The following is a 57,671-nucleotide window of genomic DNA, read 5'->3' as shown; positions in this document are numbered from 1 at the left end:
GTTACTTTGTCAATTTTCATAATAACTGGATTTGCTATTAGTTACTATTACGCAACAACACTTTTCCATAACAACGTCATAGCTTTCAATAAAATATTAATATCATCTATCTTAATGTCAATTTATTATATTTTCATAATAACATTGCTTATATTTTTGAGTAGCATTTTGAAAAAAGGTATAATAGCTGCATTATTAGTATTAATACTTCATATAGTCTCATCAATATTAGTAAATATTGATAAAATAGCTAAATTTATTCCCTACAACTTAATTTCACTTGCGAATTCCTTTAGTACAGAAAATATTTTAACTACAATTATATCGGCAATGCTATATTGCATAATATTGTCCATATTTACAATGAAAATAATGAACAAAATTGAAATAATATAACTTTTTCCCGAACAAGGAGACGGTTTTTTTGTTTCATATTGAAATAAGACAAAAGAACCGTCCCCTTGTCTTTTATAAAGAGAGGTTATATTTAATCCTCTCTTTTTTATTTTTTCTGTGGTATAATGTACTAAAGATTTTGTGTGCTAAAGGGAAGTATAAAATGCATAAAAAGGAGATTGCGAATATTTTAAACGATATAGGGTTATTGCTGGAGCTTAAAGGGGAAAATCCTTTTAAGTCGAGAGCTTATTATAATGCTGCGAGGACAATAGAATTATTAGATGAAGATATAGAAATCCTTGTTAAAGAGGATAGATTAAAAGACATAAAAGGGATAGGGGAGGCAATTAATAAAAAGATTACGGAGCTAGTTTTAACAGGTAAAATGAAATATTATGAGGATTTAAAAGCCTCTATTCCTGAAGGGCTTGTTGAAATGCTTAAAATTCCCGGTCTTGGTCCCAAAAAGATAAAGACTATATACGAAAAATTAAATATTACCACAATTAGAGAGTTGGAATATGCTTGTATAGAAAATAGATTGATAGATCTTGCGGGTTTTTGGGAAAAAACTCAAAAGAAAATTTTGGAAGGGATACAGTTTGTAAAGCAATTCAGCGGTCAGCATTTATATCCAGAAGCTTACACAGAAGCGCTTAAATTAAAGGAATATTTAGATATGACTAAAACTGCATTAGTGACGAAAATTGCAGGTAGTTTACGAAGGAAAAAAGAGATAGTAAAAGATATTGATATTTTGGCTGCGGCATCAGATTCCTCAAAAGTTATGGAAGCCTTTGTAAATTATCCAGGGGTAAAGGAAGTTATAGCAAAAGGAGATACAAAAACCAGTGTCATTTTAAAGTCAGGTATAAATGCAGATTTAAGAGTTGTAACGGAAAAAGAATTCCCTTATGCACTTCACCACTTTACAGGCAGCAAAGAGCACAATACTGCAATGAGGCATAGGGCGAAGCAAATGGGTATCAAAATGAACGAATACGGTAGGCAAAAGATGTAATAAACACTTATGAAGTTCATGAAATCTACAAATTATTCCAATTGAAGTGAGATGAATAAATCAATGGGTAGTAAAGGAATAATGAGTTAGCCTAAAGGCGGCTTTTTGCTTTTGAAAGATGCAAAATAGAAGGTAGTTTTTATTAATAGATGCAAGCAACAAAATTTTAAAAACGATTGCTGAACAGGAAATAAATGAGCAGGCAAAACGATAAATTCATAAATAAAAGAGACGATAGCTGGATGTATGTCCTTCCACAGCACCGACTTGCTATCGTCTCTTTAGTTTACCGAAAGATGTTTACCGCCATTTTTTGTTTTGTAAGTATTCATGGATGGAGCGAGCTGCTTTTTTTCCGGCACCCATGGCCAAAATTACAGTAGCTGAACCCGTTACAATATCGCCTCCAGCCCATACCCCTTCTCTGGAAGTTCTTCCCTCTTCATCGACAGCGATATAACCGTGTTTTGTAAGTTCTAAGCCTTCAGTGGTCTTTGTGAGGAGGGGATTAGGGCCAGTACCTATGGCGATTACTACCGTATCAACATCCATAATAAATTCAGAACCCGTTATAGGAACTGGACGACGACGACCCGAAGCGTCAGGTTCTCCAAGTTCCATGCGGATACACTCAATACCTTTGACCCAACCATTTTCGTTACCTATTATTCTCACTGGATTTGTGAGGAAATCAAATATAATACTTTCCTCTTTAGCGTTCTCGAATTCTTCTTTTCTTGCGGGCATTTCTTCTTCAGAACGGCGATACACAATATGAACTTCGTCAGCTCCCATTCTTAGAGCAGACCTGGCTGCATCCATAGCTACATTGCCACCCCCTATTACTGCTACTTTTTTGCCTACCTTTATGGGGGTGTCAGTGTTGGGAAAAGAATAGGCTTTCATCAGGTTTATTCTGGTTAGAAACTCGTTGGCTGAATACACGCCAAGGTAGTTTTCACCAGGGATGCCCATAAATTTCGGGAGGCCAGCTCCGGTGCTGATAAAGACAGCCTCATACCCCATTTCAAAAAGGTCGTCTATCGTCAGAACTTTGCCCATAACCATGTTGGTTTTAATTTCTACGCCCAGCTGTTGTATAAACTTTACTTCTTGTTCCACTATAATTTTCGGTAGCCTGAATTCAGGAATACCGTATACCAGTACGCCGCCGGGTTTGTGAAGAGCTTCAAAGATCGTTACATCATAGCCGAGTTTAGCCAAATCTCCTGCACAGGTGAGACCGGCGGGCCCGGAACCGATGATGGCCACTTTTTTACCAAGCTTTTTAGGAATTACCGGGGGACGGATACCTTTTGTTCTCTCCCAGTCTGCTGCAAACCGTTCTAGGCGACCTATGGCCACAGGTTCACCTACTTTGCCCAAAACACAGTTTTTCTCGCATTGTGCTTCTTGTGGACAGACTCTGCCACATATGGCGGGCAAGCTGTTGGTTTCTTTTATAATCTTTATAGCTCCTTCAAAATCTCTTTCTGCAATACGTTTTATAAACTGGGGAATTTGTACCTGAACGGGGCACCCTTCAACACATCCTGGTTTTTTACACTGAAGGCACCTCTGGGCTTCACTAACTGCCTCTTCTTCCGAATAGCCCAAAGCTACTTCGTTAAAATTACGCCTGCGGACTTCAGGCTTTTGGGTAGGCATGGGTGTTTTCTTTTTGCTTCTATTTAACGGCATCTTTATCAGCTCCTTCTATTTTGTTGATTAATTTGCATTCATGAGCTTCATTAAATCTTTCGAGGGAAATTTTTTCTTCCTCCTTATAAGTGGCCAATCTTTTTATTAGTTCATCGAAATCTACTTTATGGCCGTCGAAAGCCGGACCATCAACGCAAGCAAATTTGATTTCTCCGTCTACGGTGACACGACACCCACCGCACATGCCTGTGCCGTCTACCATTATGGGATTAAGGCTCACCATAGTGGGTATGCCATAAGGCTTGGTAATTTCGCTTCCTATTTTCATCAAAATCGGGGGACCTATGATAATAATCTCATCAAATTTTTCACCTTGTTCTAAAAGCTCTTTAAGTACTACTGTGACAAACCCATGGCGGCCTTTTGAGCCATCGTCGGTGCACACGTACATCCTGTCACTTACAGCTTTTATCTCTTCTTCTAAGATTAGCAATTCAGCTGTCCTAGCACCTATAATAGAAACTACTTCTACCCCCTGCTGATGAAGCATTTTGAGTTTAGGATAAAGTGGAGCAATACCAAGGCCTCCGCCTATTCCTAAAACTTTTTTGTGATTAGGAAACTCCACTGGAACTCCTAATGGGCCAACAAAGTCCTCTATATAGTCTCCCGCTTCCAAAGTCCCCAGCTCACGGGTGGTTTTACCTACCTCTTGGAATACTATTGTAACAGTGCCATTCTGGGCATCGTAGTCCGCAATAGTAAGGGGAATCCGCTCTCCTCCTTCTTTTATCCTTAGTATAACGAATTGGCCTGGCCTTGCTTTTTTAGCCACTAGTGGTGCCTCTATTACAAACAACTTGATGGAAGGTGCCAATTCTCTTTTTTCTAAAATTTTGAACATGATAATCCTCCTCTTCTATTAAGATTTCAGCAATATTTTATCACTTTCGAAGATATTATTAGTATTAATGACAATAAAAATGTTACGAAAATAACTATTTATTGTTATTTTTTAACAAAAGGCCGATGTGTCACAAAAAAAAACCGTTGTATTTAGCTTTATCAACATAAAAATGGGGGTTTAAGTCCCCATTTTTATGTTAATATCACAACAGGTTTGATTAGGTCTTTTGGTTTATCTTTCATCAGCATTAGAGCTTTTTCAATATTATCAAATCCTTGAAAAACATGAGTGACGAGTTTGGAAGGATCGACACGCTTATAAAAAACAAGGTCAATCAGTCTTTCCATTCTTAGACGTCCACCAGGGCATAAACCGCCTTTTATAGCTTTATGAGCCATGCCGCAACCCCATTCAAGACGAGGAACAGGCAGAACATCTCCTTCGCCAAAATAATTTACATTAGCGATGGTGCCGCCTGGTTTAACAATCTTAACTGCTGTAGCCATAATGTCAGCATTTCCTCCAGCGATGATGGCAGCATCAACACCTTTGCCTTCCGTTAAATCCATAATCTGGCTTTCGATAGGACCATTTTTATAGTTTACAATATCAGTAGCTCCATAGTATTTTGCAGCATCTACACAAACAGGTCTACTGCCTACTGCAATAATTCTTCCAGCACCCCGCAATTTGGCACCAGCGACTGCCATAAGACCTACTGGACCAATACCCAAAACCGCTACCGTTGCACCTAATTCTATTTCTGCCAGTTCGGCTCCGTGAAAGCCAGTAGTCATCATATCGGGAATCATAACTGCAGCTTCCAATGGAATTTCCTTAGGCAGATGTGCTAAATTCATATCAGCATCGTTCACATGAAAAAATTCACCAAAAACACCATCTTTTATATTCGAAAATTTCCAGCCTGCCAGCATTCCACCAGAGTGTTGGTGATATCCTCTTTGTACTTCAGAGGTTCGCCAATCAGGGGTAATAGCTGGTACAACAACGCGATCACCAGGTTTAAAATCTTTTACCTCACTACCTACTTCAACTACTTCACCTACAGCTTCGTGACCGAGTATCATGTTATGTCTTTCGCCAATAGCACCTTCAAAAACGGTATGAACGTCCGAAGTGCAAGGGGCCACAGCTAGAGGTCTTACGATAGCGTCAAAAGGGCCGGGAGTAGGCTTTTCTTTTTCAATCCAACCGACTTTACCGATACTGAGCATTGCAAAACCTTTCATTATTAAGACACCTCCTGAAATACTGGGAAAGTTATTAATGTGAATACTAGCTAACCCGTTAATTATTAATAATTTATTTTATAATTGTATACAGTATACAATTTATAATATAACACATCGTTAGGAATTTGTCAATCATTATTTTTTATTTTTGCGAAATAATTTAACGAAATTTTTTATGAAAAACTCTTGAAAAAATTTTTTATGGTGGTATAATGTAAAATAAAAGTTGTATAATTATAAATTAAATATTGTATTTATGCATTAAAAAATATTTTTTTAACACTTTATGCATAAATATAAATCAAAGCGTATATATATTAATAAATGACAGGGGATGTAAAAGAGGGAGGCACTTTAAATGGTGAGAGTAGGAATATTTGGGGCAACGGGTTATACAGGAGTCGAACTTATAAGAATTCTCTCAAAGCATGAAAAAGTAGAGATAAAATATCTTTCTTCTCAAAGTTATAATACCAAAGCAATTTCGGATGTTTATTCATCCCTCATTGGTTTTTGCGACAAAGAGTTGGAAGAGTTAAGCCTAGAAAAGGCAATGTCAGAATGCGATGTCATATTTACGGCTTTGCCTTCAGGTCATGCTTCAAAAATCGCCAGAGAAGCTGTAAAAAAAGGAGTAAAGGTGATTGACTTAGGAGCTGACTTTAGATTTGACGATTACTCTGTCTATAAAGAATGGTATGGTGGAGATTATGAAAATTATGAAGGTATTAAAAGGGTATATGGTCTTCCGGAAGTTTACAGAGATACTATAAAAGAGGCTCAAGTTGTAGGAAATCCTGGATGTTATCCTACAAGCGTTATATTAGGGCTTATGCCTCTTTTGAAAAATGGCATAATAGAGGGGAATGTAATTGTTGATTCAAAGTCAGGCGTATCAGGGGCAGGTCACAATCCCTCCCATAACAATATGTATGCAGAATGCAATGAAAACATAAAAGCGTATAATGTTGCAAAGCATAGACATATCCCAGAGATGGAGCAAGAGCTTTCAAAAGTTTTTGGTGAAAAAGTGTCTGTTGTGTTTACTCCCCACCTTACGCCAATGACAAGAGGAATTTTAAGTACTATGTACTGCAAACTAAAAAAAGATATGGATGTAAACACTGTTTATAATATTTACACCGATTTTTATAAAAATGAGTATTTTGTAAAAGTGTTACAACCTGGCGATTACCCTGCAACAAAAAATGTTTATGGGTCGAATTTTTGTCACATAGGGTTTGAAGTTGATAAACATACTAATACTTTAATAGTGATGTCTGCAATTGATAATCTCGTTAAAGGGGCGTCAGGCCAGGCAGTGCAAAATATGAATATTATGTTTGGAATAGATGAAAATACTGGACTTGATATAGTTCCAATATATCCGTAGATAAAAACACAAACAAAAAAAGGGATTTGGAGGATTTGATAATGGAAGAGTTGGAGATTTTAGGAGGAAGTATTGAACTGCCGAAAGGCTTTTTGGCTTCGGGTATCTTTGCAGGAATTAAAAAAAGCAAAAAAGATGTCGCACTCATATATTCAGAAAAAGTGGCAAATGCAGCGGCTGTATTTACAACGAATAAGGTTAAAGCAGCGCCAGTCCTTCTTGATATGAAAAGAATAGAAAAAGGTATAGCACAGGCGATCATTATAAACAGTGGCAATGCCAATGCCTGCACAGGAGAAAAAGGTTTTGAGGATGCTGTTAACATGGCCAAAAAAGTGTCACAACTTCTTAAAATAGATGAAGAAAATGTGCTGGTATGTTCTACAGGGGTTATTGGTGCACCTCTTCCTATGGAAAAAGTTTTAAAAGGGATTGAGGCTGCGGCAGAAAATCTTTCAACAGAGGGTGGGTACCAAGCGGCTGAAGCTATAATGACAACAGATACTTTTTTAAAAGGTGTGACAGCCAAGTTTGTAATAGAAGGTAAAATTGTTACAATGACAGGGTTTGCAAAAGGGTCAGGTATGATACATCCAAATATGGCGACAATGCTTTCTTTTATACTTACAGATGCGAGTATAACTAAAGTTGCATTAAACAAAGCTTTTAAAGAAACTGTAGACAAAACTTATAACATGATTTCTGTTGATGGAGATATGAGCACAAATGATACAGCGGTAATACTTGCAAATGGGGAAGCGCAAAACAAAATAATAGAAGAAGGGACTCATGAGTTTGATGTGTTTTATAAAGCCTTAGAGTATGTGAATAAAACTCTTGCAAAACTTATTGTGAAGGATGGGGAAGGAGCAACTAAGTTCATGGAAGTAAATGTAATAAATGCAAAAACTGAAAAAGATGCAAGATTAGCTGCAAAGTCTATCGTAAACTCAAATCTTGTAAAGACAGCTATATTCGGTGAAGATGCCAACTGGGGAAGGATTCTCGCGGCAGTGGGATATTCAGGAGCAGATTTTGACGCAAGTAGAGTTGACATATATTTAAAAAGCATGAAAGGAGAAATTAAAGTTTGTGAAAACGGAGGTTACATCTTTTTTGATGAGGCTTTAGCCAAAGAAATTTTAAAAGAAAAAGAGATTACTGTAACCGTAGATATGAAGGCCGGGGAATATAGTGCGACTTCTTGGGGGTGCGACTTAAGCTATGACTATGTAAAAATTAACGGGAGTTATAGAACATGATTAGAAAGCAAAAATATGGTGACGAAATCGCAAAAGCCCATGTTTTAATAGAAGCACTCCCTTATATTAAAAAGTTCTCCGGCAAGACAGTTGTAATAAAATACGGTGGAAGTGCAATGTTAGACTGCAATTTAAAAAGAATGGTAATGCAGGACATTGTATTGATGAAATTTGTAGGATTAAACCCCGTAGTTGTACATGGCGGTGGACCAGAAATAAATAAGATGCTAGAAAAGTTAGGGATAGAGTCAAAATTTGCAAATGGACTGCGGGTTACTGACGAAGCCACTATGGAAATTGTTGAAATGGTGCTGACAGGTCGTATCAACAAAGAAATTGTATCCTTGATCAATGAACTAGGGGGCCAGGCGATTGGCGTAAGCGGGAAAGATGGGAGACTTTTAAAGGCGGAAAAAGATACCTCAAACGGCGACATAGGATACGTAGGAAAAATTGTAGATGTAAACATAGATGTAATAACGATGATGCTGGAAAAAGGCTATATACCTGTTATTGCACCGACATCTTTCGGAGATGACGGCAAAACATACAATGTAAATGCGGATACTGCAGCAGGAAAAATCGCAGAAGCATTAAAGGCTGAAAAACTAATTTTACTTACAGATGTCGAAGGAATTCTATCAAATATAAATGATAAAAGTAGCCTAATATCCCGAATGGACTTAGAGCATGCAAAAGAATTTATGAATTCGGGACGCATAAACGGTGGAATGATACCAAAACTTGAATGTTGCATAAAAGCTGTTGAAAATGGCGTGAAAAGAGCTCACATCATTGACGGAAGGCTTACACATTCATTGCTTCTTGAAATTTTTACTGATGAAGGAATAGGTACTATGATAGGAAAGGAATGTTTTGACGATGATAACCTCTGAGGATAAGAAATATCTAATGAATACTTACAGCAGATACCCTATTACCCTGGTAGAGGGAAAAGGGACAAAAGTGTGGGATGACAAAGGGAATGTTTATCTCGATTTTGTTGCAGGCATTGCAGTAAATTCACTGGGGCATTGTCATCCGGCATTAGTTGATGCTATAAAGAACCAATCCGAAAAACTTATACACTGTTCTAATCTTTATTGGAATGAGAATCAGATACAACTTGCAAAGACAATCGCGGAAAACTCCTTTGGGGACAAGGTATTTTTTGTAAATAGTGGTGCAGAAGCAAATGAAGGCGCAATAAAACTTGCCAGAAAATATGCCTCATTAAAATACGGTAGTAAAAGGTACAAAGTTATATCTGCCCAAAATTCTTTTCATGGAAGAACTTTTGGGGCACTTACTGCGACAGGTCAAGAGAAATATCACAAAGGTTTTGGCCCACTTCTTTCTGGTTTTAAATATGTACCTTTTAATGATATTGACGCTCTTTATGAAGCAATTGATGATGAAGTATGTGCAATTATGCTGGAAGTAGTGCAAGGTGAAGGCGGTATCCATGAAGCTACACCGGAGTATATAAAGGCAGCAAGAGAAATATGTGATGAAAATGACATTCTCTTTATAATAGACGAAGTTCAGACAGGTATAGGAAGGACGGGAAAACTTTTTGGATATGAACATTACGGCATAACTCCTGACATTATGACTTTGGCAAAGGGATTGGGAGGAGGATTCCCAATAGGAGCAATTGTCGCAAAAGAGGATAAAGCTGTTTTTCAACCGGGAGACCATGCTTCCACATTTGGCGGAAGTCCCCTAGCTTGTGCTGCAGGAATTGCGGTTATGAATGAGATAACAAAAACCGGATTTTTAGAGAGTATTGTTAAAAAAGGAGAGTACTTTAAAGAAAAGCTTAAAAATTTGAAAGAAAAGCACAGTGTTATTAAAGAAATAAGAGGAAAAGGACTTATGATAGGTTGTGAGATGAATCTAGAGGAAGCTGGAGATATTGTGACAAAAGCAATGGAAAAAGGCTTACTCATAAATTGTATCAGCCACAATGTCTTGAGGTTTGTTCCTCCTCTTACTGTGACAGAAGAGGAAATAGATACGGCGATAATAATACTGGAGGATGTATTTTGTGAAATGGGGTTTTAGTATGAAAGGTTATTTAAAGCTTGAGGATGGAAGCATATTTGAAGGTGAGTTAATAAGCAAAAACAAAAAAGGATATGGAGAGGTTGTTTTTACCACAGGTATGACAGGCTATCAAGAAGCCATAACAGATCCATCTTATGCAGGTCAAATAGTTGTCATGACATATCCTTTAATAGGAAATTACGGCATTAACAAATACGACTTTCAATCAGAAAAGCCTTATATAAGAGGATTTGTGGTACGGGAATATTGCGATAAGCCTAGTAATTTTCAAAGTGAGGAGTCGCTTTTAAGCTATCTTGATAAGCACAACATACCAGTATTATCGGGAATTGATACAAGGGCTTTGACAAAAAAGCTTAGAGAAAATGGAACTATGAGAGGAATTATAACTTGTAACCCTGACGACGACATAGAATTTGACCAAACAAATCTTTTAGAAGAAGTTTCTACAAAAAGGTCATATCGTATAGCGGGTATTGGCCCAAAACTTGCTTTTATTGACCTTGGCACAAAAAAAAGTATTTTAAAGATGCTAAATTCTGTTGGGTTTGATATTTATGTGTTTCCTTATAATACAAGTTATGATGATGTTATGCAAATAAATCCCGATGCAATATTTCTTTCAAATGGACCAGGAGACCCTAAAGATGCAGTTTATGCAATAGAACTTACTAAACAATTTATAGGTATAAAACCTGTGCTTGGAATATGCTTAGGGCATCAAATAATAGCCCTTGCTCTTGGATGTAATACAGTAAAGATGAAATTTGGCCACAGAGGTGCAAATCAACCTGTTAAGGATTTACTAACAAATAAAGACTATATAACTTCTCAAAACCACGGATACGCTGTTGAAGAGGAGTCAATAGATAAAGACAAGATAACTGTAACCCATATAAACTTAAACGATGGAACAGTAGAAGGCATTATGCATAAGTTTCTGCCAGTTTTTTCTGTGCAGTATCATCCTGAGGCATGTCCTGGGCCCCGTGATTCAACAGATATTTTTGATAAATTCATGGATATAGTCATGGTTTACAAAAGGAGGTCTTATTTTGCCGAAGTATAAGGATATTAGTAAGGTTCTGGTAATAGGCTCAGGCCCTATTATAATAGGGCAAGCAGCGGAGTTTGATTATTCAGGAACCCAAGCCTGTAAATCCTTAAAAGAAGAAGGGGTACAAGTCGTTCTGGTAAACAACAATCCAGCTACCATAATGACTGATACTGATATAGCAGATATTGTTTATATTGAAAATCCTACTGTTTCTGTAGTTGAAAAAATAATAGCAAAAGAAAAACCCGATGGAATTCTTGCTACCTTAGGAGGACAGACAGGGCTTAATCTTGCTGTCAAACTTAAAGAAGATGGAATTTTAGATAAATATAATGTAAAACTTTTAGGAACTTCTTTTGAGTCAATAAAAACTGCAGAAGATAGAGAACTTTTTAAAAGAAAAATGCAGGAAATAGGAGAGCCAGTTGCTGAAAGTATCACAGTCACAAATGTAGAGGATGCACTTAAATTTGCTAAAAATTACGGTTATCCTTTGATAATAAGGCCTGCATATACACTCGGAGGTACAGGCGGTGGTATAGCCCACAATGACGAAGAACTTATATCGATTGTGGATTTAGGTCTTAAAAAAAGCATGGTTGGAGAAGTGCTTGTTGAAAAATCTCTGTACGGATGGAAAGAAATAGAGTTTGAGGTAATGAGAGATGCCGCTGATAATTGTATTACGATTTGCAGCATGGAAAATTTTGATCCAGTAGGAGTTCATACAGGAGATAGTATAGTTGTAGCGCCAGTGCAGACTTTGTCAGATTACGAATATCAAATGTTAAGAAGTGCAAGCATTAAAATAATCAAGGCTTTAAAAATTGAGGGAGGATGTAATATCCAATTTGCTTTAGATCCCCAAAGCCACAAATACTATGTTATAGAAGTAAACCCAAGGGTTAGTCGTTCAAGCGCACTGGCATCAAAAGCGACAGGTTATCCTATTGCAAAGGTTGCTGCAAAAATTGCAATAGGGCTTAGACTTGATGAAATAAAAAATCCTGTAACAGGTAAAACAACTGCATTTTTTGAACCTGCACTGGATTATGTTGTGACAAAAATACCGAGATGGCCTTTTGACAAATTTTATACTACTGATAGAAAAATAGGTACACAGATGAAGGCGACAGGAGAAGTAATGGCAATAGAAAGGTCTTTTGAAGCCTCCCTCTTGAAGGCCGTAAGGTCATTAGAGATAAAAGCTTACGGCCTTCGATTAAACAATATAAAAGGCATGAAAACAGAAGAAATACTAAAAGGCATATCAGTTCCTAATGACATGAGGCTATTTTATATAGCAGAAGCTCTTCGCCGCGATATAGACATTGATTATATTAATGACGTTACAAAAATAGACAAATGGTTTTTAAATAAGCTTTTAAATATTATAAATATGGAAAGGGAAATAGAGAAAAATGAGTTAAGGGAAGAGATTCTTAAAAAAGCAAAGAGAATGGGATTTTCAGACAGAGAAATTGCAACAATAAAGGGAATTAAAGAAGAAGATGTGAGAGCATTAAGAAAAGAATATAGCATATATCCTTCCTATAAAATGGTAGATACCTGTGCAGCGGAATTTGAATCAGTTACACAATATATATATTCAACTTATGGCGAAGAAGACGAAGTTGAGACCCATGACATACCAAAAGTAATTGTAATAGGCTCTGGTCCTATAAGAATTGGTCAGGGAATTGAGTTTGATTACTGTTCTGTTAAAGCCTTGTGGGCTTTAAGAGATGCTGGAATTAAATCTATCATAATAAACAACAATCCTGAAACTGTCAGCACAGACTTTGACACGGGAGACAGGTTGTACTTTGAGCCTATTACATTGGAGGATGTTTTAAACATATATGAAAAAGAAAAACCACTTGGTGTAATGGTAATGTTTGGCGGCCAGACAGCGATAAATCTTACAGAAGAGTTAGTCAAAAACGGAGTGAAAATATTAGGCACATCGCATGAAAGCATTGACATAAGTGAAGACAGGGAAAAATTCTCAAAACTTTTAAAAGAGCTAAACATCAATCAACCTAAAGGCGAATATGCATTAACAGTAGGAGATGCAAAAGATATAGCCTTAAAACTTGGTTTTCCACTTCTTGTAAGGCCATCCTATGTTATAGGCGGTCAGTCCATGGAAAAAGTTAACACACTTCAAGAGATAATCGACTATGTTTCAAATGCAACCCAAGTATCTCCAGGCAAACCTGTTTTAATAGATAAATATATAGATGGAAGAGAAGTAGAAGTTGATGCAGTTTCAGATGGTGAGTGTGTATTAATACCCGGAATAATGGAGCACATAGAAAGAGCTGGAGTGCATTCAGGAGATAGTTTCTCAATATATCCTGCAAGAAATTTGTCTGAACGGGAGATAAACACTATTATCGAATACACAGAGAAGATTTCAAAAGCTTTAAATGTAAAAGGACTTATAAATATTCAATTTGCTGTAAAAGAAGGCACTGTATACGTGTTAGAAGTAAATCCCAGAGCTTCACGTACTGTACCTATTATGAGCAAAGCAACGGGTATACCTATGGTAAAACTCGCAGTAGAAGTGGCCTTAGGCAAAAAGCTAAAAGAGTTAGGTTATAAAGGCGGTTTATGGCCGCAGACCCCATATACGGTTGTAAAAGCTCCTGTATTTTCCATGGAAAAATTGACAGATGTTGAAGTTTCATTAAGTCCTGAAATGAAATCAACAGGAGAAATAATGGGTATAGATTTAACTTATGAAGGAGCACTTTACAAAGCTTTAGAAGGAGCAGACCTTAAAATACCTAAAAAAGGGAAAATACTTCTTTCAATAGCGGAAAGAGATTTTCAAGAAGCGGTATCTTTAGTAGAAAAATTGCAGGGCTTAGGGTATGAAATATATGCCACATACAGGACGGGGAAGTATTTGAGTTTGATTGGTATTCATGTAAATATTATGTCTCTTGATCATGCAATAAAATTGCTGAAGGATGGATATTTTGACGCTGTAGTAAATACACCGACAAAAGGCAAAAAACCTGATAATACGGGATTTAAGTTAAGAAGAACAGCAGTAGAATACAGAATTCCTCTTTTTACATCTATAGATACTATAAAAGCGGCATTAAATGCTGTGTCAAAGGTAAATGTTAACGGCTTGTCCATTTTATCTGTAAATGAATATCAAGAAATACAAAAGGATAATGTCAAAAATTTGGTTTTGTAAGGAGTGTTTAAAAATGTTAAAAGGCGAAAAAGTGGTACTTGCTTATTCAGGAGGACTTGACACATCAGTAATTATACCATGGCTTAAAGAAAACTATGAATGTGAGATAATAGCGGCTTGCATTGATGTAGGACAGGGAGAAGAAGTTAAATATATAAAAGATAAAGCTTTGGCAAGTGGTGCCAGCAAAGTATATATTGAAGACGTAAAAGAAGAATTTGTCAAAGATTATATATTTCCTACTTTAAAGGCTGGTGCTGTTTACGAAGGGAAATACCTTTTAGGCACTTCTATGGCGAGGCCTTTAATTGCCAAAAAACTTGTGGAAATTGCCCACAAAGAGGGTGCAAAGGCAATAGCTCATGGTGCGACAGGCAAAGGCAATGACCAGGTGAGGTTTGAGGTATCAATACATGCTCTTGACCCTTCAATAAAAATCATAGCCCCGTGGAGGATATGGGATTTAAAATCAAGGGAAGATGAAATAGACTATGCGAAAAAGAAAGGGATTCCAATCCCTGTTACTAAAGAAAAAATATACAGTGTCGATAATAACTTGTGGCATATAAGCCATGAAGGTGGCGACCTTGAAGACCCCTGGAATGAGCCTAAAAGCGACCTTTACGATATAATCACCCCACCTGACAAAGCCCCAGATAAGCCGGAATATGTAGTTATAGAATTTGAAAAGGGCATACCTGTGAAAGTAAACGGCAAAGCTTTAGAACCTGTCAAATTAATAGAAGAATTAAACGTAATTGCAGGAAGAAACGGTGTGGGGATAGCCGACATTGTTGAAAATAGGCTTGTAGGGATGAAATCTCGCGGTGTTTATGAAACTCCTGCAGGGACACTGCTTCACGCTGCTCACAAAGAACTTGAATATCTTGTGCTTGATAAGGAAACAATGAGGTTTAAGGATTTGGTTTCACAAAAATATGCAGACCTTGTTTACAACGGTTTGTGGTTTTCACCACTTAAAGCTGCGCTAGACGCTTTTGTGGAGGAAACGCAAAAAAATGTGACAGGTGTTGTAAGGTTAAAACTTTATAAAGGAAATGTCATAAACGCAGGAGTAAAATCTCCTTATTCTCTTTACAATGAAGAATTTGTGACTTTTGGCAAAGATGAGGTTTATAATCAAAAAGATGCAGAAGGATTCATAAATCTCTTTGGACTTTCTTTAAAAATTAAGGCGTTGATGGAAATGGAGAGGAAGGATATGGATGAAGCTGTGGGGAGGTAGGTTTAAAAGCGAGACGGACAAACTAATGGAGGAGTTTAATTCCTCCATTTCTTTTGATATTAGGCTTTTAAAGCATGACATATTAGGCTCAATTGCCCATGCAAAAGGACTTTATAAAGCTGGAGTGCTGACAGAAGATGAGCTCAATTTAATAGAAAAAGGGTTAAAGGAAATTCTTGATGAAACCAATGTAGGAGAGATACCAAATGATGAAGATGTTCATTCTTATGTTGAAAGGCTTTTAACTGAGAAAATAGGCGATACAGGGCGTAAACTTCACACAGGAAGAAGTCGAAACGACCAGGTTGCGACAGATGAAAGGCTTTATTTGAGAGAAGAGATAGACAAAATAAAAGAGGATTTAATAAAACTTATAGATACATTAAAAGAAATGGCTGAAACTTATAAAAAGGCGATTATGCCGGGATATACGCATCTGCAAAGGGCACAGCCTGTGACTTTTGGCCATCATCTTCTTGCCTATGTTGAAATGTTTAAAAGAGATTTATCAAGGCTTGAGGATATGGTGAAAAGAGTCAATGTAATGCCTTTAGGCTCTGGTGCACTTGCGGGTACCACCTTTGATATCGATAGAAAATACGTGGCATCTCTTTTAGGATTCGATGATATAACTTTAAACAGCATGGATGGTGTAAGCGATAGAGACTTTGTAATAGAATTTTTAAGCTTTGCCTCTATAACAATGATGCATTTAAGTAGGTTCTCAGAAGAATTAATTTTGTGGTCCACCAAAGAATTTGATTTTATTGAGATGGACGACAGATTTTCAACAGGAAGCAGTATGATGCCACAAAAGAAAAACCCCGATGCAGCAGAATTAATAAGGGGCAAAACCGGCAGGGTTTACGGCGATTTGATTACAATACTTACTGTGATGAAAGGACTTCCTCTTGCATATAACAAAGACATGCAGGAGGATAAAGAGGCTTTGTTTGATGGAATAGACACTTTAAAAATGTCTTTAAGAGTTTTTACAGAAATGATAAAGACAATTAAAGTAAAGACTGAGAAGATGGAAAAAGCTGCAAAATATGGTTACATGAATGCTACAGATTTTGCAGACTATCTTGTACAAAAAGGTATTCCTTTTAGGACCGCCCATGAAATTGCAGGCAAAGTTGTCTTATATGCGATAGAACGAAACTTACCAATTGAAGAGTTATCACTTGAAGAACTTAAAAAATTCAGCGATGTAATAGAAAAAGATGTATATGGGGCGATAGATCTTAAAAATATATTGAAGAAAAGAAAAACTATAGGTGCACCAAAGATATAAAAACTTAGACCTCCCCAAACAAAGGGGACAGTTCAGAACCCAAACAAAAGGAATCATCCCTTTTGTTTGGGTTTGGGGTCATATCAGTGAAATAAATTGTTCTATTTCTTCTTTTATGACATCGAGAGATTTTCTCCAGAAGTCGATAGAATGTATGTCAAATCCCACGATTTTTCCTAATTCGTAAAGATTTTTCTTGCCTGTTTGGGATAAAAGTTCTTTGTACTCCTCTACGAATTTTTCTCCTTCTTGATTGTACTTGCAAATTAGGCCTTTTACAAATAGTTCACCAAAAGCGTAAGGGAAATTGTAATAGTTTAAGTCAGCATCGTAATAGTGGGGTTTATTTATCCACATGTAAGGGTGCATATAATTTTGGTCAAGTCCATCTCCATAAGTTTTTTTCTGAGCATCTATCATCATTTGTTTTAGTTCTTCCACAGATAAGGAATGGTCTTTTCGCCTTTTTAGGAGTTCATCTTCAAATAAAAATCTTGAGTAAATATCGACTATGGTTTGAGTGGAGCGCTGGAGAGAATTTTCTATAATTGACAGTTTTTCTTCTTTAGTTGCCGTTTTTAATGCGGAGTTTACTATTATGTGCTCATTAAAGATAGAGGCAGTTTCAGCTATGGGCATAGGGTACCTTGAGTTGATTAATGTTTCATCTGCCAGTAGATGGCCGTGGTATCCATGTCCTAATTCGTGGGCTAATGTCAAAACATTAGAAAAACTTCCATCAAAGTTTGCGAGAATTCTGCTTTCTTTTATTGGATGCAGGTTAAAGCAAAAGGCTCCTCCTCTCTTGCCTTCTCTAGGTTCTGCATCAATCCAATTATTTCTAAAAGCGTTATCTGCAAATTCTGCCAGGTCTTCACTGAAAGACTTGAAGTTTTCTACAATGAATTCTCTAGCCTCTTCAAAGGTAAGTTTTTTGTCCAGTTTTCCTACAGGGGCAAAGAGATCATAGAAAGGAAGTCCTTCTTTGTGACCTAAAAGCTTTGCTTTTTCTTTTAAATACTTTCTAAATACTGGTAAATATTCTTCTATGGCTTTTAACATTGCATCAAGGGTTTCAAAATCCATACGAGAGCGCTGTAACGTCATTTCGAGGGGAGAAGAGTATTTTCTCAATTCTGTTACAGTGAGGACTTCACCTTTTATTCCGTTTAGACAGGCGGCTGAGGCTTCTTCTATCTTTTTGTAGGAATTTAACTCTGCAAAGTAGGCAGTCTTCCTTATGTAAGGGTCCTTGTCATAAGCCATGTTTCTGACAACTGAAAGAGGCAGTTTTTTTTCTTCTCCATTTATGTTTATATCTACAAGTAGTGTGGAGGTTAAAAACTCATGTAACTTTGCCCATGCTTCTGAACCCGTGTTTTTCATTTTTGCCAGTATTATTTCTTCTTTTTCTGATAGGAGGTGTTCGGCTTCCTTTATTGTTTCTTTTACGTAAAACTCATGAGATTTAAGGTATGAAGAGGATTCTATTATTTCATCTACGTTTTTGAGGTTTAAAAGCCACCTTTTGAATTTTGTTTCAGGCTCTGCCAGCATTGTTGTAACATTTTCAAGGGTTTCAACTGCTTTGAGGGCTTTTTCATTTTTAACATCTACACTTAAAGAGAGCAAAGAAAAGCCCCTCACTTTTACTAAAAGGTCTCCCAGTTCATTTTTAAACTTTATGTAGTACTCAAGCTTTTCTTTTGCATTTTCACCTGTTTGGAGGTTTTCCTCGCACCACTTTTTTTATGTGTTCAATTGATGAAAGTATCTTTTCGTTGTCTTTTTTAAATTCTTCGCTGTCAAAGGAGGTATAAAGCTTTTCTAATGACCATCTCATTTTACTTTTCCCCCATTTTTATATAATTTTTATCAATTTGATTGTAAACCAATTCAAAAAAGAAGTCAAATTGTAAGATTAACAAACTGTAAAAGGGGATGGTTATAATAGATGAACATTATCATTTCAAATTCTGCGGAAGAGCCTATATATGAGCAAATTGTCAGGCAAATCAAAGAAGCAATTTTGAAAGGGGAGTTGGAAGAGGGAGAACTGCTTCCGTCTATTAGGAATTTAGCAAAAGAACTGCAGATTAGCGTAATTACGACGAAAAGAGCTTATGATGAACTTGAAAAAGAAGGATTCATTGCTACAATTCCGGGAAAGGGTACTTACGTAGCAGCGCAAAACAAGGAATTAATGCGTGAGAAACGGCTAAAAATTGTAGAAGAAAAATTAGTAGAAGCGATTATAGCTGCAAAAGCAGTAAACTTATCCTTAGAAGAGATAAAAGAGATGTTAGAGATTTTGTATAAGGAGGTCTAAAAGGTGGAGCCAATTTTGGAGGTTAAGAATTTAAGGAAGAATTTTAGAGGGTTTACATTAAAAGATGTCTGTATGACATACATGGGAATGATAATTGCAAGCTCAGCTGATGAGACAAACAAAGCTGATATTTTGTTAAATAGTTTGCCTCTAAGAAGGCATGAAATTGTATTGGCAAAATACCTGTCTACATTTGTCTATTCAGCAATAGGCATAGCTATTTATTTGTTAGTTGCAGCAGCTACAAAAGTACTAGGCTTTCCTATTCATGTATATCCTATCAATTTTAAAGCTGTAATTTACGGCATACTGGCGGTGAGTTTTCTAAATGCCATATACCTTCCTTTAATGTTTAAATTTGGACATGGTTTTTCTGGGATTATGTACATTATTTTGATTTTTGGATTTTCTTATGGCATATCTTATGTTATAAGACTTTTTGAAAAACTTGTAAATTATGATTGGTTTCAAAATATTGTATCTTTTATAATGAATCAATCAGATACAGTGAAAATGTTGTTTATAACTGCTTTAGCGCTTATTATACTGACGGTTTCATGTTTATTATCTGTTAAGTTTTATAAAAATAGGGAGTTTTAATAATATAGATAGGGACAGTTCTTTGTTAAAAGAACCGGCCCCCTATTTAAGTGTTATTTTACAGGCAATTTTACTTCAAATTTACTGGATTTGATATTTATATATGCAATATCAGGACTTACAGGTGAGAATTTTATTAACCTTGGATAGGCTTTGTCTTTTTCTACTTTGCCATTTATATCAAAAAGATTATACTCTGCTTCCCACTTTAGGATATTGCCTTTATCATCAGTTACAGTCCATAGACTTGGCTGCATATATTGATATTCGTCTGTGTATTCGTACCAACCTACTACAGGGTCTTGTGGAGCTTCAATTTCTATGCTGGTGGAGAAAGGTGAAAGAATTATTTTATTAAATTTGATTTCACCTAACTTGTCATTGATTACAATTTTTGGTTTGAGTATTTTTAAATCTACTTTAGTTTTGGAGGCAGGAATTGTAAAATTAAAATTCCAATTGCCTTTAATAGTGTGTCTATTTGTTCCTTCATAAAAAGTTATTTCTCTTATGTTTATTTTTACATCTATAGAAGAAGGGATTTTATCGAGATATCCTCTTACAAGTTCATATTTTGCCGATGCTATAAAAGTATTGTCATTAGTTAAGATTCCTGAAACAGTGTTACTACCAGCAGATAAATTTTCATTATTTATTGCTGTTTCAGCACTGCTATCAACAAAAATTTTATCTTTTTCTATTTTTTTGGGAGATGGTTATCTTTTATTATATATCCCACCACCAATCTGGATCCATCAAAAGCCGCTTCATTCAGTGTCACTTCAACGCCTTTAGAGATTTGTGAAGCACCTATTCCTACAGTATATTTTTGATATTCAGTCTTTTCTATACCTCTATTTGAAAGATATTCAAATACTGAATTGATTATAGGTATGTTTTTTCCTATAGCAGGGTCTATTATTCCTATTGTTAGTATTGCTACGATTAACAGTGAAGCTACTTTTAAAAGTGCTCCTAAGGTGATTTTCTTAGAAGTAGTATTTTTTGGCACTTTGTTGTCTCCTTTCCTTTCTTTTATCATATTTAAGGTATTTTCTATTCTTTTATGAAAGTTTTCAGGCACTTCAATATTGCTCTTTTGCAAAAGGTCACGTATTTGTCTGTCAAATTTTCGGTTCATAGGATACATTACCTCCCTCCAAACTTAATATTTCTCTCATTCGCTTTCGTGCCCTTGAAAGTCGTGACTTTACAGTACCCGCCGGAATATCCAATATTTTAGAAATTTCTTTAACTGACATGTCTTGTAAATAATACATTACCACTATTACTTTTAAATCATCTTCTAATTTGTTTAACACTTGATACAATTCTGTGTTGTTGTATTCTTCCTGGGGTACAGGAATATCAGGGAAATCATCTACTGTTATTACTCTTTTCTGGAGGCGTTTTATTTGGTAGCAATTGTTTACTAAAATTTTCATAAGCCATGTTTTAAAATACTTTGGATGTTTTAATTGAGAAATAGACTCATAAGCTTTTAGTACAGTTTCAGATACGGCATCAGCACAGTCATTCTCGTCCTGCAATATGCTTTTTGCCACTATATACATGTCTTTTTCAAAATGGTATATGAGTTTTGCAAAGGAAGACTTGTCTCCTTGCTTGGCTTTCTTTACTTCTTGTATGATTTCCAATCTTACACCTCCTATTTTGCGATGAGATGAGTCATCCGGATGACCTTCTAACTTTATAGATGATTGTGGAAGGAGTTTGGTTCTCGGATAAGATTATATCTTGTTGGATAAGTGATTGTTTTTAGAAGGATACAAGTATACCTATGTACTTTATACTAAGGATACTAGGGAAGGAACAATTTACTCTGTAACCATTTTGTAACCAAAACTTAATAATTTTTTAATAAATTTTAACATTTAAAGTGGTATAATGAAATAAAAAATACAAGCAGAGGGATTTTACCAGTGATGAAGAAGTGGTCAGTAGTTACAGGTGTTGTCATGTTAATACTAGCCTTTGCTGCAGGTGTTTTCGCATCTAATCATATTAAGATTTCTAATCATATTAAGATCATTGTTAACGGCCAAGAAATCAAACCAGACGTTCCACCGCAAATTATTAACGGAAGAACTATGGTCCCTGTAAAGTGGATTGCTAAAGCATTAGGTGCTGATGTCCAGTTGGAACAGAGCAGTGAAGGTTATACAGTAAAAATAACTTCAAAGCTGTTGGAGAGGTTACATGCCATTGAGCCAGAACAACCTAACACAATAGTGAACGATTGGAACAGAGAACAAATTAAACAGTTCTTAGAACAAAATAAGATTCATTCTATTCAAGATATCCGTTCGCTTGGTTGTAAAGTTCCTTTTGAAATTACCAGCGAAGATGATAGCTGGATTCGACCTATTTACTCTAAAGCTTGGCATAGTACCTTTATGGGAGGAAAATATAGTGACATAACACAACTTATTAGTTGTGCTCAACGCAACTTTTTCATTTATACCGGAGGACTTTCTGAAGGAGCAGGGTTGTATTACATGATTGGATTTTCAGAAGACTGGGAAAAACCAGTCGGCAGTTCTTTTAATTCATCACATTCTTTTGAACTATGGCTATTATCTCATAAGGTTAAAGAAATCTACCGATTGGATGATGAATGGTTGGTGGTAGTTGAACCTCAACTTCAAGGTTACCAAACGGTGAGGATAAACTATAGTGATGCTGGGATAATGGTGGATAAAGAAACAAAGAGCCGAATAATGCTTTTTCGAATGGTTACTCCGGAAGGTTACGAATTGGAACGTGCTGCTGAAGTTCTTCCAGTGCAATAAATACATAATAAAAAAGGCTGCCACTTTTTTATACAGACTTCTTTTTAGTACTCTTTTAATCTTTCATCAACTTGTGCAATTAAAGAAAAAGTTTTATCATCGTGCAACAAATATAAATTGTTTTCAATGGCTGTTTGTGCTATGAGTAAATCTATAGTGCTGCGAATGGTGATTCCCTTTTTCCCAATAGACACGGGGACGGTTCATTTGTCCGACTCGGACAAAGAAACCGTCCCCGTGTCTATTTAAGATTTGTTCACTTCTGTGTCATATTCAACAAAATTTCTCTAATTTCTGTAGCTTTATCTTCATCTGCAAGGACTACTAGATAATCGCCGGCTAGAATTTTCGTATTTCCCTTTGGTATTAATTCATGCGTTCCCCTCTTTATGCCAACAAGTAAGCAACTTTGGGGCAAACTAATATCCTTTAATTTTTTGCCATCTAAACTTGAGCCTACACAAACAGGCATTTCGAAAATCGTCTTTCTTTTTTTATTGGCGGTAATAGATTTTTGTCCTTTCTTTATTGGCAGACGTTCTAACAAAGATTCATAAATCGGCATATTTGAGAACAAATCTGATGAAAGGTATGCCGTTATAGAGACAGTGCTTAGGGCCAACAAATGAGAAAATGAACCGGTCATTTCAGTTACGAGCAAACTACCTGTTATCGGTGCCCTAACTATAGCAGCAAAATATCCTGCCATAGCAAATACAATAAAATTTTTGATATAAATAGGGTTTATATGCATTATGTTAATTATTACAGTTCCGTATATGTTGCCAATCAGTGAACCTATTATAAGGAGAGGCATAAAAATACCTCCTGGTACACCTGAGCCATAGCTTACCATAGTAAATAAAAATTTAACAATCAATAGCAAAATTAAAAATTTTAAACTAAAACTATCTTTACTTAATGTATCGACAAGACTTTCACCGCCGCCAAGTGCCATAGGTATCCATAGTCCAACTGCAACAGATATAATAAGAGGTATTATTGGCTTCATATGTGATTTTATTTTTAACATGTTATATATATCTTGAGTTTTTAAAAGAGTTTTATTAAATACAATTCCACATAACCCAACGATAATTCCAAGTAAAATAAGATAAAGATAATTATTAAGCGGCATTACTGCTAGATTTTTCAGATTAAAAATAGGTTTGATTCCTAATAGTTCACCAGCTACAAAAGTTGATGTAAGTGATGAAACCATACTAGATACAAGTACCAATGGTGAGAAATTTTTATGCAGTTCTTCAAGAGCAAAAATAACTCCTGCAAGTGGTGCATTAAAAGCTGCTGCAAGCCCTGCACTAGCTCCACATGTAAGAAGGTATTTTTCTTCAACTCTAAATCTACCAAACAACCTACTTATTCCTTGTCCGATTGAAGAACCAATTTGCACACATGGACCTTCGCGTCCTAAAGAAAGTCCTGCACCTATCGCTAAAATAGTACCTATGAGCTTTAACAATAAAACTCGTAACCAATTAACTTTTATATAACCGATAATCATGCCTTCAACTTGAGGTATACCGCTACCGCTTATCATAGGTTCTTTTTTCACTATTATACCCAATAATAAGCCTATTAGAGAAAGGAAAATTATCCAGCCAATTAACAAGTAAAGATTTGTATGAAGAATTTTGTATACACTTATTACAAGAATATTTGTTTTTTCAAGAATATATCTTAAAATAGCAATAATCAATCCAACAAAGAAACCTGTTATAATGCCTTCAACTATAATACGCTTGCGAAATTCTTCCCAATGTATTAAAGTATTGAATGTTATACTTTTACCTTTATTCAATAAGATCCCTCCCAAAACATAAAATGAATGAATATTTATTTTTCTCATATTATCATTATACTACAAAATAATGATATCTAGTATTTTATATTGTTAAGTTTACTTATAGAATAATAAGCAGTATTACAAAATTTGGATATAAAACAATACAAAAATCTTTTTATTTTAAACAAATAAACATAAACATTATGCTTTGAAGTAAATTTTCACATATTCTTGCAGGCTTCATAAAAAAGTGATATAATATTCAAAAAGGGATGAAGCCCCCTTTTGGAAAATCCGAACTGCTGATAAACAGCTGATGGCTTCTACGGTAAAAACGTAGGGGTTGTCAGCTTTTTTGTATTTAGTGCATTTGCCTACAACTTTGAAAGGGAGGTACTTTCTTATGCCTTTCCATAGCATATTATTTGAAAAAAACGAAGATGGAGTAAAAAAAGAAACATTCGAAGCGCCTGATTTTTTTGTTGACTTAAATCTTGATCAAATTATAGATGTCATAACAAGAGGCAAAGAAGAATATAATTTAAAACTGTTTTTTTACACTCCTTTAAACGATATTGATACTATCAAGTATCGCCATGAAATAATGCAAGATCTTGAAAATGAAGTTTTGCTTGAGGATATAAAATCATTTGCGGAAAAAATGCAAGAAATGCGCAAACACCTTGCTCAAGCAGACAAACTTTACTACAAATACCAGAAAGAAAGATGGTTTTTGGATGCTGTAGAAATCTACTGTGATGCAATTACTGATTTAGTAGAAGACTTGTCTTCTGTAGAGTTAAAATCTCGTGGTTTTTTAGCATTTCGTCAATATTTGATAGATTATATTAATTCTGACCGTTTTCAGCTGCTACTGAGTGAAACGAAAAAACTTAAAGCTGATTTGTCTACAGTAAAATATTGCTTGTTAATAAAAGGTAACCGTGTGACGGTTCGTAAATATGAATCTGAAATTGATTACAGTATAGAAGTAGAAAAAACGTTTGAAAAATTCAAACAGGAAGCAGCAAAGGATTATAAAGTCAAATTTTCTGATTGGCCAGATATGAACCATGTCGAAGCAAAAATATTGGATTTAGTAGCTCAGTTATATCATGATATATTTTCTAATCTTGATAATTATTGTATGAAAAATAGTGATTATTTAGACGAGACAATAGCTACTTTTGATAGGGAAGTACAATTTTATATTGCTTATTTGGAATATATGGCACTATTCAAGCGCGCTGGACTAAAATTTTGTTATCCACAAATATCTAGTAAATGCAAGGAAGTTTATAATTACGAAGGATTTGATTTAGCTCTGGCTTATAAACTCATCAACGAAAATTCGGCTGTTGTTTGTAATGATTTTTATTTAAAAGGTAAAGAGCGTATATTTGTAATTACCGGTCCGAACCAGGGAGGCAAAACAACATTTGCCCGCACTTTTGGACAATTGCATTATTTGGCCAGTATAGGCTGCCCTGTTCCCGGAAAGGAAGCGCAACTCTTTCTTTTTGATAAACTATTTACACATTTTGAAAAGGAAGAAAATATTAAAGATCTTCGTGGAAAACTGGAAGATGAATTGTTTAGAATTCACAATATTCTTGCTCATGCGACATCAAACAGTATTATAATAATGAATGAAATTTTTACCTCTACCACAGCAAAAGACGCATTATTTTTAAGTAAGAAGATAATGGAAAAAATAATACAATTAGATGTGCTGTGCGTCTGGGTAACATTTATAGATGAATTGGCATTCTTAAGCGAAAAAATTGTAAGTATGGTCAGTACGGTAGTTCCTGAGAATCCGGCATTGCGCACATATAAAATTGTTAGAAGACCTCCTGATGGGCTTTCATACGCCATATCAATTGCTGAAAAATACAGGCTAACGTATAATTGCTTAAAGGAGAGGATAAAATCATGAAAGTTTTACTTATGTATAGAGATCATGATTTTGACCTGCAACAAAAATTGCCCTCGAACGAAGAAGCATTGATACAGGATTTAGAATTAAACACTTTGTTCAATGCTATGTCCCTTGGTGATAATTTTTTATTTGAAGTAGCCAAAAAATCTGTTTTATCCAGCGTGTATAGTGATCTGGATACAATATTATATCGCCAAGATGTTCTGAAGGATTCTCTAAAAAATTCTTCCATTGTTAGGAATATCTATAATATAGCAGTAGAAGCAATTGAAAACGAGAAAAAGTATTATTTTAGCATTTTCACCAGGTACCCTGCAGCTATACTTCATAGCTCAATGGATGTATTGCATATGTTTATGGAAATGCTGAAAAAACTAAAGAGTATTGCCGACCAACATGCTGATAAATTCGAATCATATGGTTTTAAAAGGTTTTTTACAATGCTCAAAAAAGAACTTGATGATGAATATTTTGAAAGTATCCAAAATCATTTAAAAGAACTGGAATTTCGCGATGGAATTTTGATCAGTGCTGAGTTGGGTAAAGGCAATAAAGGTGTCAATTATATTCTTCGCAAACAGGAGGATAAAAACAAAGTCTAATAGACAGGATTTTTTCAAAAAGACCGAATGCTTATACTTTTTATATAAGTGAGCGCGATGAAAGCGGGGCAAGAGCTTTATCTGACTTAAAAGACAGAGGAATCAACCTCGTGGCAAATGCACTTGCTCAGTCTGCTGATCATATTCTCAGTTTTTTTAACATATTACGGACTGAATTGGCTTTTTACATTGGCTGTTTGAATTTATATGAGAAACTTGCCCAAATTGGAGAGCCGGTGTCTTTTCCTATTCCGGTAGCATCCAGTGAACGTAGGCATTCTTTTAAAGGATTATACGATGTCTGTTTGGCTTTGACAATGAAACAAAAAATCGTGGGCAACGATTTAAATGCTGATAATAAAGATCTGGCAATAATTACAGGTGCTAACCAAGGGGGTAAATCTACCTTTTTGCGAAGCATAGGTTTGGCTCAGTTGATGATGCAATGTGGTATGTTTGTGCCAGCCGAGTATTTTTCTGCTAACATATGTGATGGGATTTTTACCCACTATAAACGGAAAGAAGATGCTACCATGAAAAGTGGAAAGCTTGATGAAGAGCTTAGCAGAATGAGTGATATAGTAGACAATATAAAGCCAAATTCCATGGTACTGTTTAATGAATCATTTGCTGCGACAAATGAAAGAGAAGGTTCGGAAATTGCAAGGCAAATAATTACTGCATTGATTGAAAAACGCATCAAAGTTTTCTTTGTGACACATTTGTTTGAATTTGCCTATAGTTTTTATAATAAAAAACTGGAGAATGTTATTTTTTTACGAGCCGAAAGACGAAACGACGGAAAGCGTACTTTTAAAATAACCGAAGGCAAACCACTTCAAACAAGCTATGGTGAAGATTTGTATAAAAAGATTTTTGGAGAAAGCTATTAAATTTATTTAGGAACAGGTTATTGACAAACCTTTTTGCGAGTAATTTAAAGTCTTTTGCTTTTATGCTTGGATGCGTAATAAACAATAGTTTGAAGAAAAATGGGCTGTCAATAAAAAAGACAGCCCTTATCAATACTCTTTTAATCTTTCATCAACTTGTGCAATTAAAGAAAAATCTTTATCATCGTGTAACAAATATAAATTATTTTCAATGGCTGTTTCTGCTATAAGTAAATCTATGGTGCTGCGAATAGTGATTCCTTTTTTCTTACACTTGAAATACAATTTTGCAGCGTTTTCATAAGATTTGGTGCCATATTTTAGGTCATAGAATTTTTGTGTGCCTAAATATTCTTTAATTAAGTTAAATTCATTTTCAGTTTTTGCTCCTTGTAATAATTCTTGATAGATAAAATTGTTTATTCCAAAGGGGATATTATTCTGTATTATTTCTTCAAATTTTTTTACTTTTTCATTTTCTATGCCTTTCAGAAAAGATATTAGAACAGATGTATCTACCAAAATCATTTGCTTTCCCTCATTTTTTTGTAATCATAATTTTCATCAAACTGTATTTTTCCTTTTATCTCCATTAAATTTTTTCTTCTGCGATTTTCTACAAATTCTTTTAAAGCCAAATTGACAACTTCTTTTTTAGTTTTTAAGCCTGAGATTTTTAACGCTTCTTTGATGAGATTTTCATCTATGACTATATTTGTTCTCATCACGTACACCTCCTAATGTGTATTGTAATACACTTAATCTTTTAAGTCAAGGGAGAATGGAATTTTATATTTCTTAAATAAAAATTTATACTGTAACCATTTTGTAATCAAAACTTAATAGTTTTTTAATAAATTTTAACATTTAAGAAGTTATAATGGAAAAGGGAGAAGGAGATGGAAGGGAAAAGATGAGTTGGCTTGAAAAATTTTTCAAATTGGCAGTTATTCTATTTGTCTTAATTAATTTGCTATCTGGTTGTTCTTATATTCTTAAAGATGATAAGGATTTAATCAAAAATACAATTGAGAGATTTTACGATACACAGTATAAAGCTTACTTGAAAATGGAGTATATAGATATAACCCCCCTATTTAGATATGTCGAGAATACAGAATCAGAATAAAGTTACAGCATTAAAGGAATTAACTTTTAGAAGAAAATATACTGCTGAAAAAGGGTATGGATATGTAGAAAAAAGACGTTTTCCTTTAGAATTTAAATGTTTTTAAAAATTATTTCTTTTTTTGATTTTATTTTATCAATTTTATCAATACATTCCTTAAAATTGGCTTTTCTCATTATAAATTCACCTAATAAGAATAATTATCAATATTGTTGGAATCAGGAGAATAATTGAGATATAATTTAGAAAACAGGATAGGGTATAGTAAGCAGAGACTATGTGTTGAGAATTAGTAATAGTGAAAATGCGAGAGAAAGGAAGCAACAGTTGAAATTAATAGCGCAAAAAAGATATAATTTTCCGATGAAAAGATTCAAGAAGATAGAAGATAGTAGAGGTGAAATGTTATGCTTGTTATTAAGCCAATTGATGAAAAGTTAAAGAAAAAAGTAATAGATTTTATAATACGCAATTGGGGTTCGCCAATAATGGTTTCAAAAGGTAAAGTTCATTCAATGGACAAATTACCAGGGTATGTGGCTATTGTAAATAATGATATAAAAGGTTTAATAACCTATAATATTGATAATGAGGAATGTGAAATAGTATCCCTTGATAGTTTAATTGAAAATCAAGGTATCGGTAGTAAATTGTTAGAGCGTGTAATACATAAAGCAAAGGAGCAAGAATGTAAAAGAATTTGGCTTATTACAACCAATGATAATATAAGAGCGATTCGTTTTTACCAAAAAAGAGGATTCAATATGGTTGCACTTTATGTAAATGCAGTTCAGGAAGCACGAAAGATAAAACCCGAAATTCCTTTATATGGATATGATAATATACCGATATTGCATGAAATTGAATTTGAAATAAAACTATAATTTAAATAAATCTATTTGCTTGTTATAATGGTTGATAAACCGGGAGATGGCATTGTCAAAGTAAAATAATCTGGCAATACCCATTATTTTGCAAAAAATTGCGTAAATAAATAGTATTTTATAAATATAGATTTTCGGATACATATAAATCTTAAATAAGAATAATTATCAATACTATTGTATTTAAGTTTTAAGTGAGATATAATTAAGAAAACAGGATAGAGTATGAAAAGACAGAAAATCTTTGTATAAATTTTTGATATATAATATGTGAAAGGTGGGAAAAAGTATGCATAAGGTTGTTTTACTGCGGCATGGAGAAAGCCTGTGGAATATGGAAAATAGATTTACTGGCTGGACGGATGTGGATCTGTCACCGAGAGGTATTGAAGAGGCAAGAGAGAGTGGCAAGACTTTAAAGGCAGAAGGATACACTTTTGATTGTGCTTTTACTTCTGTACTTAAAAGGGCTATAAGGACTTTGTGGATTGTTCTTGATGAATTGGACAGGATGTGGATACCGGTTTACAAATCATGGAGGCTCAATGAAAGACATTACGGAGCACTTCAAGGGCTCAATAAAGCTGAGACTGCCAAGAAATACGGAGAACAGCAGGTAAAAATATGGAGAAGGTCTGCTGATGTAAGGCCTCCTGCATTGACAAAAGATGACCCAAGATACCCCGGTTTTGACCCCAGATATGCTGACCTTTCTGAAGATGAAATTCCCCTCACTGAAAACTTGATTGACACAATTAATAGGGTTATTCCGTATTGGAAATCAACAATTGCGCCGACGATAAAATCCGGTAAAAAAAGTCCTCATAGTTGCCCATGGAAACAGTTTAAGAGGGCTGATAAAATACCTTGACAATCTTTCAAATGAGGAGATAATGGAGCTAAACATCCCTACAGGAATTCCCTTAGTTTATGAGCTTGATGATGATTTAAAGCCTATAAGGCATTATTATCTTGCCGATGAAGAGAAAGTAAAAGAGAAAAAGAAATTAGTAGAAAACCAAGGAAAGATTTAAGGAAATTCTTAAAATACTGGTTTGTCTTATTTTTACTTGTTTTTTGGCTTTTAAAAGTGTACAATAGAAATATAAGGAAGTTCTAGATTGAAAGGTGGGTTTTGTATGTTAAGCAACAAAATGCTGGAAGGATTAAATAAACAGTTGAATTACGAAATTTATTCTGCATATCTATATGTAGCAATGGAAAATTATTTTCAAGAGAAAAACTTAGAAGGTTTTGCTAATTTCTTCAAGGTTCAGACACAAGAAGAACTTGCACATGCGAGAATTTTTTACGAGTACATATATCGCATGGGTGGGAAAGTGACTCTGTACCCGATAGAAAAACCAGAGGGAAACTTTGAAAGTATTTTAGACCTTTTTAAAAAGGCTTTGAGTCATGAAAAAACTGTAACTGAAAGGATTTACAAGCTTGTTGATATAGCAATTGAGGATAAAGACCATGCCACAAATGCATTTTTGCAGTGGTTTGTTAATGAGCAGGTAGAAGAAGAAGAGAGCTTCCAGAGGCTTGTTGACAAGTTAGAGCTTATAGGAGATAACATACAGCCTATATTCATGCTGAATGCTGAATTGGCTCAAAGGACATTTGTATTACCTGCTCCACTTGCGCAAGGACAGCAATAAACGGTTCGTTGTTTGTTTAAATTTAGGCATTTTTAAAACGATGACTTTGCTCATGGAAACTTAACGAAATCGCGGAAATACAGTATGGGGGTATGCTTTTTTGATAAGGTATATCCCCATGAATTTTTTTAAAAAATATAAGATAAGGTTTTCGTTGTTAAACTATAGACAAAGCGTAATTTATATAGTAAAATTTATGTAAGGAATACTGTTATAATTATATCAAATAAGAGGTGTTTTTTATGAGTAGTCATAAAAGAATTGTTATCATTGGGGCCGGGTATGGGGGCGTACACGCCGCCAAACTATTAAACAAAAAATTTAAAAATGATAGCACTGTAGAAATAACTCTTATTGACAAAAAACCCTATCATACATTGTTAACAGATTTACATGAAGTGGCTGGTTCCAGAATAGAACCTGATAGCGTTCGTGTGTACTTACACAAAATTTTCGCAAACAAAAAAGTAAAAGTCATAACAGATGAAGTGGAAAAGATTGATTATGAAAAGCAAAGCGTAATTGGAAAAGATGGGGAGTATAACTATGATTATTTGATTTTAGGGATTGGAAGTGAACCATGTGATTTTGGCATACCCGGTGTGTTTGAGTATGGGTTTACGGTAGGAACGTTAGAAGCTGCTATTAAGACAAGGGAACATATTGAGGAGATGTTTAGAAAAGCGAGTGTTGAAAGTAATGCAGAAAAGAAAAGAAAAATGCTTACCTTTGTGGTAGCTGGCGCAGGGTTTACGGGAATTGAAACTGCAGGCGAATTAATGGAATGGACAAAAAGCTTGTGTGACAAATATCATTTAGATCGCAATGATGTTAAAATTATGGTGGTAGAAGCGCTGAATACCATACTTCCCAACTTAAATGCAAGATTAGCTGCCAAAGCTCAAAAGTTTTTGAACAGAAAAGGAGTAGAAGTTTTGACTAATGCTCCTATAGTGGAAGTAGCAAAGGATTATATAGTTTTAAAAGATGAAAGAAAGATTGAAACAAAAACGCTTATATGGACCTGTGGAGTTCAAGGTAACAAATGCGTTGAGAATTTTGGCTTAGAGTTAGGTAGAAGATGTAGAGTCCAGACAAATGAATACATGCAAGCAGTAGGCAAAGAAAATATCTATGTAATAGGCGATTTAGCATACTATGAGTTAGATGGAAAACCTATTCCTCAAGTTGTAGAGACAGCACTACAGTCAGCTGAAACTGCAGTACACAATATAGTGGCTGATATAAAAGGAGAAGAAAAAAAGCCTTTTAAACCTAGATACCATGGTTTTATGGTTTCTATAGGAAGTAGATATGCAGTAGCAGAACTTATGGGTGTGTCTTTGACAGGCTTTTTAGCAATGGCTATGAAGCACCTTGTAAATATGCATTACCTTTTTGGAGTAGCAGGCGTTGATGCCGTGTTATCATACATTTACCATGAGTTCTTTGAAGTTAAAAGCAATCGCTCAATATTGGGAGGACATATTGCCGCGCATATTCCTATCTTTTGGCTTGTTCTTTTAAGAATATATGTGGGTGCATTGTGGCTTATAGAAGGCATAAATAAGATACAGCAAGGATGGCTTGACCCTTCAAAAATATTTATTATAACTACCTCTGATGTATCTGGTGCTACAGCTAAAGCTGGCGAAGCTGCAACTGCAGCGCAGGCCTTGCAGCCATTGTTAAAAGAGCCTCCAGCTTTCTACAAATGGTTTATGGATACTTTTGTAGCACCACATGCCTTCTTATTCCAAGCAATGGTAGTGCTTGCAGAAGTAGCGATAGGTCTGGCTTTAATAGCAGGTTTGTTTACCGCCTTAGCATCAGCTGGTTCTATATTCTTGGCACTGAACTTCATATTATCTGCGATGGCAGATAAGTCTATATTGTGGTATATATTTTCAGCTATAGCTCTTATGGGAGGAGCGGGGAGAGCTTTTGGACTGGATTATTATGTGATACCGTGGATAAAAAATTGGTGGAAAAAGACTTCTTTTGCCAGAAGAACGTATCTTTATGTTAGCTGATGTAATATGAAAGAGGGTTATTTATAGTGAAAAAAGGTGATATCCTCATAGTACTTTTTGTGGCGATTTTGTCTATCGGGTTGTTGATATTTTACAAAGTATCAACAACCCAACATTATCCCCACAAATATGCGGCAATAATGGTAAACGGCAAGATATATAAAGAGGTGTCCTTAGATGATGTTAATTATCGTGAAGAGATACCTATAGCTACAAAATATGGGAAAGATGTATTGCTGGTTGAAGATGGTGGGGTAAAGGTTATTTACGCTGAGTGCCCAGATAAAATTTGTATAAAAGAAGGATTTATTGATAAACCGGGGCAAAGTATAATATGTTTGCCGTTTAGGATAGTTGTAGAAATACGGGGTGTTAAAAATGACAAAGTTGACCAAGTCGTCTATTGAGCATACAACTATGTCAAAGACTCAGAGAATGGTTTTTCTGGCTATATTAGTTGCTAATTCTTTAGTCTTATACATTATAGAAGGAATATTACCTGTCCCTTTTATTGCTCCCGGTGCTAAGTTAGGACTTGCTAACATAATCACAGTCGTATCTTTGTATTTGTTTGGCTTTTTTGATACATTTATTGTGCTTGCTGTAAGGATATTGCTAGCAACATTTTTTGCTTCCTCGCCATCTTCCTTTTTTTATAGCATAGGCGGAGGTTTGTTAAGCCTTTTTGCCATGTTTTTCGCAAAAAAAGTAGGCAAAGAAAATATAACTGAAGTTGGGGTCAGTGTTATAGGTGCTGTATTTCACAACATTGGTCAGATGCTGGTAGCTTCTCTTATAGTGCAAAATATCAATATAATGGTTTATATACCTGTATTAATGATAGCTGGAGTTGGGACTGGCATTTTTGTGGGATTGTCTTCAAAATTTATTCTAAAGCATTGGAAGAAATTAAAAAATCTAAATTTACATTGATTAAGGTGGTCAGATGGATAAGTTTTGGAATAATAATTTAGAAATAAAAAATGAGCTTGATGAAGTTATAAAAATAATGGAAAAACGTATAAAAAACTCCAATAGGTCAATTAGAAATATATTGTTAGATATGATTCGTAACAGCGGAAAGATGCTTAGGCCTGCTTTTGTAATCTTGTCTGGGAAATTTGGAGAATACGATAGAAAAAGGATATTACCTTTAGCTGCTGCTGTTGAGATGCTCCACATGGCAACTTTAGTACACGATGATATAATTGACAATGCTTTAATAAGACGCAGTAAACCTACTATCCAAGCAGAATATGGGAAAAATTATGCGGTATTTATAGGGGATTTTCTTTTTTCTGAATGCTTTTTGCTTTTATCCGATAACATTACTATTGAAAATCTTAAGAAAGTGTCAAAAGTGGTGTCTAGAATATGCAAAGGTGAAATTGGACAATTTGAAAGCCGATACAATATAGATATCACAATAAATGATTATTTGAAGCGGATAGCTGCAAAAACTGCTGCACTTTTTGCCTTAAGTTTTTACGTGGGAGCTTATGAAAGCAACTGTGGAGAAAAGTTGGCTAAAATATTGGGAAGTATAGGATACAATATTGGCATGGCTTTTCAAATTATAGACGATGTTCTGGACTATACTGGAGAAGAAAATGTGGTTGGCAAACCTTTGTGCAATGATATAAGACAAGGAGTTTTTACACTGCCTTTAATATATTCTTTAGAAAAGAATAAAGACGAAAAAATGATAGCATTACTTAAAAAAGAGAGTTATTGTGAGGAAGACATAAAACGCATAGTTGAATTCGTTCAGGAAAATGGTGGTGTAGACCGGTCAAAAATGCTGGCAGAAAAATATACTAAAAAAGCCTTTGATAAAATATCTATGTTGAAAGACTCTCCACCTAAACAAATTTTAATTGAAGTTACGAGTAAGCTTTTATATAGGAATTATTAAAAAATATGTAAAGCTATTTTTGGAGGAGATTATATGAAAAAATCCATAACTTCTTTTGTAATTTTTTTTCTAATATTTAATGCCGCCATTATACTATCTGGATGTTCAAATAAAAATTCACAGCCTATATCTGATACCCAATTTGCTTTAGATACTTATTGCACAATAACCATATACGATAAAGCTCCGAAAAAAGTATTAGATGATGGATTTAAAGCTATAAGAGATGTAGAGGACAAGATGAGTGTTGCCATCAAAGGCAGTGAAGTGAATCAAATTAATGAGAATGCAGGTGTTAGACCTGTTAAGGTTTCATCTGACACCTTTTATGTGATAAAAAAAGCGGTACATTTTTCTGATGTTGAAAAGGGGTATTTTGATATTACAGTAGGACCTATAGTAAAACTTTGGAATATAGGCACTGATAAAGCCAGAGTACCTTCACCTGAAGAAATAAAAGCTAAACTTCCTCTTGTAAGTTATAAAAATATAATACTGGATGAAAAAAATATGACTATTATGTTAAAAAACAAAGGTATGAGCATAGATTTAGGAGGTATTGCCAAAGGATATGCGGCAGATAAAGTTGCACAAGTTTTAAAAAAAGAAGGTGTAAAACATGCCATAATAAATTTAGGAGGTGATGTTCTTACAATCGGAACAAAACCTGATGGTCGCAACTGGCGTATAGGTATTCAAACTCCTTTTAAACCGAGAGGCGAATATTTAGGTATAGTAGAAGTTTCAAATAAAGCAGTTGTTACTTCTGGAGTTTATGAAAGATACTTTGAAAAAGATGGAAAATTATATCATCATATATTGAATCCTTTTACAGGGTATCCTGCAGATAACCATCTCTACAGTGTGACAATAATAACAGACACTTCTATTGATGGCGATGCGCTTTCAAAAATTTTTGTTATGGGATTAGAAGAAGGTTTAAAACTTGCAGAAAGTTTACCAGGAGTACAAGCTATTTTTGTCACAGATGACAAAAAAGTATATATAACTTCCGGATTAAAAGGCAATTTCAAAATTACTGACCCTGAGTATAGTTTAATGACTAGATAATTTTGGCTTTGGAGGGGAGAAATTTTATGAACAAATCAGAATTTTTGAGGGCTTGGAAGGGATTTTTGGCAATTGGCAGATCCTAAGATATGGGTAGCATCTACTGTACCTATGTTTGTTGCAGCTGCCTATGCATATGGCAAAACTGGAGAATTTAACTTTTTATGGTTTGTTATATCTTTGATAGGTATTTATTTTATTGAAATTGGCAAAAATGCAGTTAATGAATTTATTGATTATAAGTCTGGAGTAGACACTTTTGTAACTCCAGATAAAAGGACTCCTTTTAGCGGTGGAAAAAAGACCATAGTCGAAGGTAAACTCACAGTTGAAGAGACAATACTTATTGCAATTATAACAATGCTTGCCGCTTGTATCATAGGATTGGTTATTGTAATCTTTAGGGAACCTTTGGTGTTAATTGTAGGATTATTAGGAGTTTTGATGTCAATTTTTTATAGTTTACCTCCCTTTAAATTTAGTTATAATGGACTTGGAGAAATAGCTGTGGGAGTGACATTTGGACCTTTAATAGTGATGGGAATGTATTTGGTGATGACACATCGCGTAAGTATAGATGTTTTACTGATTTCCTTGCCTATAGGCTTTTTAATAACCAATGTTCTTTGGATAAATCAATATCCCGATTATGAGGCTGACCTTAAAGGCCATAAATACAATTTATTAGTAAGGATAGGCAAAGAAAAAGGAGTAAAGGTATATGCAGCCCTTTATGGAGCAGCATATCTCTCTTTCATTGTAATAGCTGTTGTTACCAAAAACTTACTATGGTTATTATCTTTTATAACAATTCCATTAGCAGTACAATCTGTAAATATTGCTCGTAAATATTATGACAATATACCACAGTTAGTAAAAGCGAATGCTAATACTGTGAAGATATATCAAATTACAGGAATTATGATGATTTTAGCTTCATTGCTGTCCAAAACAAAATTTTAGTGAGACAAATTGATGGAGTTTTTTGTAAAGGAAACGTTTTTAATTTATATATCTTGATATTATTTTAACGTAATGGTATAATATTCTTAAATAAAAATTTATATTGAGGAGAGGTGTAATTGTATGAAAAGGATTTTGGTTCTTATGTTGGTAGGGGTGTTTGCTTTGTTTGTACTGAGTGGCTGTTCTTCAAAAACAGCAAGCGGTGGTTACAAAGATGGTACTTACAAAGCAGAACAGCCTAATTTTGACAGTCATGGCTGGAAGGGACAAATAGAAATAACTGTAAAGGATGGCAAAATAGCATCTGTAACCTATAATGAAGTTAACAAAGATGGGCAATTTAAGAGAAATGATCAACAATATGCCGAAAAGATGAAAGAAAAAACTAATATTACTCCAAAAGAAGCAGATGAAAAGTTAGAGCAACAACTAATAGAAAAGCAAGATCCTGCTAAAGTAGATACAGTAACAGGGGCTACAGAAACTTCGAAAACTTTTAAAGAATTAGCTACAGAGGCTTTAAAGAGTGCAAAGTAATTTTTGAGTAGAGAAAATAAAGGGGACAGTTTTTAAAGCTGACCCCTTTAAAATTTATTAAGACATAAGCCTCTTTTCTCCTTCTATTGCTTTTATAGGAGCGATATCCTGTGTTACCTCTAAAGTACCTATATATTCACCATTTTTGTCCCTTAAAGCAAAATATCTTATAAATACATATTTGTCACCCAACTTTATCCAGAAGTCTTCATGACTTTTTTGCCTGACTTGAAGTCCTGAAGCAGCTGTTCAACAATATGGACACTTGTAGGTGGGTGACAATATTGAACTTTTCTGCCAATGACGGATTTTGTCCTTGCAAATATTCTCACATGACAGAGGGAGGTCCCGTTATACCGTATTTTTCAAGGTATGAAAAAAGCAGGTTTTCTTTTCTCGAATAATGCTTGTCTATGTCCATTAAAAGATTAATATGCTCTAAAAGCTTTTGAGCGTCTTCAAAACTTCCGCTGTTTTTCAACTTTTCAAGAGTAGGTTTTATATTTTCATTAATGTGCTTTTCTATTGCTCTATTTTCTTCTTTAAAAGTGTGCACTGGATGCCCCGGAATTGTTTCGGGCTTTTTTAGTTGTTCTAATGAATCTCTAAACACTTCAGCATGGATATCACATAGCCTCTGTACTTCTTTTACGTCCAGTCCCTCGTTTATTAGTTCTTGTTCTATTGCTGGCAATTCTGTAGAAGTTATTCCATTTATGACATCTTTAAATTTTTCCTTAACTTCCGCAACGCTTTTACCCCTATGAAGTTCTTTTATAACTTCTTTTAAAAGTTTCCTTCTGTATTCCCTATTATTAATAAGTTCACTCATGGGAAATACCTCCTTTTCTCTAACATACCTGATTATATTTTACCCTGTATTGAAAATTTTACTGTAACGTATATCACAAATTTAAATAATTTTTATGAATTTTTGTATCTAAAAGGCCTTATAAAGAGTTGCTAAACTGTTTAAAATCTGCTGAGATTGTGATATCTTAAAATAAAATCATAATTAGAAAAAGCAGTAATGAACATTAGGGCGGGTGAATTTTGTGAGGAGTCTACCCAATATGACAGAGGGAGAATACAGAAAATTGTATGCATTCTATCCGAGGAAAATTGTGTTGCTGATACTCCGACTCATTGCTTTTGTATAACTGCCAGAATAAATAGTATTGGAAGAGTAGTTTCAAAAAGTTTTGGCTATAGAAAAAGGTAATAAAAAATCAGAGAGTGTAAAACCTGCACTCTCTTTTTTTACAAATTATTTTGCAGAGTAATAGCATCTTTTAGGAGACATTATTAAATCTTCTTTTTTTAATTCTTTAATAGCCTTTTCAACTTCTTTTTTGTCAAGGCCGGATTTTTCTACAATATCACTAGGACGCAGAGGCTTTGAAGATTCTCTTAAAGTTTTTAATACTATCTCTTTGGCATCCATTTTATTTTTCCTCCTTAATACACATTACAATTTTATATTGATTACGATTCCATTATAATGTCAATTCTTATTTTTGACAAGAACTTCTAAAATAATTTTTTAACGATAAAATTAAGACTTCACTGGCTTCTCCAACTACTGCTTTTGTAGCTTTTCAACAAAGGGTATAGTTCTTTATTTTCTTTTTTTATTCTAATTGGTCATGCAGCTATGATGGAAGGATATGGATTAAGACTTAGAGATAAAGATGGCAAGATTATATGGGATTTTTCTTCAATGTCATATATGATGAATATGATGGGAAAATGGAATAAGAAAAATATTTCTGAAAAAACTCTTCCCATCATTGTAGATGAAAAAAACAGTGGGATATGTGGATATAATTTATTATGAGCCGATGATGATGAGTGACTTGGATTTTAAGTTTTTATATGACATTAGCAGATATAATGTTATAGCAACGGTGATAGCTATTTTTATAGCATTGATTATAAGTATTTATGTGTCAAATTATATTACAAGACCGTTAGTTAATATTACGGAAGTTGCTAAAAAGCTTGAAAAAGGTGATTTTACTGCAAAGGTATATGATATACCTAAAGAAGAAGAGCTATTTAAGCTCACAGCTGCAATATACTTTATTATATCATTATTTCGAGGCACAAAACATAGAAACAAAGAGAGGGATGCGATAGAAATTTTAAAAGAAAGATATGCAAGAGGGGAAATAAGCGAAAAGGAATATCTTGAAAGAAAAAAATACTTGAAAAAAATAATTATATTATCATTTTTACTCCAGCTCATTTATCATCCTTAATACTTCATCTGCTTGTATTGCGGCGACTGCCATGACTTTGGGTGCCAAAGGTTTTTTTTCATTAATCGATGTAACAAAATCCCCCACAATTGAAAAGTTTTTACCCCGTTTTATTTTAATATTTTCGCAATCACCAAATCCTGCGACACCTGAAGCCAAAACCACTTTTTTATTATGTTTTTGGGCTTTTTTAAAAATCAGCGTTTTGGTAAATTCATTGTCAACAGCTTCCACAACTATATCATGTTGAGGGATTAACTCATCTAAATTTGACTCATCAATTTTTATATTTTTGGCTGCTATGTTTGCGTGGGGGTTGATTTTAAAGAGAGTATCTTTAAGGGCTAATACCTTTTTTTCTCCTACATGGTGTAAAAAGTAATTTTGTCGGTTGAGATTTAAGATGTCTACCTCATCAAAATCAACTATTGTGAGGTTTTTAATGCCACTTCTTATAAGCATTACTGCAACATTTGAACCAAGTCCACCACAGCCAATGAGAAGAATTTTTACTCTTGAAAGCTTGTCAAGCATCTTTTCATCAAAATAATTTTTAAGCATTACATCAAAAAGATTCATGCATTTTTCACTCTCCTTACTTTGTTTGTAATTTTAAATGTTGACTTTTGTGTAAGAAAAAAGGCTGGTTTTAAAAATTTTTTATACTACCAGCCTTAGGTACAATCTCTATACTAGCTAACGGTATTAGAAACTTTTGTAAGTCTGCAAAAAGAACATTCTTCCGTTGTTGTGACATGGCCACAAGTTTTGCATTCCTTCAATTCAATATTTTCTACCTCTTTGAAATGTTTTTTGCCATTTTCAAGGAAGCCAATCAAAAAACGCTGTTTTGTGCCAGGACTTTTTTCTTCCAGTTCATTTAGCAATTCTTTATAAAGAATTGAACGAGCTCCAACTGAATAAGGACACTCTTCATGTAAAAATTCAATTTTGTTTAAAAGTACGTAATACATGTTTTCTTTTTCTGTTAAAGTATAAAGAGGCTTTACTTTTTTATAAGTTTCGGGTGAGTTTGAGGTAAAACTGGTCCCTGTCTTGCAAGATAGCTTTCTCCCCAATTCAAAATATTGCCTAAAAGTGTTGCTGCTTCGTCATCTAAATTGTGACCTGTTGCAATAACTGAAAATCCATTGTCGTAAGCTACTTTGTTAAACAGGTATCTTTTAATTGTTCCACATACGGAACAGGGGCTTCGTTTTAAAGTCTTTGAAAGCTTGTATATATCAAGCCCGAATTCTTCCTTAATATTTTTTACAATGAGTGGAAGATTGTTTTTCTTTGCAAAATTTTCAACCACCTTTTGAGACCTGTTTGAATACTCTCCAATTCCAAGGTTTATATACATTGCGACAACGTTATAACCTTCCTTGGCTAGAACGTCCCACAGAGCCATACTATCTTTGCCGCCAGATACTACCACTAAAACTCTATCGTCTTTTTTAAACATTTTATTTTTTTGAATGTTTTTTAAGACTTGGTTTCTATAATAATGTAAAAAACACTCAGCACAGAAGGCTGCATTATGCCTTTTTAGAGTGATAACTGCTTTTTTCTTACATCTTATGCACTTCAATTGGTAAAGCCTCCTTCTACTAACCTCCAGAAACTACTGATATTATCTCTACTACATCATCATCTTGAAGAATTTCATCTGGAGTAACTATTTCTCCATTTTTTATAAAGACATGTGATTCTAAATTTATATTCAACTCTTTCGCGAGTTTTTCAACATTTTTTGGAGCTTTTATTGTAATTTGATTGTCTTTTCCTACAAATATTACTGTCATTCTTGATACCCCCGTAGAACCAAATCTCGAAAATTGTGCGATAAAATTATTTATAACACATTTGAACTATTCGGTCAAGAATTTTAAAAGGAAGTAGAATGTTCAACAAATACATATTAATGAATGAATCAGGAGAGGTGAATACTATGCAAAATAATAAAAGGGCCTTTGTTTTAGAGAGGTTTGGTTGTGGAAGTTGTGTTACAGAAGCAAAAGGAATTGTGATTCTGATAGTTGTAAGCTTTTTTTGAGAATGATGACTCTAATAAAGTATACAGGAGAATCATTCAATATGGGATTTCTGCTATCTTGTTTGCGATAGCATTGCTATTTAATTTATTGGTTTATATCAAATTTACCTTATTTTTTATAAGTTATTAATCGCAGGAGGAGATGTCGTCTTAAAAGCTGCCAAAAATATTTTGAAAGGGCAGATTTTTGATGAGTATTTTCTCATGAGCATAGCGACAATTGGTGCTTTTGCTATTGGAGAGTATCCTGAAAGTGTAGCCGTAATGCTTTTTTACCAAATTGGGGAACTTCTGCAGGATATTGCTGTTGATCATTCGAAAAGGTCTATTATAGAGTTAATGAATATTCGTCCCGATTATGCTAACTTAAAAATTGGATATGAAATAAAGAGGGTTTCACCACAAGAAGTAAGACCGGGAGACGTCATCATAGTAAAGCCTGGTGAAAAAATACCACTGTTTCAAAAATACTAGAATTTATTGAAGAGGCTAGCAGTAAGAAAGCTCCTACAGAAAAATTTATGACAAAGTTTGCGAAATATTACACTTCTATTGTTGTTTTTTTGGCATTGATTATTGCAGTATTAAATATGCGTGTTATTGCAGCAGTGTGACAGAAGAAGAAATTATAAAGGCGGTAGTAGAATATGGCGCTAATACTATGAAAGAAGTTTTAAAACTTACGGGTGCAATGAGCAATTCCGATTGTCAAAGAAAAAATCCGTTGGGCAAGTGCTGCCATAAAATAGTGCAGGAAGCTATTGATAAGGGCTTGAATATTCGCAGTGGCTTGGTATAAAGGGCGAAGAGTATTCGCCTATTTTTATATTCTTATTTACCTATTTTAGAAAAAATAGTACAATTAAGGTGAAAACAATTTTTTCTAAGAGAATAGAAAATTAGCAGGAGGGGTTAGGGTGAATAAAATCATAACAAGGCCTCATGAGATTGATAAAAATGTTAGAGTGCTGTATGCGGGAAATCACTATATAAGTTTACCTGAGATAGATGTAGAGAAGGCTTCAATAAAAAATTTAAATATTGTTTCTCTTTCAAATAAAGGACTTGTGGAGCTTTCTGGAGAAGAAGCTTTGTTTAAACCTGTATTTTATAAAAAAGGTGAAAAACTTGAAATTGTAAAAAGTGAAGTATCAGAAGAGCTTTATTACATACCTAATATTAAACTGTATTTTTCAAACGGGGATTTTGTAATAATAAAAATCTATGCAGATATCAAGGAAAAAGGTTTTGTATATGAATTTGAAAGCTCTGAAGAAATAGAAGTTTATTTAGAAGTAAATCTTGATAAACTGTTCTTTTTAAGATTTAACTCTCATGAAATAGAATTTAAAAAAGAATTTAAAATTGACAAATGGCTTAAAAACCCTGCTTTAAACATTTATTCTTATAATATAGCTTTTTCACTTGCTTTTGGTGGAGAAAAAGATTTTGATTATGAGGAAAAGAATGAAAAAATAATACTTAAATCGAAAACCAATGGGACAAACTGTTTTTATATAAGTGTAAACTCCGATATGGATGGGGCTTCAACTACTTTAATTCATTTAAAAAGAAAAGGATTTAAAAATATATATAAAGAGTTTTACAACTGGCTTAAAAATAAGTATATAAAATATTCTCAAGATAAGGATTTAGAAAGTTTATTGAACAAAAACCTATTTTTTAACTACTTTTTCTCTATAGGAAAAGACATGGAATCCGACAATTATATTGCATTAACATCAAGAAGTCCAAGATATTATGTCTCAGGAGCCTTTTGGGAAAGGGATAGTTTTTTATGGTCTTTTCCTGCTGTAAAAATTATTGATAAAAGCTTTCACGATTACATTGCAAGGGAGATGATTTTAAGACACAGTAAAAATGCAGGGGCACATGCCCATTATATAGATGGAACGGTTTTATATCCCGGATTTGAGTTGGATGAGGCTGCCAGCTATTTTATACTACTTGAGAATATGGATGTGGATTTAGATGATATAGAGCTTGTAAAGGCATTAGAAGTTGTATACAGCCGAATTGAGGAAGAATATGACAGTAGGATAGGACTTTATAAAACTTTCTTGCTTCCCTCTGACGACCCTTCAGAGTACCCCTTTGTTACGATAGACAATGTAATACTCTGGAGAGGGTTTATAAACTTAAAGAATCTTTACTTAAAGCTTAACTGGTATAAAAAGGCGGATATGCTTCAGAAAAAGATAGACGGCATTTACAATGGAATATACAAATACCTTGTGACAGAGGTAGAAGGTAAGAGGATTTTTGCTTGGTCTACTGATGGAGAAGGGAATTATAAACTCTACAATGACCCACCCGGCAATTTAGGGCTTATGTATTATTATGACTTTGTAGACTATCAAAATGAAGTATTTAAAAATACAATTGATTACTATTACTCTCGAAAATACAAATATTATTTTGAAGATGCAAAAATAAAAGAGCTTGCCTGTGACCATCATCCCAATACACCCTCAGGTTTAGGGCTTTGTGGTAGCCTATTAAATCCCTTAATGAGGGAGGAAGCTTTGAAGTGGCTTAAGATGGCAAATATGGATTATGGGCTTTTAGCAGAGAGTTTTGACAAAGATACAGGGGAAGCAAAGACAGGAGTTGGTTTTGCAACTGGTTCAGGATATCTTGCAATGGCTCTTTATAGAATACTTTTTGAGGAGTGAGTTTTATGAGAGTAGCTGCAGCAGTTTTTAAAAGGGGTGATAGCGGAAGCTGTATAAGAAAATATGAGGAGGTTTTAAGAGAATGCGAGGAAAAGGCAGTTGACCTTGTGGTTTTTCCCGCTCTTACTGGAGAGGTATGTGATTTTGAAGAGGATTTTATAGAAAAAATTAGGGATTTTTCATTGAGGTATAAAGACATAGCTATAAATCCGGGAAGTTATTTTGAAAACCACGACGGAAAAGTTTATCATTCTTCTTTTGTAATGTTAAATGGAGAGATTAAACTATTTCAAAGGCAGTTATACCTTGCAAGGTGGGAGAGAGAATTAGGATTATCAAGAGATACGGCTCTTAAAATTGTAGATATAAAGGGATATAAAATTAGCATAATTCTTTCTACTGATGTGTTTTATCCTCAGGTTTCAAGATATGCGGCTTTAAAAGGTGTCAATCTGGTGCTTTCACCTGTTGCAATAAAAGGACAGAGAAATTTTGCAAGGCAGATAGCAGGGGTATGGCAAAATGTGCAGCAAAATTTGTTTTTTGCAATTGAAAGTGGATTTAAAGGAGAGTATAAAGGAAATAACTTTTATTCAGAGGCAGCTATACATGCTCCTTTAGAGATGACAAAAGACGATGATGGTTTTCTTGCCAAGGAAGTAGATTCTAATATAATAATTGCGGAACTTAATGAGGTAGAGAGACAAAAAGCTATTTCTAAATTTGATGTGATAAAACAACTTAATATAAACTCCTATAAAGGGATTTTTAGGTGATTGATATGAAAAACATTTTAGAGATTGTTTTTGAAAGCAAAATGTCTGAGAAAAAAGTTAATAACTATTTAAGAAGATTACATGGGTTTTCAAGAGGAAATTTTATTTTAAAGAAAAAAGGGAAAGTAAGGGTCGCATGTGTGGAGAGGGAAATAAAAGTTACAAATTCTTTTGAAGAATATGCCGAAAGGATGAGAAAATTTGTAGAAGAGGCAGCATTAAAAGGAAGTGATATAGTAGCCTTTCCTGAATACAATTTTTTTGATTTGTTAGGGCTTATTCCCGGATTTGGCAAGCTAAATAATTTTCTAAATAAAAAGGCAAAAAGTGAAGAGGTTTCAAATAGCGAAGGTGGTGGAGAAGGATTACTCAAAGTTATATTTAAATCTATATCAAAAGCTTATCAAGAGGCTTATGAGAAGATAATGAGGGATTTTGCTAAAAGGTATGGAATTTATATTTACACAGGAAGTTATATTATCACTGAAAATGGCAATTTGTACAATGGTGGCACGTTAATATCAAGAGAAGGTGAGATTTTAGGAAGGCAGAAGAAAATTCATTTGACAGATTTTGAAGAGAAGATTGGTATAAAGAGGGATGAGGAACTTAAAGTATTTTCTCTTGATATAGGTAAGATTGCATGCCCTGTTTGTATGGATGCCACATATTTTGAGACCTTTAGAATGGCTTTTGAAAAGGGGGCGGAAATTGTAATACTGCCTATTGCCAATATGGAGGAGTACAATTTCTGGAGAGCTTTAAGGGGAATATGGCCAAGGGTACAGGAGTCGTACGTTTATGGTGCAAAAGCTTCTTTAAACGGATGGATAGGAGGAATTCACTTTACAGGGAAAGCAGCTATTTTTGCTCCCATTGATATGACTGAAAATGAAGATGGAATAATTGCAATTGCGCCTCATTATGAAGGTGATTATGTCGTAACTTCCGATTTAGACATTGAAAGGCTATATGAAGTAAGGGAAAAAGCGGAATACTTTAAAGATGTGAATGAGGAATTTGAGAAGGATTATTATGAAAAGGTGTATGAGAATTTTAGGAGGGTAAAAGATGAAAAATAATAGATTTTTTGTGCTTTTTATGTATTCTTTGGGGTATTTAGGAATTTCCATATTTACACAGACTGCGGTAAAGTGGTATCAATATTATTACACTCCTCCAGCATTTAATACTCAAGGGCTTAAGATACTTGTACCAATAAGCCTTATAGGTTTTTCTATGATAGTTGCGAGAATATTTGACGGCATATCTGACCCAATAGTTGCTTATTATTCTGACAAATTAAATACCAAAATGGGCAGGAGAATACCTTTTGTGCTATTTGGCTCACCTGTTTTGATGATTTCTTTTATAATGATATGGTTTCCTCCTGTTTCTGAGGTGTCAATAGTAAATTTTGTTTATCTCACTTTTGTATTAAGTTTATTTTTTGTGTCTTTTACTGCAGTTGTGGCGCCGTATCTTGCTCTCATACCTGAAATAACTAAAGATGCAAAAGAAAGAATTACACTTACTATGATGCAAGGGATAACGCAGATTATAGGTGTTATGGTAGCAGAAGCAGGGTCGGGAATTCTGATTGGGATTTTTAATTTTAAAATTATGGGAATTATATTGGGAATCTTTGCTTTTATTACTTTAATGCTTACGCCTATTTTTGTAAAAGAAGAAAAAATAGAGGAAGAAAATATACCTACAGTGGGGATGTTTACTTCTATTAAGATGACTTTGGCAAATGCGGATTTTATGTATTACCTTACTGCAGCAACAGCTTTGTGGTTTGGCATAAATACCTTGACTATAGCAATGCCTTATATAACTGAGGTGCTTTTAAAGACTCCAGCTGAAGATTCTGGCTTTATGATTGCAGGTGCATTTGTTGTGGCAGTTTTGTTTAGCTTCTTTGTGCCGAAGCTTACACTATTATACGGAAAGAAAAAACTTCTTATGGTGTTTTCTATAATATTTGCTTTCATTTTAACTCTTACTGGACTTTTTGGGACTGTTTTTAATAAGACAGTTTCTATAATTATCATTTTATTAGCTGGTATACCGCTTTCTGTATTCTTTGTAGTACCTAATGCAATGATTGCTGATATAGCGGAATTGGATGGGATTAAGACAGGGCAAAGAAGAGAGGGAATGTTTTTTGGAGCTCAGGGATTTATAATAAAAATAGTAATAGGGATTTCTTCTCTTGTAACTCCACTTTTATTTAAGATTTTTGGGTATAATGCAGAAAATCCGCTTGGTTTACAGCTTTGTGGGCCTTTAGCAGGTGCTATAATTATACTAAGCTTAATTGTGTTTAATAAATATTCTTTGACAGAAAAAGAATTGGAGAGGTATAAGTTAGAGAGTAAAAAATAAGGGCTTTTTGCCCTTATTTTCATTCAGATTTCCATAGACCGTGCAAATTGCAGTAGGACCACGCTTTTAAATCTTTTGCATCTGTTACAAAAACTGCTTCAGGCTTTTCACCTGGTTTTAATACTTTTCTCATGTATACCCCATCAGCTAAGAGAGAAATCCATTCAATCCAATGCTTTTCTTCCATTGGGTGAGGTATACTTCCTACTTTTACTGTTACAATATTTCCATTTCTTTCAATAACAGGTGTGTGCTTTTCTGTGCCTGTATCTCCTGTTTTTTCTTGCATTTTTACCATTGGTTCACCACAGCAGACTAAAGTGCCAACCCCTTCGTGAAGTACTTCTACTATATTTCCACATTTTTCACATTTGTAAACTCCATATAAATCAGCCATTTTTATTCCTCCTTCTATGTAAAAGTGTGAAATTAAAATTAAGTTTCAGAAGATAATATATTTTAACGGAAATATATTATCTTCTATATTTATAATACATTAAAATTTTTTAAGTTTCAAGAGGGAGGGAAAAATTTTTTATAAATTGAGTTACAAATATCGGACAATTGAAAAATGCAATTGTTAATTTTTATAAAAGTATGATAATATAATGGTGAGGAGGTGGTAAAATGCACAAAATATTGGTAATTGAAGACGATGTTAATATAGCTAAATTTGTAAAAATAAATTTGGATAAATACTACGAGACTGAAATAGTGCATGAGGGTGAGAAGGCACTTTATTTATTAGAAAGGGAAAGGTTTTCTGTTATAGTGTTGGATATAATGCTTCCGGACATAAGTGGTTTTGAACTTTTGAAAAAGATAAGAGCCATGAAAGTGAATACTCCAGTAATTATCTTGACAGCCAAAAGCCAGGATGTGGATAAAATCTTGGGCTTAGAGCTAGGAGCAGATGACTATATAACAAAACCTTTTAACCCGAGAGAACTTGTCGCCAGAGTAAGAGCGGTTATAAGAAGGGTTTATGAATTTAATGCTTCAAGTAAAAGTATCAATTTGTTGGAATATGATGAAATAAAATTGGACTTGATCCAGAATAAGGCTTTTGTAAGAGGAAAGGAGGTTTTTCTTACTCCGAGAGAATTTCAGATTTTAAAGATGTTGATGACAAATAGGAAAAAAGTTGTAAAGAGAGAGGAACTTATTGCTTCTATATGGGGCGATTCTTTTATCGAGGATACGAAAACTTTGGACGTACATATACGAAGATTGAGGGAGAAAATTGAAGTAAATCCTGACCAGCCGAAATATATACATACCCAATGGGGAGTTGGGTACTATTTTGGGGGAAACTAAATGAGTATAAAGATTAAACTTACCATTTCATATATTTTATTGATTACAATGATAATAATTTTTTTCGGAGTCATATCTACTTTAACTCTTGAAAAATATTATATTGACAATATAATTGAGATATTAACTTCTCAGGGCACTTCTTTTTCTCGTGTGTTTGACAGCTACATTGATGCAGATATATATACAATAAGCCAAGATGTAGTTAAAAAGCTTGCTACAGATACTAATGCTCAAGTTCAGGTTTTAAATATGGAAGGTATGCTTTTAGGAGATTCCACACTTTCATCTACTCCTGTCCCTGTCAAAATACTCACCCCGGATGTCATACAAGCTATTTCTGGAGAAAGTGGAGTTTATACAGAAAAAATCAATAATGAAAGAGTTTTACACGTTTCGGTTCCTGTAAAAAACAAATTAAATTATGTGGCAATTTTGAGGCTTTCTTCTTCTTTGGAGGAAGTTTCCAACATAATAAAAAGACTGGTTTTATTTTTAGCGCTTGTTTTGACAGTGTCTTCTTTAGTTGCGTTGATAATAGGATTTTTTATAGCAAATGAATTAACAAAACCTCTTGAAATGGTAAAAAAGGCAACTCAGGAAATGGCAAAGGGCAATTTTAAAGTGAGAGCGGAGAAAACTTCAAATGACGAAATAGGAATACTTGCGGATTCTTTTAACAAAATGGCCGAAGAATTGGGACACTTAGAAGAGATGAAAAATGAATTTATAAGCAATATTTCTCACGAATTAAAAACACCTCTTACTTCCATAAAAGGATTCGCGATAACTGCGATGGATTTGGTAGAAAAAAATAGTGAACTATATGAGTATTTGAACATTATTGATGAAGAAACAGATAGGCTTTCTCGTTTAGTGGATGAACTTTTGGATTTTTCTAAGATAGAATTAAATAAGATTAAACTAAGTTTTGAAGAAGTAGAGTTAGATAAATTGATAGAGGATACAGTCGCAATTTTAAGACCTCATGCTAGCAATTATGGAGTAAATTTAATTTGCAAAAAAAAGATTGATAGGGTTGTCATAAATGGGGATGTAAATCGATTAAAACAAGTATTAGTGAATATAATTGACAATGGAATAAAAGCTTGTAGTAGAGGAAAATATGTTAAGGTGTTTCTTGACATAAAGGACAAAAAAGCTGTAATAAGGATTGAAGACCAGGGACAAGGAATTCCGCAAGAGGAAATAAAATATATATTTGATAAATTTTATAGAGGTAAAAATAATAAATACAGTGGCACAGGATTGGGACTTGCTATTTCTAAAAAGATAATTGAAGAACACAAAGGGACTATTACTGTAGAAAGCGAGGTAGGAAAAGGTAGTGTTTTCACTATTGAGTTGCCTTTAAAAGATAGATAAATTATTGACAAACTCCTTGATTTGTATTATTCATTATATAGGTTATTTTTTATGAAAGGAGATTTAAATATGAATACCACGCCTACCTCATCTAGACTTCATATTGCGCTTTTCGGTAGAAGAAATGCGGGAAAATCAAGTCTCATTAATGCTTTAACAAATCAAGAAGTGGCTCTTGTGTCTGATATTGCAGGCACTACTACTGACCCTGTCTCAAAAGCTATGGAGATACTTCCAATCGGACCAGTGGTAATTATTGATACTGCAGGATTAGATGATGTAGGGCCTCTTGGAGAGCTGAGAGTAAAAAAGACCTATGAAGTTCTAAATAAAACAGACCTCGCTATTCTTGTGATTGATGGTACAGAAGGAGTTACAGAATTTGAGGAAAAGATTTTACAGATAATAACGGAGAAAAACATCCCAGTTGTAGGGGTTATTAATAAAAAAGATTTGTCAAATTATTCACAATTACAAAAAAAGAATGGGAAAAAAGATTAAATCTAAAACTGATAGAAGTTTCTGCTAGAAACAAAGAAGGAATAGAAGAACTTAAAATGATGATAATAAAAAAAGCACCAAGCGATGATAGTATAAAATTGGTAGGGGATTTGATAAAAACTGGTGATTTAGTGATTTTAGTTGTGCCTATTGATAAAGCAGCTCCAAAGGGGAGGCTTATACTTCCCCAGCAACAAACTATAAGGGACATTCTTGACACTGGCGGTATAGCACTAGTAGTAAAAGATACAGAATTGGACAAAGCATTAAAAAGCATAAATAATAAGCCTTCTTTGGTTATTACAGATTCACAAGTTTTTAATAAGGTTGGTGCTATTGTTCCTCCTGACATACCTCTCACTTCATTTTCAATACTTTTTGCCCGATATAAAGGAGATTTAGAGGAGCTTGTAAAAGGGGTAAGAGTTATCGAAAAATTAAAGGAGGGCGATAAAGTTTTAATTGCAGAAGGGTGTACCCACCACAGACAAGAAGATGATATAGGAACAGTTAAAATACCTCGTTGGCTAAGACAAAAAACAGGAAAGAATTTGCAATTTAGCTGGTCTAGTGGTATGACATTTCCTGCGGATTTGGAATCTTACAGTTTAATTGTTCATTGTGGAGCTTGTATGCTAAATAGAAGAGAGATGCTTTATAGGATTTCTTACGCTAAAGAGAAAAAAATACCTATCGTAAATTATGGAATTTTAATTGCTTATGTCAATGGGCTTCTTCCAAGGGCTATTGAAATATTTAAAGAGGCAAAAAGGATATATGAGGAAGAGTAGAAAAAAATTAGAATGGGAAAAACATTATACTTTATACACTTTTTTATATTGAAACACTAAGACATAAAGTGTATACGAAAGGGCGATTATTCCACTTACTATAAAAGTTATGTGGGAGCCAAACTTTTGAGATAATGTACCAGCATACAATGAGCCTATAGGAGTTACTCCACCAAAAACCAAAGAATAAACACTCATTACTCTTCCTCTGAATTCATCTGCAGAGTTAATTTGTATAGTAGTGTTTGCGGAGGAACTAAAAGTTATCATAGACCACCCTGCTAAAGCTAAAAGTAAAGCTGTTAATAGATAATTACTCTGTATTCCTATGAGGATTTGAAAAATTCCAAGACCTATGCCACCGCCAAACAAATAAACGGGTTTTACTCCTCTTCTGCTTATTGAAGCCAGTACCAATGCTCCAATTAGTGCTCCTGTTCCCATTGCTGACATAAGCATACCATAACCAGTAGCTTCTCTGTGAAGTACATCTTTAGTAAAAACGGGAACTAATACATTGAAATTCATTGAGAAAGTGCTTAAAATTGCAATCATGAGTATCGTGGTGAGTATAATTGGAGTATTTTTGATGTATATTAACCCGTCCTTTAAGTCATCAAAAATCTTTGCTTTGACATCATTAGTTTTTGGCGTTTTTCCTTCTACGGTAATTAATATGAGTCCTATTATTACAGCAATAAAGCTTGCAGAATTTAAATAAAAACATACAGCATATCCTAATTTGCCAATTAATATTCCTGCAATTGCTGGTCCTACTATTCTTGCTGCGTTAAACACTGCAGAGTTTAAAGCAATGGCATTCATTAAATCTTTTTTGCCAACTAAGTCAATGATGAAAGATTGCCTTGCTGGCATATCTATTGTATTCAAAAAGCCATTAAACAAAGCCAAAGCCAAGATTTCCCAATAATTTATTATCTTTAAAGCAGTCAAAGTGGCCAAGATAAAGGCAGAAATTGCAAAACTTGACTGTGTAAATAAAATTAGTTTTCTCTTTGGGAATCTATCTATTACAACGCCTGCGAATAGAGAAAAAAGCATCACAGGTAAAAACTGAACAGCACTTACTAGCCCCAATAAAAAAGACGAATTTGTCAGTTTAAGAACTAGCCAACCTTGGCCTATATTTTGCATCCATGTGCCTATAAGGGAAATCATTTGTCCAAACCAGAAGAGCCTAAAATTTCTGTGTTTAAGAGCAGGAAAAGAATATTCTAATTTTTCCACTGTATTCATTTATTTTTCTCCTTGCTATTAATTTTCATATAACAGCTCTATTGATTGATTAAAATATTTTTTAGCTTCCTCTGGATTATTTAGGGCAATATACAGATTTCCCAATCCTTTATAGGCTTCGGACAAGTCCTTTTTAAGGCCAAGGGTTTTGAGTATTTCTACAGATTTTAAAAGTTCTTTTTCACTTAATTCGAACTGGCCTTGTTTTAAATGTAAATTTCCTAATATTGTATAAATTCTACCCATTTCTTCTTCTTCTCCTAGTTTTGTTACGATTTCTAAAGATTGATTTAAATATTCTAATGCTTTGGGATAATCTTCTTTTAAATAGTAAATTCTTCCGATTTCTGTGAGATTGTATGCCATTCCTCTTTCATTTCCTAAATCTTTATACATCGAATAGCTCTTTACAAAATATTTTTCTGCAATATCATACTTTTTTAAATCTGTATATACAAAACCTAAATAATTGTATTCATTAGCAATATCTTCTTTTAAGTTTAGGGTTTTACTTATCAGAATAGCACGCCTTATATATTTTAAAGCATCCTTATATTGTTTAAGCTCGTGATTTACAAGTCCTAGTCCATTATTTGACAAAGCAATAAAATCTACTGCTTTAATTTGAGTAGAATATTCAAGGCATTTCATATAATAATCTCTTGCTTTAATAAATTCTCCCATTTTACTGTATAAATTTGCTATACTATAAAGTATGCGGGATTTCAACTGTGTGTGTTTTAAAGAGTATTTTTCAAAACCATCTAAAGCTTTTAAATAATTTTCCAATGATGATTGAAATTTTTGCAGATTGCCCAAACACAATCCTTTCATGTAATGCATTTCTACTATAATTTCAGTCAATGAGCTTTTTTCAAAATATGGAGATATTTTATCTAAAATTTCAAGAACTTTTGTATAGTCTTTGATAGCAAAATAAGATTTGGCTAGGTAAAAATTTATCAAATTTGTTGAATACTCATCTATTGCATTGTCTAAAATATCGATGTATAATTTAATAGCTTCCTCATAATTTTTGTTATCAAAAGCTTTTTGAGCAGTTAAGAACTTTTCTAAAATATTTTTGTATTTTGCAAGTTCTTTTTTTAATTCTTCTTTTTCGACATAATCCTCATCTAAAAAATAAACAACTGGCTTATTTAACTTTTGAGCTATGAAATTTAAAGCTTTCAAGGAAGGGCTTATCTTACCTTTTTCTATAAGACTTATATAGCCCTTTGAAAATTCATCCCCTGATAAATCTCCTTGTTTTAAGAATTGCCTTTTTCTTTCTTCCCTGATTCTTTTGCCTAATTCTACCATATCCATGTAATACCACTCCTTAATGCAGATGCTAAAATATATTATAATTTAATTTGGCAACTTTTTCAACAGATTTGTACAGAGTAAATTTAATTATATAAAAATTATGATAAGTGATATAATATTATTTGTACATTTTAATGTTAGAGGTGGTTTTTGTGAATAAACTATTTATTGTAGGATTAGGACCGGGCTCACCAGATACTATTACAGTAGGAGTATTGGAAAAGATGAAAAGAGCTGATAAAGTCTTTTTGAGGACCGAAAAACATCCTATTGTTTCATATCTTAAAGAGCAAGAAATTATTTTTGAAACTTTTGATAAAATATACGAAAAAAGTATGACTTTTGAGGAAGTTTATGAAAATATTGCTCGGGAAATAATAGATATAGCAAGAAAATATCGAAATGTGGTATATGCTGTGCCGGGGCATCCCCATGTTGCAGAAAAATCAGTAGAGTACATATTAAACTTTTGCAAAGACTGTGCCGATATATCAGTAGAAGTTATACCAGCTGTTTCTTTTATTGATGCAATTATAAGCGATTTAAAAATTGACCCTATTTATGGGTTGAAAATAATCGACGCTTTATCTTTAGATACTCAAAAGCCGGATAAAAGATGCCATAATATAGTAGTGCAAATATATGATAAATTTGTCGCCTCAGAAGCGAAATTAAAGCTGTCAGAAATATATGGCGATAATTATCTTGTAACTTTAATAAAAAATGCAGGAATTAATGGTAGACAAGTGATAGAAACGATGCCACTTTATATGATTGATAGAATTGATTGGATCGATTATCTTACTTCGCTATATATTCCTCCTGTTCAAAAAATTTTTCAAGAAAAGTATGACATATATGACCTTTTAGAGATAATGAGAATTTTAAGAAGTGAAAAGGGATGTCCATGGGATAAAGAGCAGACTCATCAAAGCCTTGAAAAATATTTGGTGGAAGAGAGTTATGAGTTAATTGATGCGATTGAGAAAGAATCTGAGGATAAGATGGCAGAAGAGTTAGGAGATGTGCTTTTACAAGTTGTATTCCATTCACAAATTGCAAAGGAGAGGGGAACATTCAATTTTTGCGATGTAGTAGATGGCATATGCAAAAAGATGATTTGGAGGCATCCTCACGTTTTTGGGACCGTAGAATTAAAAACTTCTAAAGCCGTATTAGAAAAATGGGATGAGTTGAAAAAAGAGGAGAAGAATTTAAATTCTTATACGGAAGTTTTAAAAGATGTGCCAAAGCATATGCCTGCTCTTATCAGAAGTTATAAGGTCCAGGAAAAAGCAGCAAAGGTGGGTTTTGATTGGGAGAGGGTTGAGGATGCAATTTCTAAAGTTTATGAGGAGTTAGAAGAATTAAAGGAGGTGTATAAAGGGAAAGATAAAGAAAAGATTATTGAGGAAGTTGGAGATTTAATTTTTGCAGTGGTAAATGTAGCTAGATTTTTAGATGTAGAACCAGAAAGCGCAACTCACAACACAGTGGAAAAATTTATAAAGCGATTTGAATACATAGAAAAAACTGCAGCAAAAAATGGACAAAAATTGGATGAAATGACATTAGATGACATGGATAAGCTATGGAATGAAGCAAAGATGAATAAATTTGATAAAAAAAATGAAAAATAAGCGTATATTAGCAGGATTTTTCGATTTTGTGAAGAATAAATAAGAGTAAAACATATTTAAAACTAAGGAGGTATTGTTGTGAATAAGGCAGATCTTGTTGCGAAAATTGCAGAAAAAAGTGAGTTAACAAAAAAGGATGCTGAAAAGGCATTGAATGCTTTCATCGAGGCAGTAGAAGAAGCATTGAAAAACGGTGACAAAGTTCAATTAGTAGGATTTGGTACATTTGAAGTAAGAGAAAGAGCAGAAAGAAAAGGAAGAAACCCTCAGACAAGAGAAGAAATAACAATTCCTGCTTCAAAAGCTCCTATCTTCAAAGCAGGAAAAGCGTTGAAGGATTTAGTAAATTCTTAAGAAAATCAGGTCTTTATGACCTGATTTTCTTACGTGCGCCCGGCATGGGCGATAACTAGGCGGTGAAAGTCCGCTGTGGGCTTGGTAGTGGGAACCACTAGCCAAGAGCAAGGGTGTCCATCGTGAGGTGGAATCTGAAGGAAGCTTAAGGCAAAATCTCGGTCTGATGAACAAGAACCAGATAAGAGGCTGAATTGGGATGGATGAGTTTGCGTAACAAAACGAAGTCCAACACTACCCGAATCCCATACAGTAAATCTGGCAGATATATGAGATGAAAGTTATCGTTCTTACCCGGGGAGGTCTCAAGGATAAGTCATGGAAGTAAAATCTGAAGTGACAACCCATACAGTGATGTATGGTTGAACCTTGAGAAGTCAGCAGAGGTCATAGTACTTATCTAGACATGAATAGATAAGGAAGGACCGAACGTTAGGAGGTTTTGGAAATCTTATGGACTCGAAAGATATGCAGAGACTGCAGACAACTCAACAAAGAGGCTATCCGTTGAATAGAGAAATGGAATTTCAAAAGACAACGGAAGTGCATAGTATATCATCGGCGTCGGAAGATGGAAGAAACGAGGTACAAAGATATACCGGCAAGATGCTTGAAATGATAGTAGAACGAGGGAACATGGAAGCAGCATACAAGCGCGTTGTTGCAAATAAAGGAAGCCATGGAGTCGATGGGATGGAAGTAGATGAACTTCTACCGTATCTCAAAGAAAACTGGCCAACCATAAAACAACAACTGCTGGAGGGGAAATACAAACCACAACCAGTGCGAAGAGTAGAAATTCCCAAACCAGATGGAGGAGTAAGACTACTAGGAATACCTACAGCACTAGATAGACTAATACAACAAGCAATAGCCCAAATACTAGAATAAAGTACTACAACCATACATTTTCTAGATAGCAGTTATGGATTCAGACCAGGACG

53 protein-coding genes, 8 pseudogenes and 1 riboswitch (1 of these 62 cut by a window edge) are annotated in these 57,671 nt (G+C 34.2%); of the genes and pseudogenes, 41 read left to right on the top strand and 20 right to left on the bottom strand.

The genetic code is table 11. From position 1 onward, the window contains the following. Both THESIDRAFT1_RS05060 and THESIDRAFT1_RS05055 read left to right on the top strand, forming a co-directional pair. Nucleotides 1-396: the 3' portion of an ABC transporter permease gene (locus THESIDRAFT1_RS05060; protein ID WP_006569733.1), read on the top strand. Its footprint begins 360 nt before the window's first position; only the last 396 of its 756 coding nucleotides appear in the window; its start codon lies off the left edge, out of view; it ends in the stop codon at nucleotides 394-396. 163 nt (nucleotides 397-559) lie between these two features. After that, nucleotides 560-1,405: pseudogene (locus THESIDRAFT1_RS05055) on the top strand (helix-hairpin-helix domain-containing protein); the annotation flags it as partial. Between the two features lie 315 nt (nucleotides 1,406-1,720). On the opposite strand, the gene gltA reads toward THESIDRAFT1_RS05055, so the two are convergent. From gltA to THESIDRAFT1_RS05040, 3 genes are all read right to left on the bottom strand, one after another. Continuing rightward, nucleotides 1,721-3,121 carry an NADPH-dependent glutamate synthase gene (gene gltA, locus THESIDRAFT1_RS05050; protein ID WP_003869684.1) on the bottom strand — a complete coding sequence of 467 codons (1,401 nt, stop codon included), beginning with the start codon at nucleotides 3,119-3,121 and terminating at the stop codon, nucleotides 1,721-1,723. After that, nucleotides 3,108-3,986 carry a sulfide/dihydroorotate dehydrogenase-like FAD/NAD-binding protein gene (locus THESIDRAFT1_RS05045; protein ID WP_006569731.1) on the bottom strand — a complete coding sequence of 293 codons (879 nt, stop codon included), beginning with the start codon at nucleotides 3,984-3,986 and terminating at the stop codon, nucleotides 3,108-3,110. Before THESIDRAFT1_RS05045 ends, gltA begins: the two co-directional genes overlap by 14 nt. Before the next feature lie 194 nt (nucleotides 3,987-4,180). After that, nucleotides 4,181-5,239, bottom strand: coding sequence for an NADP-dependent isopropanol dehydrogenase (locus tag THESIDRAFT1_RS05040; RefSeq protein WP_003869686.1), 1,059 nt, complete (start codon nucleotides 5,237-5,239; stop codon nucleotides 4,181-4,183). Between the two features lie 361 nt (nucleotides 5,240-5,600). Between THESIDRAFT1_RS05040 and argC the strand changes: the two genes are divergently transcribed. The 8 genes from argC to argH are packed head-to-tail and all read left to right on the top strand — an operon-like array spanning nucleotide 5,601 to nucleotide 16,784. Next, nucleotides 5,601-6,635: an N-acetyl-gamma-glutamyl-phosphate reductase gene (argC, locus tag THESIDRAFT1_RS05035; RefSeq protein ID WP_003869687.1), complete on the top strand. Its 1,035-nt coding sequence runs from the start codon at nucleotides 5,601-5,603 to the stop codon at nucleotides 6,633-6,635. Between the two features lie 41 nt (nucleotides 6,636-6,676). Next, nucleotides 6,677-7,897, top strand: coding sequence for a bifunctional glutamate N-acetyltransferase/amino-acid acetyltransferase ArgJ (argJ, locus tag THESIDRAFT1_RS05030; RefSeq protein WP_006569730.1), 1,221 nt, complete (start codon nucleotides 6,677-6,679; stop codon nucleotides 7,895-7,897). Continuing rightward, entirely contained in the window at nucleotides 7,894-8,793 is a 900-nt protein-coding gene (gene argB, locus THESIDRAFT1_RS05025) for an acetylglutamate kinase (RefSeq protein WP_006569729.1), read from the top strand. The genes argJ and argB overlap by 4 nt, the downstream gene beginning before the upstream one ends. Next, the gene (locus tag THESIDRAFT1_RS05020) at nucleotides 8,780-9,964 is read left to right on the top strand and encodes an acetylornithine transaminase (RefSeq protein WP_006569728.1); all 1,185 of its coding nucleotides are present in this window, start codon (nucleotides 8,780-8,782) and stop codon (nucleotides 9,962-9,964) included. The genes argB and THESIDRAFT1_RS05020 overlap by 14 nt, the downstream gene beginning before the upstream one ends. Before the next feature lies 1 nt (nucleotide 9,965). After that, nucleotides 9,966-11,036, top strand: coding sequence for a glutamine-hydrolyzing carbamoyl-phosphate synthase small subunit (gene carA / locus THESIDRAFT1_RS05015; RefSeq protein ID WP_039929494.1), 1,071 nt, complete (start codon nucleotides 9,966-9,968; stop codon nucleotides 11,034-11,036). Next, the gene (gene carB, locus THESIDRAFT1_RS05010) at nucleotides 11,023-14,241 is read left to right on the top strand and encodes a carbamoyl-phosphate synthase (glutamine-hydrolyzing) large subunit (protein ID WP_006569727.1); all 3,219 of its coding nucleotides are present in this window, start codon (nucleotides 11,023-11,025) and stop codon (nucleotides 14,239-14,241) included. The genes carA and carB overlap by 14 nt, the downstream gene beginning before the upstream one ends. Before the next feature lie 13 nt (nucleotides 14,242-14,254). Beyond that, nucleotides 14,255-15,487 (top strand): argininosuccinate synthase, encoded by a 1,233-nt coding sequence (locus THESIDRAFT1_RS05005; protein WP_006569726.1) that lies wholly within the window; start codon nucleotides 14,255-14,257, stop codon nucleotides 15,485-15,487. Beyond that, on the top strand, nucleotides 15,468-16,784 hold the full coding sequence (argH, locus tag THESIDRAFT1_RS05000; RefSeq protein WP_006569725.1) for an argininosuccinate lyase: 1,317 nt from the start codon (nucleotides 15,468-15,470) through the stop codon (nucleotides 16,782-16,784). The genes THESIDRAFT1_RS05005 and argH overlap by 20 nt, the downstream gene beginning before the upstream one ends. A gap of 78 nt (nucleotides 16,785-16,862) precedes the next feature. Here argH and THESIDRAFT1_RS04995 read toward each other — a convergent pair whose 3' ends face one another. Continuing rightward, nucleotides 16,863-18,470, bottom strand: coding sequence for a M3 family oligoendopeptidase (locus THESIDRAFT1_RS04995; protein ID WP_244262795.1), 1,608 nt, complete (start codon nucleotides 18,468-18,470; stop codon nucleotides 16,863-16,865). 28 nt (nucleotides 18,471-18,498) lie between these two features. Beyond that, nucleotides 18,499-18,627, bottom strand: a complete 129-nt coding sequence (locus THESIDRAFT1_RS15100) for a hypothetical protein (protein ID WP_279625023.1) — start codon at nucleotides 18,625-18,627, stop codon at nucleotides 18,499-18,501. A gap of 111 nt (nucleotides 18,628-18,738) precedes the next feature. On the opposite strand from THESIDRAFT1_RS15100, the gene THESIDRAFT1_RS04990 reads away from it, so the two are divergent. Both THESIDRAFT1_RS04990 and THESIDRAFT1_RS04985 read left to right on the top strand, forming a co-directional pair. Further along, nucleotides 18,739-19,113: a GntR family transcriptional regulator gene (locus THESIDRAFT1_RS04990; RefSeq protein WP_006569723.1), complete on the top strand. Its 375-nt coding sequence runs from the start codon at nucleotides 18,739-18,741 to the stop codon at nucleotides 19,111-19,113. Between the two features lie 12 nt (nucleotides 19,114-19,125). Next, nucleotides 19,126-19,713 carry an ABC-2 transporter permease gene (locus THESIDRAFT1_RS04985; protein WP_083837431.1) on the top strand — a complete coding sequence of 196 codons (588 nt, stop codon included), beginning with the start codon at nucleotides 19,126-19,128 and terminating at the stop codon, nucleotides 19,711-19,713. 53 nt (nucleotides 19,714-19,766) lie between these two features. Here the strand turns inward: THESIDRAFT1_RS04985 and THESIDRAFT1_RS13885 are convergent, their stop codons facing one another. The 3 genes from THESIDRAFT1_RS13885 to THESIDRAFT1_RS04975 form a co-directional block, all read right to left on the bottom strand. Continuing rightward, nucleotides 19,767-19,970: a hypothetical protein gene (locus THESIDRAFT1_RS13885; RefSeq protein WP_244262763.1), complete on the bottom strand. Its 204-nt coding sequence runs from the start codon at nucleotides 19,968-19,970 to the stop codon at nucleotides 19,767-19,769. A 440-nt stretch (nucleotides 19,971-20,410) separates the two neighbouring features. Next, nucleotides 20,411-20,854 carry a DUF4179 domain-containing protein gene (locus tag THESIDRAFT1_RS13880; RefSeq protein ID WP_244262762.1) on the bottom strand — a complete coding sequence of 148 codons (444 nt, stop codon included), beginning with the start codon at nucleotides 20,852-20,854 and terminating at the stop codon, nucleotides 20,411-20,413. Beyond that, nucleotides 20,838-21,371: a sigma-70 family RNA polymerase sigma factor gene (locus THESIDRAFT1_RS04975; RefSeq protein ID WP_006569720.1), complete on the bottom strand. Its 534-nt coding sequence runs from the start codon at nucleotides 21,369-21,371 to the stop codon at nucleotides 20,838-20,840. Before THESIDRAFT1_RS04975 ends, THESIDRAFT1_RS13880 begins: the two co-directional genes overlap by 17 nt. A gap of 288 nt (nucleotides 21,372-21,659) precedes the next feature. Here THESIDRAFT1_RS04975 and THESIDRAFT1_RS04970 point away from each other — a divergent pair, with 288 nt between their 5' ends. After that, nucleotides 21,660-22,526: a copper amine oxidase N-terminal domain-containing protein gene (locus THESIDRAFT1_RS04970; protein ID WP_003869701.1), complete on the top strand. Its 867-nt coding sequence runs from the start codon at nucleotides 21,660-21,662 to the stop codon at nucleotides 22,524-22,526. A gap of 256 nt (nucleotides 22,527-22,782) precedes the next feature. Here the strand turns inward: THESIDRAFT1_RS04970 and THESIDRAFT1_RS04965 are convergent, their stop codons facing one another. Then, the gene (locus THESIDRAFT1_RS04965; protein WP_006569718.1) at nucleotides 22,783-24,348 is read right to left on the bottom strand and encodes a ClC family H(+)/Cl(-) exchange transporter; all 1,566 of its coding nucleotides are present in this window, start codon (nucleotides 24,346-24,348) and stop codon (nucleotides 22,783-22,785) included. Nucleotides 24,349-24,592: 244 nt separating this feature from the next. Next, nucleotides 24,593-24,666: riboswitch (Fluoride riboswitch) on the top strand. A gap of 70 nt (nucleotides 24,667-24,736) precedes the next feature. Here THESIDRAFT1_RS04965 and THESIDRAFT1_RS04960 point away from each other — a divergent pair. From THESIDRAFT1_RS04960 to THESIDRAFT1_RS15090, 3 genes are all read left to right on the top strand, one after another. After that, nucleotides 24,737-26,272: a MutS-related protein gene (locus tag THESIDRAFT1_RS04960; RefSeq protein WP_003869704.1), complete on the top strand. Its 1,536-nt coding sequence runs from the start codon at nucleotides 24,737-24,739 to the stop codon at nucleotides 26,270-26,272. Next, nucleotides 26,269-26,877, top strand: a complete 609-nt coding sequence (locus THESIDRAFT1_RS15095) for a hypothetical protein (protein ID WP_244262761.1) — start codon at nucleotides 26,269-26,271, stop codon at nucleotides 26,875-26,877. The genes THESIDRAFT1_RS04960 and THESIDRAFT1_RS15095 overlap by 4 nt, the downstream gene beginning before the upstream one ends. Before the next feature lie 110 nt (nucleotides 26,878-26,987). Continuing rightward, on the top strand, nucleotides 26,988-27,770 hold the full coding sequence (locus THESIDRAFT1_RS15090) for a MutS-related protein (RefSeq protein ID WP_244262760.1): 783 nt from the start codon (nucleotides 26,988-26,990) through the stop codon (nucleotides 27,768-27,770). A gap of 129 nt (nucleotides 27,771-27,899) precedes the next feature. On the opposite strand, the gene vapC is transcribed toward THESIDRAFT1_RS15090, so the two are convergent. Both vapC and THESIDRAFT1_RS04945 read right to left on the bottom strand, forming a co-directional pair. Continuing rightward, nucleotides 27,900-28,298: a type II toxin-antitoxin system VapC family toxin gene (gene vapC / locus THESIDRAFT1_RS04950; protein ID WP_003869706.1), complete on the bottom strand. Its 399-nt coding sequence runs from the start codon at nucleotides 28,296-28,298 to the stop codon at nucleotides 27,900-27,902. Further along, a complete protein-coding gene (locus THESIDRAFT1_RS04945) occupies nucleotides 28,295-28,495 on the bottom strand; it encodes a type II toxin-antitoxin system VapB family antitoxin (protein ID WP_006569717.1) in 201 nt (66 codons plus the stop codon). The genes vapC and THESIDRAFT1_RS04945 overlap by 4 nt, the downstream gene beginning before the upstream one ends. Before the next feature lie 155 nt (nucleotides 28,496-28,650). On the opposite strand from THESIDRAFT1_RS04945, the gene THESIDRAFT1_RS04940 reads away from it, so the two are divergent. From THESIDRAFT1_RS04940 to THESIDRAFT1_RS04890, 11 genes and pseudogenes are all read left to right on the top strand, one after another. Next, on the top strand, nucleotides 28,651-28,899 hold the full coding sequence (locus THESIDRAFT1_RS04940; protein WP_050985856.1) for a hypothetical protein: 249 nt from the start codon (nucleotides 28,651-28,653) through the stop codon (nucleotides 28,897-28,899). A gap of 407 nt (nucleotides 28,900-29,306) precedes the next feature. Further along, on the top strand, nucleotides 29,307-29,783 hold the full coding sequence (locus tag THESIDRAFT1_RS04935; RefSeq protein ID WP_006569716.1) for a GNAT family N-acetyltransferase: 477 nt from the start codon (nucleotides 29,307-29,309) through the stop codon (nucleotides 29,781-29,783). A 289-nt stretch (nucleotides 29,784-30,072) separates the two neighbouring features. Beyond that, nucleotides 30,073-30,817: pseudogene (gene gpmA / locus THESIDRAFT1_RS04930) on the top strand (2,3-diphosphoglycerate-dependent phosphoglycerate mutase). 105 nt (nucleotides 30,818-30,922) lie between these two features. Further along, a complete protein-coding gene (locus THESIDRAFT1_RS04925) occupies nucleotides 30,923-31,447 on the top strand; it encodes a ferritin (protein WP_003869712.1) in 525 nt (174 codons plus the stop codon). Nucleotides 31,448-31,689: 242 nt separating this feature from the next. Next, entirely contained in the window at nucleotides 31,690-33,480 is a 1,791-nt protein-coding gene (locus THESIDRAFT1_RS04920) for an FAD-dependent oxidoreductase (protein WP_003869713.1), read from the top strand. A 26-nt stretch (nucleotides 33,481-33,506) separates the two neighbouring features. Then, on the top strand, nucleotides 33,507-33,887 hold the full coding sequence (locus tag THESIDRAFT1_RS04915) for a NusG domain II-containing protein (RefSeq protein ID WP_006569714.1): 381 nt from the start codon (nucleotides 33,507-33,509) through the stop codon (nucleotides 33,885-33,887). Beyond that, the gene (locus THESIDRAFT1_RS04910; protein ID WP_050984240.1) at nucleotides 33,859-34,413 is read left to right on the top strand and encodes a Gx transporter family protein; all 555 of its coding nucleotides are present in this window, start codon (nucleotides 33,859-33,861) and stop codon (nucleotides 34,411-34,413) included. The genes THESIDRAFT1_RS04915 and THESIDRAFT1_RS04910 overlap by 29 nt, the downstream gene beginning before the upstream one ends. Before the next feature lie 13 nt (nucleotides 34,414-34,426). Beyond that, nucleotides 34,427-35,395 carry a polyprenyl synthetase family protein gene (locus THESIDRAFT1_RS04905; protein ID WP_003869716.1) on the top strand — a complete coding sequence of 323 codons (969 nt, stop codon included), beginning with the start codon at nucleotides 34,427-34,429 and terminating at the stop codon, nucleotides 35,393-35,395. Between the two features lie 33 nt (nucleotides 35,396-35,428). After that, entirely contained in the window at nucleotides 35,429-36,466 is a 1,038-nt protein-coding gene (locus THESIDRAFT1_RS04900; protein ID WP_006569713.1) for an FAD:protein FMN transferase, read from the top strand. A 72-nt stretch (nucleotides 36,467-36,538) separates the two neighbouring features. Beyond that, nucleotides 36,539-37,429, top strand: a complete 891-nt coding sequence (gene menA, locus THESIDRAFT1_RS04895; RefSeq protein ID WP_039929185.1) for a 1,4-dihydroxy-2-naphthoate octaprenyltransferase — start codon at nucleotides 36,539-36,541, stop codon at nucleotides 37,427-37,429. A 123-nt stretch (nucleotides 37,430-37,552) separates the two neighbouring features. Continuing rightward, nucleotides 37,553-37,969: an FMN-binding protein gene (locus THESIDRAFT1_RS04890; protein WP_003869719.1), complete on the top strand. Its 417-nt coding sequence runs from the start codon at nucleotides 37,553-37,555 to the stop codon at nucleotides 37,967-37,969. A 57-nt stretch (nucleotides 37,970-38,026) separates the two neighbouring features. On the opposite strand, the pseudogene THESIDRAFT1_RS13865 reads toward THESIDRAFT1_RS04890, so the two are convergent. The 3 genes and pseudogenes from THESIDRAFT1_RS13865 to THESIDRAFT1_RS04880 form a co-directional block, all read right to left on the bottom strand. Further along, nucleotides 38,027-38,301: pseudogene (locus THESIDRAFT1_RS13865) on the bottom strand (PAS domain-containing protein). Then, nucleotides 38,298-38,801 carry a DUF438 domain-containing protein gene (locus tag THESIDRAFT1_RS04885; RefSeq protein WP_244262759.1) on the bottom strand — a complete coding sequence of 168 codons (504 nt, stop codon included), beginning with the start codon at nucleotides 38,799-38,801 and terminating at the stop codon, nucleotides 38,298-38,300. Before THESIDRAFT1_RS04885 ends, THESIDRAFT1_RS13865 begins: the two are co-directional and overlap by 4 nt. A 435-nt stretch (nucleotides 38,802-39,236) precedes the next feature. Next, nucleotides 39,237-39,413: a MarR family transcriptional regulator gene (locus THESIDRAFT1_RS04880; RefSeq protein WP_003869722.1), complete on the bottom strand. Its 177-nt coding sequence runs from the start codon at nucleotides 39,411-39,413 to the stop codon at nucleotides 39,237-39,239. A gap of 195 nt (nucleotides 39,414-39,608) precedes the next feature. Here THESIDRAFT1_RS04880 and THESIDRAFT1_RS13860 point away from each other — a divergent pair. Both THESIDRAFT1_RS13860 and THESIDRAFT1_RS14880 read left to right on the top strand, forming a co-directional pair. Next, nucleotides 39,609-40,047: pseudogene (locus tag THESIDRAFT1_RS13860) on the top strand (HAMP domain-containing protein); the annotation flags it as partial. Continuing rightward, entirely contained in the window at nucleotides 40,045-40,230 is a 186-nt protein-coding gene (locus THESIDRAFT1_RS14880; protein ID WP_425274151.1) for an SHOCT domain-containing protein, read from the top strand. The pseudogene THESIDRAFT1_RS13860 and the gene THESIDRAFT1_RS14880, both read left to right, overlap by 3 nt. On the opposite strand, the gene thiF is transcribed toward THESIDRAFT1_RS14880, so the two are convergent. From thiF to THESIDRAFT1_RS04855, 3 genes and pseudogenes are all read right to left on the bottom strand, one after another. Continuing rightward, complete coding sequence (thiF, locus tag THESIDRAFT1_RS04865; RefSeq protein WP_003869724.1) at nucleotides 40,204-40,809, bottom strand: sulfur carrier protein ThiS adenylyltransferase ThiF; 606 nt, start codon at nucleotides 40,807-40,809, stop codon at nucleotides 40,204-40,206. The genes THESIDRAFT1_RS14880 and thiF overlap by 27 nt on opposite strands. 113 nt (nucleotides 40,810-40,922) lie before the next feature. Further along, nucleotides 40,923-41,824 (bottom strand): annotated as a pseudogene (locus THESIDRAFT1_RS04860) (PP-loop family protein). 19 nt (nucleotides 41,825-41,843) lie between these two features. Further along, the gene (locus THESIDRAFT1_RS04855) at nucleotides 41,844-42,038 is read right to left on the bottom strand and encodes a MoaD/ThiS family protein (protein WP_006569711.1); all 195 of its coding nucleotides are present in this window, start codon (nucleotides 42,036-42,038) and stop codon (nucleotides 41,844-41,846) included. A 146-nt stretch (nucleotides 42,039-42,184) separates the two neighbouring features. On the opposite strand from THESIDRAFT1_RS04855, the pseudogene THESIDRAFT1_RS12935 reads away from it, so the two are divergent. From THESIDRAFT1_RS12935 to THESIDRAFT1_RS04825, 6 genes and pseudogenes are all read left to right on the top strand, one after another. Beyond that, a pseudogene (locus tag THESIDRAFT1_RS12935) lies at nucleotides 42,185-42,891 on the top strand (heavy metal translocating P-type ATPase); the annotation flags it as partial. A gap of 8 nt (nucleotides 42,892-42,899) precedes the next feature. Continuing rightward, nucleotides 42,900-43,088, top strand: coding sequence for a bacterioferritin-associated ferredoxin (locus THESIDRAFT1_RS04845; RefSeq protein WP_039929175.1), 189 nt, complete (start codon nucleotides 42,900-42,902; stop codon nucleotides 43,086-43,088). 118 nt (nucleotides 43,089-43,206) lie between these two features. Further along, nucleotides 43,207-44,985, top strand: a complete 1,779-nt coding sequence (locus tag THESIDRAFT1_RS04840) for a glycoside hydrolase family 125 protein (protein ID WP_006569710.1) — start codon at nucleotides 43,207-43,209, stop codon at nucleotides 44,983-44,985. A gap of 5 nt (nucleotides 44,986-44,990) precedes the next feature. Next, nucleotides 44,991-45,761 carry a carbon-nitrogen hydrolase family protein gene (locus tag THESIDRAFT1_RS04835; RefSeq protein WP_003869730.1) on the top strand — a complete coding sequence of 257 codons (771 nt, stop codon included), beginning with the start codon at nucleotides 44,991-44,993 and terminating at the stop codon, nucleotides 45,759-45,761. 5 nt (nucleotides 45,762-45,766) lie between these two features. Further along, entirely contained in the window at nucleotides 45,767-46,843 is a 1,077-nt protein-coding gene (locus THESIDRAFT1_RS04830; protein ID WP_006569709.1) for a nitrilase-related carbon-nitrogen hydrolase, read from the top strand. Then, complete coding sequence (locus tag THESIDRAFT1_RS04825) at nucleotides 46,833-48,152, top strand: MFS transporter (RefSeq protein ID WP_006569708.1); 1,320 nt, start codon at nucleotides 46,833-46,835, stop codon at nucleotides 48,150-48,152. The genes THESIDRAFT1_RS04830 and THESIDRAFT1_RS04825 overlap by 11 nt, the downstream gene beginning before the upstream one ends. Nucleotides 48,153-48,171: 19 nt before the next feature. Here THESIDRAFT1_RS04825 and THESIDRAFT1_RS04820 read toward each other — a convergent pair whose 3' ends face one another. Then, on the bottom strand, nucleotides 48,172-48,549 hold the full coding sequence (locus tag THESIDRAFT1_RS04820; protein WP_003869733.1) for a desulfoferrodoxin: 378 nt from the start codon (nucleotides 48,547-48,549) through the stop codon (nucleotides 48,172-48,174). 230 nt (nucleotides 48,550-48,779) lie between these two features. On the opposite strand from THESIDRAFT1_RS04820, the gene THESIDRAFT1_RS04815 reads away from it, so the two are divergent. The 3 genes and pseudogenes from THESIDRAFT1_RS04815 to hydF all read left to right on the top strand — a co-directional run bounded on the left by THESIDRAFT1_RS04815 (nucleotide 48,780) and on the right by hydF (nucleotide 52,147). Continuing rightward, nucleotides 48,780-49,469, top strand: a complete 690-nt coding sequence (locus THESIDRAFT1_RS04815) for a response regulator transcription factor (protein WP_004398809.1) — start codon at nucleotides 48,780-48,782, stop codon at nucleotides 49,467-49,469. Next, the gene (locus THESIDRAFT1_RS04810) at nucleotides 49,470-50,855 is read left to right on the top strand and encodes a sensor histidine kinase (RefSeq protein WP_006569707.1); all 1,386 of its coding nucleotides are present in this window, start codon (nucleotides 49,470-49,472) and stop codon (nucleotides 50,853-50,855) included. 69 nt (nucleotides 50,856-50,924) lie between these two features. Then, a pseudogene (hydF, locus tag THESIDRAFT1_RS04805) lies at nucleotides 50,925-52,147 on the top strand ([FeFe] hydrogenase H-cluster maturation GTPase HydF). 24 nt (nucleotides 52,148-52,171) lie between these two features. On the opposite strand, the gene THESIDRAFT1_RS04800 reads toward hydF, so the two are convergent. Together THESIDRAFT1_RS04800 and THESIDRAFT1_RS04795 are read right to left on the bottom strand one after the other, a co-directional pair. Then, nucleotides 52,172-53,404: an MFS transporter gene (locus THESIDRAFT1_RS04800; protein WP_003869737.1), complete on the bottom strand. Its 1,233-nt coding sequence runs from the start codon at nucleotides 53,402-53,404 to the stop codon at nucleotides 52,172-52,174. A gap of 18 nt (nucleotides 53,405-53,422) precedes the next feature. Further along, entirely contained in the window at nucleotides 53,423-54,733 is a 1,311-nt protein-coding gene (locus THESIDRAFT1_RS04795; protein WP_004398806.1) for a helix-turn-helix domain-containing protein, read from the bottom strand. A 152-nt stretch (nucleotides 54,734-54,885) separates the two neighbouring features. Here THESIDRAFT1_RS04795 and yabN point away from each other — a divergent pair, with 152 nt between their 5' ends. The 3 genes and pseudogenes from yabN to THESIDRAFT1_RS13850 all read left to right on the top strand — a co-directional run. Further along, complete coding sequence (gene yabN / locus THESIDRAFT1_RS04790; RefSeq protein WP_006569706.1) at nucleotides 54,886-56,373, top strand: bifunctional methyltransferase/pyrophosphohydrolase YabN; 1,488 nt, start codon at nucleotides 54,886-54,888, stop codon at nucleotides 56,371-56,373. A 78-nt stretch (nucleotides 56,374-56,451) separates the two neighbouring features. Further along, nucleotides 56,452-56,727, top strand: coding sequence for an HU family DNA-binding protein (locus THESIDRAFT1_RS04785; RefSeq protein ID WP_003869740.1), 276 nt, complete (start codon nucleotides 56,452-56,454; stop codon nucleotides 56,725-56,727). A gap of 453 nt (nucleotides 56,728-57,180) precedes the next feature. Then, nucleotides 57,181-57,671: pseudogene (locus THESIDRAFT1_RS13850) on the top strand (group II intron reverse transcriptase/maturase); the annotation flags it as partial.

It is taken from the genome of Thermoanaerobacter siderophilus SR4 (assembly GCF_000262445.1).
GTDB classification, from domain to species: Bacteria; Bacillota; Thermoanaerobacteria; order Thermoanaerobacterales; family Thermoanaerobacteraceae; genus Thermoanaerobacter; species Thermoanaerobacter ethanolicus.
This window is presented reverse-complemented; position numbering and strand designations above follow the sequence as displayed.

Excerpts from the sequence above, each read along its gene's own strand:
- gltA (WP_003869684.1), bottom strand. The coding sequence starts at position 3,121 with ATGCCGTTAAATAGAAGCAAAAAGAAAACACCCATGCCTACCCAAAAG.
- THESIDRAFT1_RS05045 (WP_006569731.1), bottom strand. The coding sequence starts at position 3,986 with ATGTTCAAAATTTTAGAAAAAAGAGAATTGGCACCTTCCATCAAGTTG.
- THESIDRAFT1_RS05040 (WP_003869686.1), bottom strand. The coding sequence starts at position 5,239 with ATGAAAGGTTTTGCAATGCTCAGTATCGGTAAAGTCGGTTGGATTGAA.
- argC (WP_003869687.1), top strand. The coding sequence starts at position 5,601 with ATGGTGAGAGTAGGAATATTTGGGGCAACGGGTTATACAGGAGTCGAA.
- argJ (WP_006569730.1), top strand. The coding sequence starts at position 6,677 with ATGGAAGAGTTGGAGATTTTAGGAGGAAGTATTGAACTGCCGAAAGGC.
- argB (WP_006569729.1), top strand. The coding sequence starts at position 7,894 with ATGATTAGAAAGCAAAAATATGGTGACGAAATCGCAAAAGCCCATGTT.
- THESIDRAFT1_RS05020 (WP_006569728.1), top strand. The coding sequence starts at position 8,780 with ATGATAACCTCTGAGGATAAGAAATATCTAATGAATACTTACAGCAGA.
- carA (WP_039929494.1), top strand. The coding sequence starts at position 9,966 with ATGAAAGGTTATTTAAAGCTTGAGGATGGAAGCATATTTGAAGGTGAG.
- THESIDRAFT1_RS05005 (WP_006569726.1), top strand. The coding sequence starts at position 14,255 with ATGTTAAAAGGCGAAAAAGTGGTACTTGCTTATTCAGGAGGACTTGAC.
- argH (WP_006569725.1), top strand. The coding sequence starts at position 15,468 with ATGAAGCTGTGGGGAGGTAGGTTTAAAAGCGAGACGGACAAACTAATG.
- THESIDRAFT1_RS15100 (WP_279625023.1), bottom strand. The coding sequence starts at position 18,627 with ATGAGATGGTCATTAGAAAAGCTTTATACCTCCTTTGACAGCGAAGAA.
- THESIDRAFT1_RS04990 (WP_006569723.1), top strand. The coding sequence starts at position 18,739 with ATGAACATTATCATTTCAAATTCTGCGGAAGAGCCTATATATGAGCAA.
- THESIDRAFT1_RS13885 (WP_244262763.1), bottom strand. The coding sequence starts at position 19,970 with ATGCAGCCAAGTCTATGGACTGTAACTGATGATAAAGGCAATATCCTA.
- THESIDRAFT1_RS13880 (WP_244262762.1), bottom strand. The coding sequence starts at position 20,854 with ATGAACCGAAAATTTGACAGACAAATACGTGACCTTTTGCAAAAGAGC.
- THESIDRAFT1_RS04970 (WP_003869701.1), top strand. The coding sequence starts at position 21,660 with ATGAAGAAGTGGTCAGTAGTTACAGGTGTTGTCATGTTAATACTAGCC.
- THESIDRAFT1_RS04960 (WP_003869704.1), top strand. The coding sequence starts at position 24,737 with ATGCCTTTCCATAGCATATTATTTGAAAAAAACGAAGATGGAGTAAAA.
- THESIDRAFT1_RS15095 (WP_244262761.1), top strand. The coding sequence starts at position 26,269 with ATGAAAGTTTTACTTATGTATAGAGATCATGATTTTGACCTGCAACAA.
- vapC (WP_003869706.1), bottom strand. The coding sequence starts at position 28,298 with ATGATTTTGGTAGATACATCTGTTCTAATATCTTTTCTGAAAGGCATA.
- THESIDRAFT1_RS04945 (WP_006569717.1), bottom strand. The coding sequence starts at position 28,495 with ATGAGAACAAATATAGTCATAGATGAAAATCTCATCAAAGAAGCGTTA.
- THESIDRAFT1_RS04940 (WP_050985856.1), top strand. The coding sequence starts at position 28,651 with ATGGAAAAGGGAGAAGGAGATGGAAGGGAAAAGATGAGTTGGCTTGAA.
- THESIDRAFT1_RS04935 (WP_006569716.1), top strand. The coding sequence starts at position 29,307 with ATGCTTGTTATTAAGCCAATTGATGAAAAGTTAAAGAAAAAAGTAATA.
- THESIDRAFT1_RS04925 (WP_003869712.1), top strand. The coding sequence starts at position 30,923 with ATGTTAAGCAACAAAATGCTGGAAGGATTAAATAAACAGTTGAATTAC.
- THESIDRAFT1_RS04920 (WP_003869713.1), top strand. The coding sequence starts at position 31,690 with ATGAGTAGTCATAAAAGAATTGTTATCATTGGGGCCGGGTATGGGGGC.
- THESIDRAFT1_RS04910 (WP_050984240.1), top strand. The coding sequence starts at position 33,859 with ATGACAAAGTTGACCAAGTCGTCTATTGAGCATACAACTATGTCAAAG.
- THESIDRAFT1_RS04905 (WP_003869716.1), top strand. The coding sequence starts at position 34,427 with ATGGATAAGTTTTGGAATAATAATTTAGAAATAAAAAATGAGCTTGAT.
- THESIDRAFT1_RS04900 (WP_006569713.1), top strand. The coding sequence starts at position 35,429 with ATGAAAAAATCCATAACTTCTTTTGTAATTTTTTTTCTAATATTTAAT.
- THESIDRAFT1_RS04890 (WP_003869719.1), top strand. The coding sequence starts at position 37,553 with ATGAAAAGGATTTTGGTTCTTATGTTGGTAGGGGTGTTTGCTTTGTTT.
- THESIDRAFT1_RS04885 (WP_244262759.1), bottom strand. The coding sequence starts at position 38,801 with ATGAGTGAACTTATTAATAATAGGGAATACAGAAGGAAACTTTTAAAA.
- THESIDRAFT1_RS04880 (WP_003869722.1), bottom strand. The coding sequence starts at position 39,413 with ATGGATGCCAAAGAGATAGTATTAAAAACTTTAAGAGAATCTTCAAAG.
- thiF (WP_003869724.1), bottom strand. The coding sequence starts at position 40,809 with ATGAATCTTTTTGATGTAATGCTTAAAAATTATTTTGATGAAAAGATG.
- THESIDRAFT1_RS04855 (WP_006569711.1), bottom strand. The coding sequence starts at position 42,038 with ATGACAGTAATATTTGTAGGAAAAGACAATCAAATTACAATAAAAGCT.
- THESIDRAFT1_RS04835 (WP_003869730.1), top strand. The coding sequence starts at position 44,991 with ATGAGAGTAGCTGCAGCAGTTTTTAAAAGGGGTGATAGCGGAAGCTGT.
- THESIDRAFT1_RS04830 (WP_006569709.1), top strand. The coding sequence starts at position 45,767 with ATGAAAAACATTTTAGAGATTGTTTTTGAAAGCAAAATGTCTGAGAAA.
- THESIDRAFT1_RS04825 (WP_006569708.1), top strand. The coding sequence starts at position 46,833 with ATGAAAAATAATAGATTTTTTGTGCTTTTTATGTATTCTTTGGGGTAT.
- THESIDRAFT1_RS04820 (WP_003869733.1), bottom strand. The coding sequence starts at position 48,549 with ATGGCTGATTTATATGGAGTTTACAAATGTGAAAAATGTGGAAATATA.
- THESIDRAFT1_RS04815 (WP_004398809.1), top strand. The coding sequence starts at position 48,780 with ATGCACAAAATATTGGTAATTGAAGACGATGTTAATATAGCTAAATTT.
- THESIDRAFT1_RS04810 (WP_006569707.1), top strand. The coding sequence starts at position 49,470 with ATGAGTATAAAGATTAAACTTACCATTTCATATATTTTATTGATTACA.
- THESIDRAFT1_RS04800 (WP_003869737.1), bottom strand. The coding sequence starts at position 53,404 with ATGAATACAGTGGAAAAATTAGAATATTCTTTTCCTGCTCTTAAACAC.
- THESIDRAFT1_RS04795 (WP_004398806.1), bottom strand. The coding sequence starts at position 54,733 with ATGGATATGGTAGAATTAGGCAAAAGAATCAGGGAAGAAAGAAAAAGG.